The 57,296-nt window shown below is 59.9% G+C and carries 53 protein-coding genes and 1 tRNA gene (1 of these 54 only partly in view); 40 read left to right on the forward strand and 14 right to left on the reverse strand.

The annotated features are described in order from the left end of the window. The 3 genes in view from DWW51_RS00275 to DWW51_RS00285 are tightly spaced (at most 55 nt apart) and all read left to right on the forward strand, a layout consistent with a single transcriptional unit that may run on beyond the window. On the forward strand, positions 1-69 hold the end of the coding sequence (locus tag DWW51_RS00275) for a hydrogenase maturation nickel metallochaperone HypA (RefSeq protein ID WP_117772878.1). It extends 288 nt beyond the left edge of the window; only the last 69 of its 357 coding nucleotides appear in the window; the start codon falls outside the window, past its left edge; its stop codon occupies positions 67-69. Positions 70-124: 55 nt separating this feature from the next. Then, entirely contained in the window at positions 125-808 is a 684-nt protein-coding gene (gene hypB / locus DWW51_RS00280) for a hydrogenase nickel incorporation protein HypB (protein WP_117772880.1), read from the forward strand. A 54-nt stretch (positions 809-862) separates the two neighbouring features. Beyond that, positions 863-3,439, forward strand: coding sequence for a DNA topoisomerase I (locus DWW51_RS00285; RefSeq protein WP_117772882.1), 2,577 nt, complete (start codon positions 863-865; stop codon positions 3,437-3,439). 142 nt (positions 3,440-3,581) lie between these two features. Here the strand turns inward: DWW51_RS00285 and DWW51_RS00290 are convergent, their stop codons facing one another. Beyond that, positions 3,582-4,565 (reverse strand): zinc-ribbon domain-containing protein, encoded by a 984-nt coding sequence (locus DWW51_RS00290; protein ID WP_117565016.1) that lies wholly within the window; start codon positions 4,563-4,565, stop codon positions 3,582-3,584. Positions 4,566-4,805: 240 nt separating this feature from the next. Between DWW51_RS00290 and tmk the strand changes: the two genes are divergently transcribed. The 13 genes from tmk to DWW51_RS00355 all read left to right on the forward strand — a co-directional run bounded on the left by tmk (position 4,806) and on the right by DWW51_RS00355 (position 18,652). Further along, positions 4,806-5,489 carry a dTMP kinase gene (gene tmk, locus DWW51_RS00295; protein WP_117772884.1) on the forward strand — a complete coding sequence of 228 codons (684 nt, stop codon included), beginning with the start codon at positions 4,806-4,808 and terminating at the stop codon, positions 5,487-5,489. Between the two features lies 1 nt (position 5,490). Then, positions 5,491-6,618 (forward strand): ATP-binding protein, encoded by a 1,128-nt coding sequence (locus DWW51_RS00300; RefSeq protein WP_117772886.1) that lies wholly within the window; start codon positions 5,491-5,493, stop codon positions 6,616-6,618. Next, positions 6,609-8,309, forward strand: a complete 1,701-nt coding sequence (locus DWW51_RS00305; protein ID WP_117772888.1) for a regulatory iron-sulfur-containing complex subunit RicT — start codon at positions 6,609-6,611, stop codon at positions 8,307-8,309. Before DWW51_RS00300 ends, DWW51_RS00305 begins: the two co-directional genes overlap by 10 nt. A 102-nt stretch (positions 8,310-8,411) precedes the next feature. Beyond that, positions 8,412-9,218, forward strand: coding sequence for a ComF family protein (locus DWW51_RS00310; RefSeq protein WP_231501531.1), 807 nt, complete (start codon positions 8,412-8,414; stop codon positions 9,216-9,218). 10 nt (positions 9,219-9,228) lie between these two features. Further along, positions 9,229-10,338 (forward strand): hypothetical protein, encoded by a 1,110-nt coding sequence (locus DWW51_RS00315; RefSeq protein WP_124786548.1) that lies wholly within the window; start codon positions 9,229-9,231, stop codon positions 10,336-10,338. 750 nt (positions 10,339-11,088) lie between these two features. Beyond that, the gene (locus DWW51_RS00320) at positions 11,089-12,096 is read left to right on the forward strand and encodes an ABC transporter substrate-binding protein (RefSeq protein WP_197032105.1); all 1,008 of its coding nucleotides are present in this window, start codon (positions 11,089-11,091) and stop codon (positions 12,094-12,096) included. Positions 12,097-12,413: 317 nt separating this feature from the next. Beyond that, positions 12,414-12,998: a ribosome hibernation-promoting factor, HPF/YfiA family gene (hpf, locus tag DWW51_RS00325; protein ID WP_035137685.1), complete on the forward strand. Its 585-nt coding sequence runs from the start codon at positions 12,414-12,416 to the stop codon at positions 12,996-12,998. A 79-nt stretch (positions 12,999-13,077) separates the two neighbouring features. After that, complete coding sequence (locus DWW51_RS00330; RefSeq protein ID WP_089572413.1) at positions 13,078-14,031, forward strand: DegV family protein; 954 nt, start codon at positions 13,078-13,080, stop codon at positions 14,029-14,031. 98 nt (positions 14,032-14,129) lie between these two features. Continuing rightward, complete coding sequence (locus DWW51_RS00335) at positions 14,130-15,209, forward strand: NAD(P)-dependent oxidoreductase (protein ID WP_117772896.1); 1,080 nt, start codon at positions 14,130-14,132, stop codon at positions 15,207-15,209. Positions 15,210-15,214: 5 nt separating this feature from the next. Further along, on the forward strand, positions 15,215-15,643 hold the full coding sequence (locus tag DWW51_RS00340) for a hypothetical protein (protein ID WP_117772898.1): 429 nt from the start codon (positions 15,215-15,217) through the stop codon (positions 15,641-15,643). Between the two features lie 15 nt (positions 15,644-15,658). Beyond that, positions 15,659-16,357, forward strand: a complete 699-nt coding sequence (locus DWW51_RS00345; RefSeq protein ID WP_117772900.1) for a HEAT repeat domain-containing protein — start codon at positions 15,659-15,661, stop codon at positions 16,355-16,357. 6 nt (positions 16,358-16,363) lie between these two features. Beyond that, positions 16,364-17,449, forward strand: a complete 1,086-nt coding sequence (locus tag DWW51_RS00350) for an isocitrate/isopropylmalate dehydrogenase family protein (protein ID WP_022094615.1) — start codon at positions 16,364-16,366, stop codon at positions 17,447-17,449. 126 nt (positions 17,450-17,575) lie between these two features. Next, a complete protein-coding gene (locus DWW51_RS00355) occupies positions 17,576-18,652 on the forward strand; it encodes a hypothetical protein (RefSeq protein WP_117654919.1) in 1,077 nt (358 codons plus the stop codon). Between the two features lie 112 nt (positions 18,653-18,764). Here the strand turns inward: DWW51_RS00355 and DWW51_RS00360 are convergent, their stop codons facing one another. Further along, entirely contained in the window at positions 18,765-19,001 is a 237-nt protein-coding gene (locus DWW51_RS00360; protein WP_117564746.1) for a helix-turn-helix transcriptional regulator, read from the reverse strand. Positions 19,002-19,010: 9 nt separating this feature from the next. After that, entirely contained in the window at positions 19,011-19,649 is a 639-nt protein-coding gene (locus tag DWW51_RS00365; RefSeq protein WP_117564747.1) for a DUF2975 domain-containing protein, read from the reverse strand. 701 nt (positions 19,650-20,350) lie between these two features. On the opposite strand from DWW51_RS00365, the gene DWW51_RS00370 reads away from it, so the two are divergent. From DWW51_RS00370 to nagA, 8 genes are all read left to right on the forward strand, one after another. Further along, positions 20,351-20,794, forward strand: coding sequence for a PTS fructose transporter subunit IIA (locus DWW51_RS00370; protein ID WP_117772902.1), 444 nt, complete (start codon positions 20,351-20,353; stop codon positions 20,792-20,794). Then, the gene (yajC, locus tag DWW51_RS00375) at positions 20,794-21,075 is read left to right on the forward strand and encodes a preprotein translocase subunit YajC (protein WP_022094612.1); all 282 of its coding nucleotides are present in this window, start codon (positions 20,794-20,796) and stop codon (positions 21,073-21,075) included. Before DWW51_RS00370 ends, yajC begins: the two co-directional genes overlap by 1 nt. A 36-nt stretch (positions 21,076-21,111) precedes the next feature. Continuing rightward, on the forward strand, positions 21,112-21,594 hold the full coding sequence (agaV, locus tag DWW51_RS00380) for a PTS N-acetylgalactosamine transporter subunit IIB (RefSeq protein WP_089572404.1): 483 nt from the start codon (positions 21,112-21,114) through the stop codon (positions 21,592-21,594). Positions 21,595-21,684: 90 nt separating this feature from the next. Next, a complete protein-coding gene (locus tag DWW51_RS00385) occupies positions 21,685-22,485 on the forward strand; it encodes a PTS sugar transporter subunit IIC (RefSeq protein WP_089572403.1) in 801 nt (266 codons plus the stop codon). Beyond that, positions 22,475-23,557, forward strand: coding sequence for a PTS system mannose/fructose/sorbose family transporter subunit IID (locus tag DWW51_RS00390; RefSeq protein WP_022094609.1), 1,083 nt, complete (start codon positions 22,475-22,477; stop codon positions 23,555-23,557). The genes DWW51_RS00385 and DWW51_RS00390 overlap by 11 nt, the downstream gene beginning before the upstream one ends. Positions 23,558-23,742: 185 nt before the next feature. Further along, complete coding sequence (locus tag DWW51_RS00395) at positions 23,743-24,474, forward strand: GntR family transcriptional regulator (RefSeq protein ID WP_117772904.1); 732 nt, start codon at positions 23,743-23,745, stop codon at positions 24,472-24,474. A gap of 114 nt (positions 24,475-24,588) precedes the next feature. Continuing rightward, positions 24,589-25,755 carry an SIS domain-containing protein gene (locus DWW51_RS00400; protein WP_117772906.1) on the forward strand — a complete coding sequence of 389 codons (1,167 nt, stop codon included), beginning with the start codon at positions 24,589-24,591 and terminating at the stop codon, positions 25,753-25,755. A 117-nt stretch (positions 25,756-25,872) separates the two neighbouring features. Further along, positions 25,873-27,042, forward strand: coding sequence for an N-acetylglucosamine-6-phosphate deacetylase (nagA, locus tag DWW51_RS00405; RefSeq protein ID WP_117772908.1), 1,170 nt, complete (start codon positions 25,873-25,875; stop codon positions 27,040-27,042). 75 nt (positions 27,043-27,117) lie between these two features. Here the strand turns inward: nagA and DWW51_RS00410 are convergent, their stop codons facing one another. Continuing rightward, positions 27,118-27,702, reverse strand: a complete 585-nt coding sequence (locus tag DWW51_RS00410) for a flavodoxin domain-containing protein (protein ID WP_117772910.1) — start codon at positions 27,700-27,702, stop codon at positions 27,118-27,120. Between the two features lie 156 nt (positions 27,703-27,858). On the opposite strand from DWW51_RS00410, the gene DWW51_RS00415 reads away from it, so the two are divergent. The 3 genes from DWW51_RS00415 to DWW51_RS00430 all read left to right on the forward strand — a co-directional run bounded on the left by DWW51_RS00415 (position 27,859) and on the right by DWW51_RS00430 (position 30,406). Continuing rightward, a complete protein-coding gene (locus DWW51_RS00415) occupies positions 27,859-28,740 on the forward strand; it encodes an aldose 1-epimerase family protein (RefSeq protein WP_117772912.1) in 882 nt (293 codons plus the stop codon). Between the two features lie 59 nt (positions 28,741-28,799). After that, positions 28,800-29,735 carry a hexose kinase gene (locus DWW51_RS00420; RefSeq protein WP_117772914.1) on the forward strand — a complete coding sequence of 312 codons (936 nt, stop codon included), beginning with the start codon at positions 28,800-28,802 and terminating at the stop codon, positions 29,733-29,735. 197 nt (positions 29,736-29,932) lie between these two features. Continuing rightward, on the forward strand, positions 29,933-30,406 hold the full coding sequence (locus tag DWW51_RS00430; RefSeq protein WP_117772916.1) for a YhcH/YjgK/YiaL family protein: 474 nt from the start codon (positions 29,933-29,935) through the stop codon (positions 30,404-30,406). 208 nt (positions 30,407-30,614) lie between these two features. Here DWW51_RS00430 and DWW51_RS00435 read toward each other — a convergent pair. Continuing rightward, positions 30,615-30,690 (reverse strand) — tRNA-Thr (locus DWW51_RS00435). 157 nt (positions 30,691-30,847) lie between these two features. On the opposite strand from DWW51_RS00435, the gene DWW51_RS00440 reads away from it, so the two are divergent. Next, positions 30,848-31,330 carry a PTS sugar transporter subunit IIB gene (locus tag DWW51_RS00440; protein WP_117772918.1) on the forward strand — a complete coding sequence of 161 codons (483 nt, stop codon included), beginning with the start codon at positions 30,848-30,850 and terminating at the stop codon, positions 31,328-31,330. Positions 31,331-31,656: 326 nt separating this feature from the next. On the opposite strand, the gene DWW51_RS00445 is transcribed toward DWW51_RS00440, so the two are convergent. Further along, positions 31,657-32,709 carry an aldose epimerase family protein gene (locus DWW51_RS00445; protein ID WP_117772920.1) on the reverse strand — a complete coding sequence of 351 codons (1,053 nt, stop codon included), beginning with the start codon at positions 32,707-32,709 and terminating at the stop codon, positions 31,657-31,659. A gap of 206 nt (positions 32,710-32,915) precedes the next feature. Between DWW51_RS00445 and DWW51_RS00450 the strand changes: the two genes are divergently transcribed. Next, a complete protein-coding gene (locus DWW51_RS00450) occupies positions 32,916-33,680 on the forward strand; it encodes a DeoR/GlpR family DNA-binding transcription regulator (protein WP_055251192.1) in 765 nt (254 codons plus the stop codon). Between the two features lie 196 nt (positions 33,681-33,876). Here the strand turns inward: DWW51_RS00450 and lacG (DWW51_RS00455) are convergent, their stop codons facing one another. Both lacG (DWW51_RS00455) and DWW51_RS00460 read right to left on the reverse strand, forming a co-directional pair. Beyond that, positions 33,877-35,298, reverse strand: a complete 1,422-nt coding sequence (gene lacG / locus DWW51_RS00455) for a 6-phospho-beta-galactosidase (protein WP_197032106.1) — start codon at positions 35,296-35,298, stop codon at positions 33,877-33,879. 75 nt (positions 35,299-35,373) lie between these two features. Then, positions 35,374-37,152 (reverse strand): PTS lactose transporter subunit IIBC, encoded by a 1,779-nt coding sequence (locus tag DWW51_RS00460; protein ID WP_117772922.1) that lies wholly within the window; start codon positions 37,150-37,152, stop codon positions 35,374-35,376. A 284-nt stretch (positions 37,153-37,436) separates the two neighbouring features. On the opposite strand from DWW51_RS00460, the gene DWW51_RS00465 reads away from it, so the two are divergent. Beyond that, a complete protein-coding gene (locus DWW51_RS00465) occupies positions 37,437-38,438 on the forward strand; it encodes a LacI family DNA-binding transcriptional regulator (protein WP_147344011.1) in 1,002 nt (333 codons plus the stop codon). 274 nt (positions 38,439-38,712) lie between these two features. On the opposite strand, the gene lacG (DWW51_RS00470) is transcribed toward DWW51_RS00465, so the two are convergent. Next, entirely contained in the window at positions 38,713-40,152 is a 1,440-nt protein-coding gene (gene lacG, locus DWW51_RS00470; RefSeq protein WP_117772926.1) for a 6-phospho-beta-galactosidase, read from the reverse strand. A 66-nt stretch (positions 40,153-40,218) separates the two neighbouring features. Next, positions 40,219-41,994 (reverse strand): PTS lactose transporter subunit IIBC, encoded by a 1,776-nt coding sequence (locus DWW51_RS00475; protein WP_117772929.1) that lies wholly within the window; start codon positions 41,992-41,994, stop codon positions 40,219-40,221. Positions 41,995-42,351: 357 nt separating this feature from the next. Here DWW51_RS00475 and DWW51_RS00480 point away from each other — a divergent pair, with 357 nt between their 5' ends. From DWW51_RS00480 to DWW51_RS00510, 7 genes are all read left to right on the forward strand, one after another. Beyond that, a complete protein-coding gene (locus tag DWW51_RS00480) occupies positions 42,352-43,356 on the forward strand; it encodes a LacI family DNA-binding transcriptional regulator (protein ID WP_117772931.1) in 1,005 nt (334 codons plus the stop codon). A gap of 214 nt (positions 43,357-43,570) precedes the next feature. After that, on the forward strand, positions 43,571-43,909 hold the full coding sequence (locus tag DWW51_RS00485; RefSeq protein WP_089572387.1) for a PTS lactose/cellobiose transporter subunit IIA: 339 nt from the start codon (positions 43,571-43,573) through the stop codon (positions 43,907-43,909). 256 nt (positions 43,910-44,165) lie between these two features. Then, positions 44,166-45,197, forward strand: coding sequence for a hypothetical protein (locus DWW51_RS00490; RefSeq protein ID WP_117772932.1), 1,032 nt, complete (start codon positions 44,166-44,168; stop codon positions 45,195-45,197). A 307-nt stretch (positions 45,198-45,504) separates the two neighbouring features. Beyond that, entirely contained in the window at positions 45,505-45,933 is a 429-nt protein-coding gene (lacA, locus tag DWW51_RS00495) for a galactose-6-phosphate isomerase subunit LacA (RefSeq protein ID WP_006234830.1), read from the forward strand. 63 nt (positions 45,934-45,996) lie between these two features. Then, on the forward strand, positions 45,997-46,521 hold the full coding sequence (gene lacB, locus DWW51_RS00500; RefSeq protein WP_006234831.1) for a galactose-6-phosphate isomerase subunit LacB: 525 nt from the start codon (positions 45,997-45,999) through the stop codon (positions 46,519-46,521). A gap of 378 nt (positions 46,522-46,899) precedes the next feature. Further along, positions 46,900-47,781: an aldose 1-epimerase family protein gene (locus tag DWW51_RS00505; RefSeq protein WP_117654934.1), complete on the forward strand. Its 882-nt coding sequence runs from the start codon at positions 46,900-46,902 to the stop codon at positions 47,779-47,781. A gap of 56 nt (positions 47,782-47,837) precedes the next feature. Further along, positions 47,838-48,773: a hexose kinase gene (locus DWW51_RS00510; protein ID WP_117772934.1), complete on the forward strand. Its 936-nt coding sequence runs from the start codon at positions 47,838-47,840 to the stop codon at positions 48,771-48,773. A gap of 112 nt (positions 48,774-48,885) precedes the next feature. Here the strand turns inward: DWW51_RS00510 and DWW51_RS00515 are convergent, their stop codons facing one another. Next, complete coding sequence (locus DWW51_RS00515) at positions 48,886-50,514, reverse strand: UDP-glucose--hexose-1-phosphate uridylyltransferase (protein ID WP_231501532.1); 1,629 nt, start codon at positions 50,512-50,514, stop codon at positions 48,886-48,888. Next, positions 50,505-51,710, reverse strand: coding sequence for a galactokinase family protein (locus DWW51_RS00520; RefSeq protein ID WP_117772938.1), 1,206 nt, complete (start codon positions 51,708-51,710; stop codon positions 50,505-50,507). Before DWW51_RS00520 ends, DWW51_RS00515 begins: the two co-directional genes overlap by 10 nt. Positions 51,711-52,093: 383 nt before the next feature. On the opposite strand from DWW51_RS00520, the gene DWW51_RS00525 reads away from it, so the two are divergent. Both DWW51_RS00525 and DWW51_RS00530 read left to right on the forward strand, forming a co-directional pair. After that, on the forward strand, positions 52,094-53,080 hold the full coding sequence (locus DWW51_RS00525) for a LacI family DNA-binding transcriptional regulator (protein ID WP_117773082.1): 987 nt from the start codon (positions 52,094-52,096) through the stop codon (positions 53,078-53,080). Positions 53,081-53,209: 129 nt separating this feature from the next. Then, on the forward strand, positions 53,210-54,370 hold the full coding sequence (locus DWW51_RS00530) for an FprA family A-type flavoprotein (RefSeq protein ID WP_117772939.1): 1,161 nt from the start codon (positions 53,210-53,212) through the stop codon (positions 54,368-54,370). A 66-nt stretch (positions 54,371-54,436) separates the two neighbouring features. Here DWW51_RS00530 and DWW51_RS00535 read toward each other — a convergent pair whose 3' ends face one another. Continuing rightward, entirely contained in the window at positions 54,437-55,240 is an 804-nt protein-coding gene (locus tag DWW51_RS00535) for a DeoR/GlpR family DNA-binding transcription regulator (RefSeq protein ID WP_117772941.1), read from the reverse strand. 334 nt (positions 55,241-55,574) lie between these two features. Here DWW51_RS00535 and DWW51_RS00540 point away from each other — a divergent pair, with 334 nt between their 5' ends. After that, positions 55,575-56,432, forward strand: coding sequence for a class II fructose-bisphosphate aldolase (locus DWW51_RS00540; protein ID WP_022095149.1), 858 nt, complete (start codon positions 55,575-55,577; stop codon positions 56,430-56,432). Between the two features lie 322 nt (positions 56,433-56,754). On the opposite strand, the gene DWW51_RS10465 is transcribed toward DWW51_RS00540, so the two are convergent. Next, positions 56,755-57,231, reverse strand: a complete 477-nt coding sequence (locus tag DWW51_RS10465; protein ID WP_117772943.1) for an HAD family hydrolase — start codon at positions 57,229-57,231, stop codon at positions 56,755-56,757. Positions 57,232-57,296: the final 65 nt, after the last annotated feature.

Genomic DNA, 57,296 nt, shown 5'->3' on the forward strand with positions numbered 1-57,296 from the left:
AACGTGCGCCTGCTGCACGGCCGCGAGCTCGATATCGCAAGTATCGAAATCGAAACCCCCGACGATTAGCCCGCTAGCCATCTGGTGATGGGGTATAAAGGAGCCAAAGTAAGGAGCGCTAAGTATGGCCGAGAAAACGATTGATATCGCGTCGCCGATCCTGTCGCGCAACGAGCGCCTGGCAGATCAGCTGCGTCAGCGATTTAATGAGGCAGGCACCTACGTGATCAATGTGCTGTCGAGCCCCGGCTCGGGTAAGACCACCACGATTCTGGGCACCAACGAGCGCCTGCGCGACAAGGCCGGCCTACGCTGTGCCGTCATCGAGGGCGATATCGCCTCGGATGTCGACGCCATCACCATGAAGGAAGCCGGCATGCCCGCCATCCAGATCAACACGGGCGGCCTGTGCCACCTCGAGGGCAACATGATCATGGAGGCCGTCGACGCCTTCGACCAGGCCGTCGGTCTGGAGAACATCGACGTCATCTTTATCGAAAATGTGGGTAACCTGGTCTGCCCGGTCGACTTTGACCTGGGCGAGAACCTGTCCATCATGATCCTCTCGGTGCCCGAGGGCGACGACAAGCCCATCAAGTACCCGGGCATCTTCCAGCACGCCGGCGCGCAGCTGCTCAATAAGGTCGACGTGGCCCCGGCTTTCGATTTTGACATGAATAGGTATACTAAGACACTCGATGACCTCAATCCGCAGGCGCCGCGGTTTGCCGTGAGCGCGCGCAAGGGCGAGGGCATGGATGCCTGGTGCGATTGGCTCATCGGGCAGATTGAGCAAGCAAGGGCGTAAGTCGGCCGCCAAGAGGGCGGGCGCAGCCGCAGACACACGAGATAGGAGCCTCTTTTGAAGCTCATCATCGCTGAGAAAAACGACGCCGCGCGTCAGATCGCCGAGCGTCTGTCCACGGGCAAGCCCAAAAAGGACAAGGTGTACAACACCGCCATCTACCGTTTTGAGTGGAAGGGCGAGGAGTGCGTGACGATCGGCCTTGCCGGTCACATCCTGGCACCCGATTTTTGCGACAGTGTGCTGTTCGATAAAAAGTTGGGCTGGTATTCGGTCACGGAGGACGGCGAAATGCTGCCGGCCGATATGCCCGATGGCCTGGCCCGCCCGCCGTACGACACCAAGCGCAAGCCGTTCCTTGCCGATGGCATTTCCATCAAGGGCTGGAAGCTCGAGAGCCTGCCCTATCTCACCTGGGCGCCCGTCATTAAGCTTCCGGCCGAGAAAGAGCTCATCCGTTCGCTTAAGAACCTCGCCAAAAAGTCCGACAGCGTCATCATCGCCACGGACTTCGATCGCGAGGGCGAGCTGATCGGTTCGGACGCCCTCAACAAGGTGCGCGAGGTGGCGCCCGACTTGCCGGTCGCCCGCGCCCAGTATTCTTCGTTTACCAAGGCCGAGATCACGCAGGCCTTCGATAACCTTGTCTCGCTCGACCAGAACCTGGCCGACGCCGGCGAGAGCCGTCAGCACATCGACCTCATTTGGGGTGCGGTGCTCACGCGCTACCTGACGCTCGCCAAGTTTGGCGGCTTTGGCAACGTGCGTTCCGCCGGCCGCGTGCAGACGCCGACGCTTGCCCTGGTGGTCGAGCGCGAGCGCGAGCGCATGGCGTTTGTGCCCGAGGACTATTGGCAGATTCGCGGCATGGGCGCCGCGCAAGGCGCTGCCGAGGACGATCGCTTTAAGATCGCGCACAAGACGGCGCGCTTTACCGACAAGGATGCTGCTGAGACGGCGTACGGTCACGTTGACGGCGCTACGACGGCAACCGTCGCCGCGGTGACCAAGCGCTCGCGTAAGCAGCAGCCGCCCACGCCGTTTGCGACGACCTCGCTGCAGGCTGCCGCCGCGGCCGAGGGCATCTCGCCTGCGCGTACGATGCGCATCGCCGAGTCCCTCTACATGGCCGGTCTCATCAGCTACCCGCGTGTCGATAACACCGTGTATCCCGCGACGCTCGATCTGGGCGCCGTGGTGAGCGACCTGGCAAAGATCAACCCGGCGCTGGCGCCCGTGTGCAAAAAGGTGCTCGCCGGCCCCATGAAGCCCACGCGCGGCAAGGTCGAGACCACCGACCACCCGCCTATCTACCCCACGGGCGAGGGCGATCCGTCCACGCTCGACGGCGGCCAGCGCAAACTCTATGACCTCGTCGCCCGTCGCTTCCTGGCAACGCTCATGGGGCCCGCGACCATCGAGAACACCAAGCTCGAGCTCGACGTCAACGGCGAGCCGTTCGTGGCTTCGGGCGACGTGCTCGTGACCCCGGGCTTCCGCGAGGCATATCCGTACGGCCTCAAGCGCGACGAGCAGATGCCGCCGCTTGAGCAGGGCGACACGGTCGACGTGTTCGACATTAAGCTCGAGGCCAAGCAGACCGAGCCGCCCGCGCGCTACAGCCAGGGCAAGCTCGTGCAGGAGATGGAAAAGCGCGGCCTGGGCACCAAGTCCACGCGCGCGAGCATCATCGAGCGCCTGTATGCCGTGCGCTATCTCAAAAATGATCCCGTTGAGCCGAGCCAGCTGGGCATCGCCATCATCGACGCGCTGTCGCAGTTTGCCCCGCGCATCACGAGCCCCGATATGACCAGCGGGCTCGACGGCGACATGACCCGCGTGGAGCGCGGCGAGGATACCGAAGAGCATGTCGTGACACACTCGCGCGCGCTGCTGGCCGGCGTGCTCGACGAGCTGCTCAAGCATACGCAGGAGCTGGGCGACGCCATCAGCGACGCCGTCACGGCCGATGCGCGCGTGGGCGCCTGCCCCAAGTGCGGCAAGGACCTGGTTATGAAGACGAGCGCCAAGACCCGCGGCAGCTTTATCGGCTGCATGGGTTGGCCCGACTGCGACGTGACCTATCCGGTGCCGAGTGGCGTCAAGGTGAGCCCGCTCGAGGGCGAGGCCGCCGTGTGCCCCGAGTGCGGCGCGCCGCGCATCAAGTGCCAGCCATTCCGCCAGAAGGCCTTCGAGATCTGCGTGAACCCCACGTGCCCCACCAACTACGAGCCCGATCTTAAGGTGGGCGAGTGCAAGGTGTGTGCCGAGGCCGGACGTCACGGTGACCTGATCGCGCACAAGAGCGAGAAGAGCGGCAAGCGCTTTATCCGCTGCACCAACTACGATGACTGCGGCGTGAGCTATCCGCTGCCGGCGCGCGGCAAGCTCGAGGCGACGGGCGAGACCTGCCCCGAGTGCGGCGCCCCCATCGTGGTGGTCAACACGGCGCGCGGTCCGTGGCGTATCTGCGTCAACATGGACTGCCCGACCAAGGAGAAGAAGCCCGCCCGCGGTCGCAAGACCACAACCAAGGCGAGCACGGCAAAGAAGACGACGGCTAAGAAAGCCACTGCCGCCAAGAAGACGACCGCGAAGAAGTCGACTGCCAAGAAAGCAGCCGCCGACAAGTAACGGCGCAGTCGAAACATTGCCCAAAAAAACGAGCGAGGACCCCGCGATCCTCGCTCGTTTTTTTGACCGGCAGTTAGGGACGTTCCTTTTCTGCCGGCAGTTTAGGAACGTCCCTAACTGCCGGCTCGGGAACGACAAAGCGCTAGTTCACCTCGACAGGCTTAGCGCCGGGATAGCGCTCCTCAAAGTCTAGGCGGTACTTATTGTCATTGGTGCCCGCCACGTTGTCGCGCGACAGCGGCGCCACGATCTCATTCTTGTGGTCCGCAGGCTTGGCGTATTTCAGGCTGATCTCCCAGGCATCACAGATTGCGTCAATGCGGTGATCCAGGTCGTCGTACAGGGCGATGATATCCTTCCAGGAGCTGTAGTTCTTGGAGCTCGTCGGGACGTCCAGGTCCTCGACGATGTCGTAATACTGCTCGATGGTGTCCTCCGTGCGCTCGGCGACGTCGGCGAGATTTTGACGGGTGGTTCGATCCTCTTCCAGATAGTTGCCGTTGAAGTTCTGCGCGCAGCCACGGACCTGGCTGTCGAGATCTTCGAGCAAGTCGTAGTATTCGCTCAGGCGACGGTAGAGGTTCTGCTCGGAGAGCGTTGCTTCGCCGCCATCCTCGTCGTCATCGTCATCATCGTCGTACAGGCTGTTGGGATTGCCGAGAGGCTTTAGGTCATCGTCGTCGACGTCATGGTGCAGCTTAGCTACCTCGGCAGTCGTCTGCGTGGCGGCGTTGTCGAACGGTCTGATCGCAAAGAAGATGACCAGGGCGATGATGATCGCCACCAGCACAACGATAACGGCGATAAGCGGCCCGGTGCCGCTCTTTTTGGGAGCGGGGGTCTGTGGCGAAGCGGGCGCGTATGCGGGAGCCGGCTGCTGTTGGGGCGAGCCGCTCGCGACGGGTATGCGCTGCGTGGTCTCGACGGCTTCGGTCCTTGCGGCGGGGTCGGGGCTATAGGCGAGGGGGTCGTCCGCCTTGGCTTGCGGCGTATCAAGGGAGCCGGTCTGCTCAAAAGCGGGCTGGCTATCGCTCGCGGCTGTTTGCTCAACGGGTGCACCGCACGAGGTGCAGAACTTGGCATTATCTTCAAGAAGCTTGCCGCACGAGGCGCAATACCGAGACATTGCCACTCCTTTCGCCACATTTCAATGCAATACGACGATTATACCCAGCATCCAAAATTCCCCATCATACGTTGCGGTGAAATAGGGACTGTTTGGCGGTCTCAGAGCTTCAATCAGTCCCTATTTCACCGCAACTTTGGAAAGGCGCCTTTAGCCATTGGGGACGTGCCGAGCACTGGGGTATCATGGCTTGGTTGCTATAACTCGCATTTACGCGCCTTGTAGGAAGGGGCTGCGCCCATGGCTTTTGAGCCTGCTCAACATAGCTTTATCACGCTCGAGGGCGTCGACGGTGCCGGCAAGTCCACGCAGGCGCGCCTGCTTGCCCGTGCGCTCGACCTTGCCGGCTACCAGGTTGTGACCCTGCGTGAGCCGGGCGGCACTGCCATCAGCGAAAAGATTCGCGCCCTGCTGCTCGACCCTGCCAACACGACGATGGGCGATACCTGCGAGCTGTTGCTCTACGAGGCTGCGCGTGCCCAGCTGGTGCACGAGGTCATCGCGCCCGCCCTCGCTGCCGGCAAGGTGGTCCTGTGCGATCGCTTCTACGATTCCACGACCTGCTACCAGGCGTTTGCCGATGGCCTCGATCGCCAGATAGTGCGCGACGCCAACAACCTGGCCGTCGCGGGTACGCACCCGGCGCTCACACTCGTCTATCACATCGCGCCCGAGCAGGCGGCGCTGCGCATGGCAGCCCGTGGCGCGGCAGATCGCATGGAGGCAAAAGGCGTGGCATTCCAGGAGCGTGTCTACCAGGGCTTTTGCGCAATCGCTGCCGAGGAGCCAAACCGCGTAAAGCTCATCGACGCCACTGCGACCGTCGAGGAAGTCTTCGAGAAGACGGTCGAGCAGGTTCGCGCGTATGGTCTCGACATTCCGCAGGAAGCCGTTGCCGCCGCGCTTGCCAAGGAGGCCGAGTAGCATGGCCCCCGCTCAGGCAAGCCTGCTGGCCAAGCTCGACACCCAAGAGCGCGTGCGCGACTTTTTGACCAATGCCGTCGCTAGCGGTCGCGCGTCGCACGCCTACCTGTTTTTGGGCGCGCCCGGCGCGGGCAAGCTCGACGCCGCGTGGGCGCTCGCCCAAGCCTTCCTGTGCGAGCAGGACGGCTGCGGCGCATGCGACAGCTGCGTGCGCGTCTCTCGACATACGCATCCCGACGTGCACTATTACACGCCCGAGAGCGCCACGGGTTACCTCATCGCCCAGACCCGCGAGCTGCTCGACGACGTGCCGCTGGCGCCCATCCGCGCCAAGGCAAAGGTCTACATCATCGACCGTGCCGAGCAGCTGCGCGCCAACACCGCCAACGCGCTGCTCAAAACGCTCGAGGAGCCGCCCGAGGGCGTCATGTTCATCCTGTTGGGTACCTCGGCAGACGTGATGCTGCCCACCATCGTGAGCCGCTGCCAGTGTGTGCCGTTTCGGCTGGTGTCTCCCACCGTGGCCGCGCAGGTCGTGAGCCGCGCCACCGGGCAGGATCCCGCGCGCTGCCGCATGGCCGTCGCCGTGGCGGGAAGCCCCACGCGTGGTATCGAGTTCCTCAAGAGCGCCGAGCGCCAGGACGCCCGTCGCCAGATGATCCGTGCCATCGACTCACTCATTGCCGCCGACGAGGCCGATGTACTCAGCCGTGCCAAGTCGCTCATCGTCGCCGTCAAGGCGCCGTTGGCCGAGGTCAAGTCCACGCAGGAAAAGGTGCTCGAGCAAAATGCCGACTACCTGTCGCGTGGAGCATTGAAGCAGCTTGAGGACCGCAACAAGCGCGAACTCAACGCGCGCGAGCGTTCGGGTATCATGGAAGCGCTGGCGAGCGCGCGGACGCTCATGCGCGACGTGCTGCTGACGCTTCAGGATGAGGCGGCCGACGTCGTGAACGAGGATGTGCGCGACACGATCGGTCGGCTTGCCGCCGCGACCAATGTTGCGGGTGCCACCCAGGCGCTCGAAGCGGTCGCAACCGCCGAGCGCAACATCGCCAGAAACGTTACTCCCCAGCTGGCCATCGAGGTCATGCTGTTCGATATCAGGAAGGCACTGAAATGCCGTTAGTCGTACCCGTTAAGTTTACCTACGCCTCGCGCGACCTGTGGTTCGACCCGCAGGATTTGGATATCCTCGAGGCCGATTATGCCATCTGCTCCACCGAGCGCGGAACCGAGATCGGCCTGGTCACGGCCGATCCCTTCGAGGTACCGCAGGACGAGATCGGCCAGCCGCTCAAGCCCGTGCTGCGCGTGGCGAGCGACATCGACCTGCAGCTTGCCGATGATCTGGCCATCCAGGGCGACGAGGCCATGGTCGATTTCCGTCGCCTGGTCAAGGAGCTCGACCTCGAGATGAAGCCGGTCGGCGTGGAGTACCTGTTTGGCGGCGAGAAGGCCGTGTTCTACTTTGCGGCCGAGGAACGCGTCGATTTTCGCCAGCTCGTCAAGGATCTGTCCTCGACGCTGCACATTCGCGTCGACATGCGCCAGATCGGCGTGCGCGACGAGACTCGCCTGGTGGGCGGCTATGCCCAGTGCGGCCAGGAGCTCTGTTGCACGCGCTTTGGCGGACAGTTTGAGCCCGTCTCGATCCGCATGGCAAAAGAGCAGGACCTGCCGCTCAATTCCTCCAAGATCAGCGGCGTTTGCGGCCGCCTGATGTGCTGCCTGCGCTACGAGTTCGAGGCCTACAAGGACTTTAAGAGCCGCGCGCCCAAAAAGAAGACGCTTATCGATACGCCGCTCGGCAAGGCGCGTATTCAGGAATATGACACGCCGCGCGAGCAGCTGGTGCTGCGCCTGGAGAACGGCAAGGTCTTTAAGGTCAACCTGGCTGATATGACCTGCTCGGAGGGCTGCAAAAAGAAGGCCGCCGAGCAGGGCTGCAGCTGCCGCCCCGACTGCGTGACGCGCGACGTGCTCGAGCGCATCGAGTCGCCCGAGATGCGCCTGGCGCTCATGGAGCTCGACCGCGAGAACGGCGTCGACGTGGGCGATGGCCTGTCGAGCGCCGACCGTCTTGCTGGCACGTCGATGCCCAAGCGCCGTCGTCGCGATGCCGATTCCGATGCCCGCGCCGGTCAGGGGCAGGGCGAGGGTCGTGGCCGCGGAAAGGGCCGTGGCAATGCCGCAACGCCTGAGGCCGAGGAGGCCGCCGGTGGCCGTCGTCGTCGCAAGCGCGCGGGCTCGGGCGATGTCGGCGAGGCCGCTCCCGCAGGCAAGAATTCCCCCCGCGAGCGCGAAGCTCAGCAGCCTCAACAGCAAAATCGCGGCGGTGGCATGAATCCCACGCGCCGTCGCCGCCGCCATTTGTCGAGCGAGGAGCGCGAGGACGCCTTCCGCGCCGCAGCCGCTCGCGAAGCCGGTGCCGCCCCCAAGGGTGGTTCGGGTTCCGATACGCCTGCCGACAAGGGTAGCAAGCAGCGCAACGATGACGAGCGCGCCCCGCGTCCGCGTCGTCGCCATTCCTCGGGCACGCAGCAAAAGCCCTCGGTGCCCTCCGTTGCCGATCAGGTCTCGGATGGCGAGGTCAAGGTCACGCGTCGTCGCCCCGGAGATGGCGGAGGGGCGGCTGCCAAGGCCGCGCGCGGCGCTGCTCGCGACGAACGCGAGTCGCGCGAAGATCGTGGTGGCGAGGGTTCGGCCGACCAGGGCCAGAAGCGCCGTCGCCGTCGTCGTTCCCGCAAGCCGCGTCAAGATGGTGGCGAGGGTTCGACCCCGTCTTCGTCTGCACCACAACCGCCTACCGGCGAATAGCGCCCGCAAACGGATTTAACCTGCCTGACCCCAAACGCGTCGGGGTACCATAGCACTGAATCAACAACCCTCCCTGCGACCGAACGTAGGGAGGGTTGTGTCGTGAAGAGATATTTGAATGTGTTGGGATGCCTGCAAGGTGCCGGCATCCTGCCGTTTGCGGACGAATTGCTACCGTTTGCCGAGCTGGCGGCGTACGAGGCGCTTGAGGCGTTGTCGCCTACGCGATGCGCCGGCTGCGAGCGCTCCGGCGCGCTTATTTGCCAAGACTGCTTGGCGGCGCTTGCGCTCATCGACCCGCGGCATAGCTGCACTCGATGCGGCGCCCCGTTTGGAGACTTGCTGTGCACCGAGTGCTCGGTCGAGGGTTCGTCCTCGGCGATGGCCGAAGCACTCGACCGGTGCCTGGCATGTGCCGTTTACGCGCATCCGCTGCCGCGGATCATTAAAGCGTACAAAGACGCGGGCGAGCGACGCCTGGCGCCGTATCTGGCAGAGCTGCTATACGACACCGCCTTACATGCCCAGGTCGCGGCGCCCGAACGCTTAGGCGGTGTGTTGTCCGGCGCCGATGCGGTGGTGTTTGTGCCCGCGACTGCGGCGGCGTTTCGGCGACGCGGCTTCGATCATATGGAGGCCATCGCGCGCCCATTTTGCGAGCTGTCGGGTGTTCCGTTGCTCGACGCCCTCGTTAAATACGGCCATGGCGACCAGCGTGAACTCGGCCGTGAAGAACGCCGTGAACGCGTCCGAGGCATGTACGAGACCGTTGAGGACGTGCGGGGCCGCCGCCTGCTGCTTATCGACGACGTTATCACCACGGGTGCGACGATGGCAGCGGCTTCGGCGGAACTCAAGCGCGCCGGTGCCGCGGCCGTTGATGGCCTCGCTATCGCACGTGTTTGGTAGGGGTGGTTTTGTGGCAGTGAAGATTGAGCGGCGCAACGAGCCGACAGGCGAACAGCTAGCGGCTTCCGTAATCCTAACAGGCGCTTCAGCGCTGCGCATGATGCGCGCCGAGCGCCGGCAGATGGGCTATATCAGCTGGAAGGACCTCAATCCCGATGAAGAGCGCCGTGTGCTGCGCACGTCGTCGCCCTCGACCGAGGACATCTATCTTCCCGACTTGGTGCGAATTGGAGCCGCAAGCGGCGAGGTGCAAGAGGATTTGTGCTTGCTGGTGGGATCTGCGGCGCAGCGCCGCCGCATGCCTAGCGTAGGCTGGTCCGTGTGTTCCGGGTTGCCCGCCGGCTCGATTCTAGAGGTGGAACCGGGGGTGTACAGCTTGTCTCCCGAGGCCCTCTGCCTTGCCGTTGCGCGCGAACTTGGCTGTATCCAGGCATTTGCCCTGGCCCAGGAGCTGTGCTCTAAGATTTCACTGAGCGACCGCGGGAAGTATCTGCCTCCCTACACCTCGCCTGTTACGAATAAACTTGCAAAGGACAAGGACCAGCCAGCAGACGTGGGCTACTTTGAAGTCGAGCCGGCGCTGACGCCCGATCGCCTGGCAGATTACCTTGCGGCATGCAAGGGGAATGTGGCCAAACAGCTGCTGCGTCTGTGTCCCTACCTGTCAGAAAACCTGCTCTCGCCCATGGAGTGCATCATGCTCGCTCTGTTTTCGCTTCCGTTTTCCTATGGCGGATTTGACTGCGGTCCCTTTAAGACCGACTACAAGATCGAGTTCGATGACCGCGCGCAGGCAATCTCGGGGATGCCGCATGCAGTTTGCGATGCGTATCAGGAAGCAGCCCGGTTTGACCTTGAATACAACGGTGAGCTGGGCCATTCCTCCCGGAGGGGACGTATCCATGATGAAAAACGCAACACGGGCTTGATTACTATGGGAATCGAGGTCGCGACGGTCAACAACGAAATGCTCTGCGACATGGAAGCGATGGAAGCGCTCGCATGGCGCATCCACCAGCGTATGCGAAAGCGGTACCGGAATCGTGTCGATGCCCGCAGGAAGAAGCAAGAGGCGTTGCTTAACACGCTGCGGGCGTGTTTTGGGCTTAAGCCGGTCTAATTCACGTCGAAAATAGGGGGTTAATCATATGCCCTGGCCAAAATATGGCAAATATGAGTACTGTCACTAAATCAGTAACAGCAAAATCAAGGAATTTAGGACTCGGAGGCGGCATAAAGTAAGAAGATAATAAACAAATGTGGAATAACTAAGCATCAGGTTAGCGACATTGAGCGCAAAATCTGTCCGAGAGGCCAAAATTGCCTGTTACTAAATTGGTGACAGTACTCATATCTGCCATTTTTTGGCCACGGCACCCTAGGAAGGGTGCCCCGGAGCTCCCCATAGGGGAGCTCCGGGCTTCACAGAGGCACGAATAGCCCACTCCGACCTGCGAAATCTGTACTCGCGATGCGAATGACGCCCCTAACCTTAAACTTTAGCTTGAACTTAGCTATAATGCGCTACGTTCCTACCAGGCTGTGGTTGCGGACGGACGAAATGCCCGTCCTAGTCCAAGACAGACGCGGTCAAAGGGATCCACGTAAGCGACCGCGTGCGCGCGGCGCGATCATGGCGCGTCCTAGATGTAAGCCGCACCGTCCGTTCTACTTTCTTTGGGGCAATACCGCCTCGCGGGCGAGCGGGCCAGTCGTGAAGGTGGCTGCGGCCTCCCGAGCAAACACCCCGGTGCGCAAGTGTGGGGTCAAATACCAGGTCAGCTGGTGGGAACAATCTGATATTTCGTGCAACGCACGGATCGTATACGACACAGAAGGCAGGGTAGTGGACATGGTGAGGGGCAGCTTGATGCACGCGGCTCGGTTAGGTGCTGGGACCGCAGCGGTCATCGCCGTTTTGGGCCTGAGCGGATGCGCGTTCAACCCGCTGTCTACGTTCACGACTCCCACGATCGACCAGATCGAGTACGAGACCGTCACGTCCGCGGTGTCGGATGATGCCCTGGTCACCCCCGGTACCCTGACGGTTGCCCTCGATACCTCCGATGCGCCGCAGGCCATGCAGGGCGCTGACGGCGAGCTCACGGGGTATGCAGTCGACGCTGCCCGCGCCCTCGCAAGCCGCATGGGCCTTAAGGTCGCCTTTGTCGATGCGTCCTCGGCAGGTTCCGCGCTCGGTGACAAAAAGGCTGATATCTTTATCGGCGAGATCAACTCCACGGATGGGGACGTTAGCTCGCTCGGCACCTGCCTGTACGATGCCGCTTCCGTGTTCGGTAAAACCAGCGATGGTGGGTCGCTAAGCGTTTCCACCGATACCCTTAACACGTCTACTCTGGGTGTCCAGATGTCCTCGGCCTCGCAGGAGGCGCTTGCTAAGCAGAGCATCACCGCCAACCAAAAGACCTACTCCAACATCAACGAGTGCTTTGAGGCACTCGAGTCCGGCGAGGTCGACTATGTAATCTGCGACTCCACGGCCGGCGGCTACCTTGCACGCCTGATGAGCGAGGTCTCCTATGCCGGTTCGCTCGAGGCGCCCTCGACGCTTGGTGTTGCGGGCCTCTCGTCCAATGACGAACTGTGCCGTGCCGTGAGCGATGCCCTCGACGGTATTACGGCCGACGGCACGCTCGAGGCGGTCCACTCTGTCTGGTATGGCAGGATGCCCTACGACCTCACCACTAAGACGGTTTCGGGCGCTAACGTGCAGCCGGGCGACTCTGAGTCCAGTGAGACCGCATCCTCCGGCAGCGAGTCCTCCGATTCCAACAATGTGACCGCATCCTCCGAAGACAAATCGTCCAGCCAGGAAGACACTATCACCGACGACGACATTAACAAGCTCAATAGCTAGTTATTGCTAGGGGTGGCGTCTCCTACGCGCTAGGAGGGACGCCTCTTCACGGTTTCAACACGCATCGCCGGGCTCTCCCAACAGGGGAGCCCGGCTTTTTCGTTTCCAAAAAACCAGCAGGTCAAAGACATTTTTTAGGTGCAAAAGCAAAGTCGCCGTCGCTCTTCCATAGCGCACTTTGCCACAGAAAAGTGCGAGACTTCGGTATGCGGTATCAAGCAATCGTTATTCGGGTCTTTAGGAATCCGCGTGATTAAATGCACGGCAATGGGTACATAGCCAGTACAGTAAGTCCCCGAGGCAGATTGGAGCCACGTATGGATATCAAGGTTTCTGGACGCAAGACGACGGTAACCGATGCTCTGCGTGCGCATGTGGATGAGAAGATCGGCGAGGCGCTCAAGGTTTTCGATATCGAGCCCATGACAGTCGACGTCGTGCTTCGTTATGAGAAGAACCCCTCGAACCCCAACCCGGCAATCGTCGAGGTCACGGTTCGTGCCCGCGGCTCTGTGATTCGCGTTGCCGAGCACGGCGCAGATATGTATGCCGCCATCGACCTCTCCGCCGATAAGGTTACCCGCCAGCTGCGCAAGTTCAAGACTAAGGTCGTGGACAACCGCCAGGGTGGTGCCAGCGCCGCGGATGTCGCACCGGTCGAGCGCGTCGAGGATCTGGCCGACCTGCTGCTGCCCGAGGAGGAAGACGACCTGCTCGTCCGCGAGAAGGTTATCGACGTCACTCCGATGACTGAGGAGCAGGCGCTGGTGCAGACCGATCTGCTCGGTCACGACTTCTACGTGTTCGAGAACGCGACGACCGGCCTTATCAATGTGGTGTATCACCGTAAGAATGGTGGATATGGCATCATCAAGCCCCGCATCGAAACACTTGACGAGTAAAATACGTTAACTTGCATGAGTTAACGGCTGGCGGCCATCCCATGCGGGTGGCCGCCTTTTTACGTAAGGAGTCGCTTTGATGGACAAGGCCGCATCCGCCGGTCATTCGGACCGTTGCCGCATCGTCGTCGATACCTGCTGCGACTTTAGCCCCGAGGTCGCCGCGAACCTCGATGTCGATATCCTGGGTTTCCCCTTCATTATCGATGGCGAGGAGCGTACGGACGACATCTGGTCGAGCATCACACCCAAGGAGTTCTACGACCGCATGCGCGCCGGTGCCCGCGTGTCCACCTCGGCTGTGTCGCTCGGTCGCTATATCGAGTTCTTTACCGAGTGCGCCAAAGAGGGTACGCCCACGGTCTACCTGTGCTTTACCTCGGCGCTGTCGTCGAGCTACAACTCCGCGTGCCAGGCGGCGGACGCCGTGCGCGCCGAGTATCCCAACTTTGAGCTGTACGTGGTCGACAACGCTCTGCCCTGCGCGACCGGCGAGCTCCTGGCGCTCGAGGCCGTGCGCCAGCGCTCGGCGGGACTGACTGCTAAGCAGCTGGTCGACTGGGCAAACGAGGCCAAGACCTATGTCCACGGTTACTTTACGCTCGAGAGCTTTGACGCGCTGGCTGCCGGCGGCCGCATTCCGCCCGCGGCGGCACAGCTCACGGCAAAGCTCGACGTCAAACCCGAGCTGTCCTACGACCTGGCCGGCTCGCTGTCGCTGATCGGCGTCAACCGCGGTCGCAAGAAGGCGCTCAAGTCCATTCTCAAGTCGTTCCGCGAGAACTATGTGCCCGATCGCACCATGCCCATCGCCATTATGACGGCCGATGCCGAAAAGGACGGCGACTGGCTCGAGGCCGCCATCCGCAAGGAGGAAGGCTGCGCCGACGTGACCATCATCCGCAGCTCTGTGGGCCCCACCATTGGCTCGCACGTGGGCCCCGGCATGGTGGCTTGCGCGTTTTGGGGCAAGAACCGCGCCGACAAGGCGTCGCTTTCCGACCGCATCGCCCGCCGCGTGCGCGGTCAGTAGGCAAGTAACGCGGCCGTAATCGATCCCAACTCACAGCCCAAACGCTGGCACCGAGTATTCAACCTGGTAATAACACCCAACCCAAAAGGAAAGGCTTCATGGCAAACAAGCTCTCTGTCGCATTCATCGGCACCGGAATCATGGGTGCCCCCATCGCCGGCCACATCCTGGATGCCGGCTATCCCGTCACGGTCAACAACCGTACCAAGTCCAAGGCCGTCGCGCTTATCGAGCGCGGTGCCGTTTGGGCCGATACGCCGGCAGATGCCGTGGCGAACGCCGACGTCGTCTTTACCATGGTGGGTTATCCCTCCGAGGTCGAGGAGCTCTACCTGGCGGGCGACGGCCTGCTCGCGTGCACTAAGCCCGGCGCGGTCCTGATCGACCTCACCACAAGCTCGCCCGAGCTGGCGCGCGACATTGCCGAGGCCGCCCAGGTTTCCGGCCGCATGGCGTTTGACTGCCCCGTCACCGGCGGCGAGTCGGGCGCTATCGCCGGTACGCTCACGGCTATCGTGGGCGCTACCGAGAACGACATCGCGCCGGTCCGCGACATCCTTGCCACCTTTGCGGCCAACATCTGCTGCTTCGACGGCGCCGGCAAGGGCCAGGCTGCCAAGCTCGCCAACCAGGTGTCGCTGGGCGCCTGCATGGTCGGCATGGCAGACGCCATGGCATTTGCCGAGCTGAGCGGCCTTGACCTGGAGAAGACCCGCCAGATGATCCTGGGCGGTACCGGCAAGTCCGGCGCCATGGAGAGCCTGGCTCCCAAGGCGCTTGACGGCGACTACAAGCCCGGCTTTATGGTCGAGCACTTCATTAAGGACCTGCGCTTGGCGCTCGCTTACGCCGATGACCGCGAGCTCGCGCTGCCCGGTGCCGACGTCGCTTTTACGCTCTACGACATGCTCGACGCCATCGGTGGCGCCAAGCTGGGCACCCAGGCCATCACGGTTCTCTACAAGGAGGAGGCCGACGCCATCGCCGCCGGTCTGGACTGGTCGCAGTATCGTCCCGAGGAGCACGGTGCCCACGAGGAAGGCTGCGGTTGCGGCGAGCATGGCGACGACCACGAGTGCTGCGGTGGCCACCACCACGGCGAGGACCACGAGTGCTGCGGCGGTCACGGTCACGATGACGGCCACGAGTGCTGCTGCGGCCACCATCACGAGGAGTAGCGCCTATGAGCTGGACGTTCGTGGTGCTTGCGCTGGTGCTCTTTCTCTTTGCGATCTACATCGGCTTTTTGTGCGGCCAGTGGGCCTGCGAAAAGCGCGTCATCACCAAGCGCGACTACTGGATCGCCAACTTTGCAGGAGCGGCGGCAGTCGTCCTGCTGACTTGGGTGTTCTCGCTGTTCCCGCTGGTGCAGTTTGCGCCGATTGGCTGGCTCGGCGGCTTTATCGCCGGCCTTAAGATGAGCTTTGGCGAGTCCGTCGGCCCGTGGCGCAAGCACGACGAGGTTTTTAACGTCAACAAAGCCCATCGCGCCGCCGCCGATGCGGGCGATGCCGAGGAGCGCCGCCGTGCGCGTCGCAAGGGCGCAGCCAACCGGCAGCTCATCTCGGTCACCGATGACAGCAAGGGTGCTGGCAAGCACGCTAAGAAATAGTAAGAAGAGGTAACTATGGCAGAAAATAAAGACGAACAGCTCACCGACGAGGAGCTGGCACAGCTCCAGCTGGCAGAGGAGAACGAGAACGCCGTCGACCGTCTGGTCCAGGAGCTCGGCTGCCCCACGCGCCGCATCCGCCAGTTTGCCGCCCGCGTGCTGCACCTGCTTGCCGAGCGCGATCCGCAGCGCGTCGAGCCCTGCGTACCCGCGCTGATCGAGGCGCTCGACCGCCCCGAGGCGCAGACCCGCTGGGAGGCCCTCGATGCCCTGACGGCGCTCGCCACCACCTGCCCCGAGCAGCTGGGCGATGCCTTTGAGGGCGCCGAGACCGCACTGTTCGACGAGATCTCCTCCACGCTGCGCTATGCCGCCTTCCGCCTGCTGTGCGTGTGGGGTGCCACGAGTGTCGAGCGTTCGCGCGAGGCTTGGCCCATCCTGGATGAGGCCATCCAGTGCTACCACGGCGACCTTGAGTATCGCGACATGCTCGGTTGCCTGTACGAGTTTTGCCAGGGCGAGATCGACGCCGAGGTCGCAGAGAAGCTTGCGCTGCGCCTTAAGTTCGACGCCGAGAACGGCAAGGGCAGCTATCTCAAGGCCCGTTCGAGCGAGATTTGCGAAATGCTTGTTAAACGTTTTGGCCTGGATCTCTCCAAAAAGAAGAAGCGTGCTAGCGTTAAAAAATCTGACGACGCCGAAGACGAGGAGTAACAGATTATGGCGCACGATGTAGTCCTGATTCCCGGTGACGGTATCGGTCCCGAGATTACGCAGGCCATGCGCCGCGTGGTCGAGGCCACCGGTGTCCAGATTAACTGGAATGTCCAGGAGGCCGGCGCCGGCGTCATGGACGAGTTTGGCACGCCGCTGCCCCAACATGTGCTCGATGCGGTTGCCGAGACTAAGGTCGCCATCAAGGGGCCCATCACCACGCCGGTCGGCACGGGTTTCCGCAGCGTCAATGTTGCTCTGCGTAAGCACTTCGATCTGTACGCCTGCGTGCGCCCCTGCCTGTCGCAGCCGGGCGACGGCTCGCGCTTCCGTGACGTCGACCTGGTCATCGTGCGCGAGAACACCGAGGACCTCTACGCCGGTATCGAGTTCGATGAGGGCGCTGCCGAGGTCGAGGAGCTTTCGCAGCTCGTCGAGCGCTCGGGCCAGAAGACCTTCGCCGCGGATTCCGCCATCTCGATCAAACCCATCTCCATCGCCAAGAGCCGCCGCATTGTGGAGTACGCCTTTGAGTACGCCCGCCGTTGCGGTCGCAAAAAGGTGACGGCCGTGCACAAGGCCAACATCATGAAGGCAACCGACGGCCTGTTCCTGCGCGTTGCGCGCGAGGTGGCCGCCAACTATCCCGACATTGAGTTCAACGACAAGATCGTCGACGCCACCTGCATGGGCCTGGTCCAGAACCCCAACGACTTCGATGTCCTGGTGCTGCCCAACCTGTACGGCGACATCGTGAGCGACCTGTGCGCCGGCCTGGTGGGCGGCTTAGGGATGGCCCCCGGCTCCAACATCGGTGCCGACTGTGCCATCTTTGAGGCGACGCACGGCTCCGCTCCCGATATTGCTGGTCAGGATATCGCCAACCCCACGGCCGAGATTCTCTCTGCCGCGATGATGCTCGATCACCTAGGCGAGAACGACGCGGCCAATCGCATTCGTGCCGCCGTCTCTGCCACGCTCGACGAGGGCGAGCAGGTTACCGGTGACGTGCGTCGTGCCCAGACCGGCTCCGTTGAGGGCGCTGTGGGTACGCAGGCATTTGCCGATGCCGTTATCGCGCACCTGGCCTAAGGCATGCACACTGCAAACGCCTAAATAGTACTTAAGTGTTTGCGTATAACCTAAGAATCAATACGCCCGGCGCTCTGTCGGGCGTATTCTATTGGGGACTATGTTTCCTAACAAGGAGTAACCGATATGGGTCTGATTCAAAAGAAGGACGAGATCGACGGCATCCAGATCATCGAGCGCGGCGAAGGACCCGACGGTGACGAGGACGAGAAGATCGACCTGGTCGCCGGTACGTCTGCCGAGCACATTGCCGCCGGCACGACGGCCGAGGAGGAGGACGCCCGACTGGAGGCTCGGATTGCCGCGGATGCCGCTGACGAGAACCTCATGCCCGAGGAGCAGGATGAGGACAGCGACTCCGACGTGGACGACCACGCTTGCAAGCACAAGAAGACGATGATTGCCGCCTTTGTAGTTGCAGTCGTGATCGCTGCCGTGGTCGGCTTCTTTATTGGCAACGGTGGTTTTGGCGGCAAGGGCGTCGGCTCGGCGACCCTGACCGAGGACCAGCTCGATTCGACCGTGGCGAGCTACAGCTACAACGGCAAGAAGAGCGACATCACCGCGCGCGAGGCCATCGAGAGCCAGTACAGCCTCGATACCGTCAAGGATAGCGATGGCAACTACACCGCTCCTTCTGCCGACGTCATCCTGTCCTATGTGCGCAACAAGATCCTGCTCGACGCTGCCGAGGACGAGGGCATTACCGTCTCTTCTAAGGAGATGAAGAAGTACGCCGAGGATTCCATCGGCACTTCGGACTACAAGACCATGGCCACGCAGTACGGCGTGTCCAAGGACCAGGCCAAGCAGATCGTCCGTCAGTCCGCGACGCTGCAAAAGCTCTACAAGAAGAAGGTGGGCGATAGCTCTGCAAGCATGCCGACCGCCCCGACCGAGCCTGCTGACGGCAACGAGGAGACCGCGAGCAAGGACTACGCCGACTACATCATCAAACTTGCCGGCGACGAGTGGGATAGCTCGAAGGGCACCTGGAAGGACGCCGACAGCACCTATGCTAAGGCCTTCGCCGACGATGCCTTTACCGCCGATAGCGCCACCTATAAGCAGGCCATGACTGCCTATTACACTGCTTACCAGCAGTATTCTTCGCAGGCTTCGAGCGCCAGCTCCAAGTGGACCGAGTATGCCAACGGCCTGTACGCCAAGGCCAACATCAGCATCTACGGCCTGTTTGCGTAAGATTTGCCCGAGCTACCGAGCGCGAAGCTGATATATCTGATTAAGCCCGCTAGAACGGATGTCGTTCTAGCGGGCTTATTGCGTTTAGGCGCTGGTGGCTAAATTATGTCTATTAATCTTTAAGTCCAAAGAGGTTATCGGCTTCATCGTCAGGCATATATTCCAGTACATCGCCCGGTTGGCAGTCGAGTGCCCGGCATATCGCGTCAAGAGTTGAAAAGCGCACGGCAGAAACCTTGCCCGTCTTGATGCGCGACATATTGACCTGGGAGATACCCACGCGTTCCGCAAGCTCTTTGGATGAAATCTTGCGTTCGGCAAGCATGCGGTCGAGCCGCAGAATAATCATGGATTCCCCCTAGAGCAACTCGTCATCTTGTTTTTGCAGGATACACCCGTACTGGAAGATGCTGGCAATCAGGCTAATAATTAGGCCTGCAAAGAGCATAGAGAGGTCGAGATGCTGCCCGCCAAGCGCATCCGTAAAGCTACCGCCAAATCCTGAGAGTATCAGCCCTGTGACTATGGCACCAAAAAGTTTCACGGCAGCGCCGCCGATAAGGAACAAATGTCCTATTTGACGTAGTATGCGGATGCATTCGAGGTCAAAGGGCCTGCCCGCCTTTTCAATGGCGGAGAAAAACCTGTATGCGCTTAGCGCGATGGCAAGCGCGAGGCATGCCATCATGGCGCTCCCTATGGCAGTATGACCGTCGTGCGCGACAAGCATAAGAGGAGTCTGTTCATTGGTGCCGACGAGAGCGAGAATTGGCCCTTCGCTAGCCTCAAGCTCTACGGATTGGAGACAGAACCCTTGGGAGAGGCTAGGCAATATGACTAGATCTTCGATTGCAATGACTGCGAGGAGTGCCAGAGCGAGCGCCACGATGGTGCAGATTGTGCCCCATTTGCAGTAGCGAGTGAGCTTCCTCAGTTTGGCTATTGCCTGTTCACGGTCGATGGCTTCATTCGATTTGGATACGTTCCAGCGGATCATAGCTCCTCCAACCAATGTCTTGGATGATACTTGTATCTTATATCATACTTAATGATAAACGATAAACAATTACAGATTAGAGTAAGTAATGTTTGTGAGACGAATAGCGAGAGCTATGGCATATTCAGGGAATGGGAGTTTGGAACGCGGGGGATGGACGAGTATTGAAATACCCTGCAACCGCGCAAGTGCTTCATCGAGTCTCCCCAATTCATCTAGGAAAAAGGCTGCAAACGATTGAAATTCTCCGGTGAACGGTCGAAAACTACCGTTCACCGATAATTTCTAAACTGGTTCTAACTGGTATTAAGTCAAAAAGACCAATTCACAAATCTTCACAATGACCTGCACTTTTTCTACACGCTATATTTAGCCACCCTGTGTTGTTTAGACACGAAAATAGTTGTGATCGATTGCCAAAGCATTTCGAAACGGTTTCAAAACTGTAGGTAGAAGTGTTAATGAGCGGTAAACGGTCGATTTATCACCGTGAACGGTGCAAAAACGTTTTACTGTATGAATCAGCGAAAGCGACCTCTTCTGGGGTGATATAGTGTCAACAACACGTCACGTGGTTACTACCAGTTTAGAAACCACTGGTCTTCAAAGAACGCTTTCTAAGAAGCTTTAAGGGCGAGCGCCCGCTGGCTTCCGAAAATTATCGGACTCAGATCGTACACACCTTCGGAAGGGAAATTTGAATGGTTGGCTTTATTCTTACCGGTCATGGACAGTTCGCACCCGGCCTTGCAAGTGCTATCGCTATGGTTGCCGGCGATCAGCCCGCTTTTACCGTCGTTCCTTTTGAGGGCGACCAGGCTGCTTCCTACGGTGAGGATCTCCGCGCCGCTATTACCGCCATGCGCGAGGAGTGCGATGGCGTGCTCGTCTTTACCGACCTGCTCGGTGGTACTCCGTTCAATCAGTCGATGATGATTGCCCAGGATGTCGACAACGTCGAGGTTCTGACTGGCACCAACCTTCCCATGGTTATTGAGCTTCTGTTCCTCCGCGGTAACGCCACGCTCGCCGAGCTTGGCGAGCAGGCCGTGACCGTTGGTCAGACGGGCGTCACCGCCCAGACGGTCGCATCCGTTGCCGGCTCCGACGAAGAGGATATCTTCGGCGACGAGGACGGCATCTAATGGCCGATTTCGGAGCCAACGTCCTGAGCTCCTCGGTCGCCCTTTTAGGCCTGCTTGTCATCATGGGCTTGATTTACACCATCTGGTCGCAAATCAACATGAAGAAGAAGCAGAAGTACTTCAAGGAGCTGCACACCGAGCTCAAGCCGGGTCAGGAGGTTCTTTTCGCCGGCGGTATCTACGGAACCGTCAAGGGCATCGAAGGCGAAAAGGTCCAGATCAAAGTCCGATCCGGTGCCGTCGTAGATGTTTCGCGTTACGCGATTCAGGAGATCAAGTAACTGTCGTCAGCAAATAACGAAAGGAAGCTGATCAACATGGCAGAACCCAACATTCTTCTTACCCGCATCGATAACCGACTGGTCCATGGTCAGGTCGCTACCCAGTGGAACTCCACCCTGGGCTCCAACCTCATCCTCGTCGCCAACGACGATGTGTCGACCAACACCATGCGCCAGAACCTCATGAAGATGGCCGCTCCCGCCGGCGTCGCTACGCGTTTCTTCTCCCTGCAGAAGACCATCGACGTCATTGGCAAGGCGAGCCCGCGCCAGAAGATCTTCATCGTGGCCGAAACACCGGAAGACGTGCTTACGCTCGTCAAGGGCGGTGTGCCTATAAAGAAGGTAAACATCGGCAACATGCACATGTCGGAAGGAAAGCGCCAAGTCGCCACCTCCGTCGCAGTTAACGACGAGGATGTCGCTGCGTTTAAAGAGCTGCAGGAATTGGGGGTGGAGTTGGAGATCAGGCGCGTTCCGAGCACGCCTGTTGAGGACACGAGCAAGCTCTTCTCGTAATCCTCGTGATCCACGTTGTCAGGATTGAAACCCTGACATTCTGTACGTGATATCCAAAGTGCGTACATACATTTTGAAAGGAGGAGCAAGATGGAATACTCGATCATCCAGGTCGCTCTGGTCTTCATCGTCACGTTCGTCGCGGCAATCGACCAGTTCAACTTCCTCGAGTCTCTCTATCAGCCCATCGTCACCGGCGCCGTCATCGGTCTTATCCTTGGCGACCTCAACACCGGTCTTCTCGTGGGTGGTACCTATCAGCTCATGACGATCGGCAACATGCCGATCGGAGGCGCTCAGCCGCCTAACGCCGTCATCGGCGGCATCATGGCAGCCATTCTCGCTATCGCTACGGGCCTCGAGCCCAACGCGGCAGTCGGCCTTGCCATTCCGTTCGCTCTGCTTGGTCAGCTCGGCGTTACCCTGGTCTTCACGCTTATGTCGCCCCTCATGTCCTCCGCGGACAACATGGCTCATAACGCTGACACCAAGGGCATCGAGCGTCTGAACTACTTCGCCATGGCTCTGCTCGGCCTGATCTTCGCTGTCGTCGTCACCCTGTTCTTCATCGCTGGCGCTACCATCGGTCAGACCATCGCTTCCGCCATCCCGACTTGGCTGCAGACCGGTCTGTCCGCTGCAGGCGGCATGATGCGCTTCGTCGGCTTCGCCGTCCTGCTCAAGGTTATGATGAACCGCGATATGTGGGGCTTCTTCCTCATGGGCTTTGGCCTCGCGCTCATCACCGTTGCCAACGATTCTCTGGCAACCCCTGCCCTGCTCATCCTCGCTCTCATCGGCTTCGGCATCGCTTTCTGGGACTTCCAGCAGCAGACCGAGCTGAAGGGTGCAGCTGTTTCTGACGGAGGTGACTTCGAAGATGGCATCTAATGAGTATGTGATCCCGGAGCACTACGAGGATCTCACTCCTGCTCCGCAGCTCGACCAGAAGACCCTCAACAAGATGGCTTGGCGCTCCTGCTTCCTGCAGGCATCGTTCAACTACGAGCGCATGCAGGCCGCTGGCTGGCTTTACTCCATCATCCCCGGTCTGGAGAAGATCCACACCAACAAGAACGACCTCGCGGCTTCCATGAGCCACAACCTGGAGTTCTTCAACACCCACCCGTTCCTCGTCACCTTTGTTATGGGTATCGTGCTTTCGCTCGAGCAGAACAAGGTTGACATCCCCACGATCCGCGCCGTCCGCGTCGCCGCAATGGGCCCGCTCGGTGGTATCGGTGACGCCCTGTTCTGGCTGACGCTCGTGCCTATCACGGCCGGCATCACCTCCAACATGGCCATCAACGGCAACGCCGCTGCGCCGATCATCTTCCTGGTGATCTTCAACGTCGTCCAGTTCGCTCTGCGCTTCTGGCTCATGAACTGGTCCTACAAGCTTGGCACCAGCGCTATTGACGCTCTGACTGCCAACATGCAGGCCTTCACGCGTGCCGCTTCCATTATGGGCGTCTTCGTCGTCGGTTGCCTGGTCGTCACCATGGGTGGCACCCAGATCAACCTCCAGATCCCCAACGGCACCACCCGTGGCCTCTCCGCTACTACCGTGATCGTCTCCGAGAAGGAGGCCGAGAACTTCACCGGTATGGAGGGCATCGATACCGAGACCGCTGAGGCCGGTACCATCGCCATGACCGATGAGGACGGCAACGCCCTCACCGCTTCCGATGCCGACGGCAACGCTGTCGAGTGCGGCGTCACCGATCTGGGCAACGGCATGGAGTCCGTTACCTACGGCACCGTCACCGAGGATCCGGTCAACTTCTCTGTTGCCGACACCCTCAACACCATCGTCCCGAAGCTCGTCCCGCTTATGCTTACGCTGCTGCTTTACTACATGTTCGCTAAGCACAGCTGGACCCCGACCAAGGGCATTCTGCTGCTCTTCGTCCTGGGCATCCTGGGCGCTGGCCCGCTTGGTCTCTGGCCGAGCATCTGGTAAGGCTCTAGCTTGAGGGGTGTGTCCCTGCGCGGCTCACACCCTGACCCCTTAAGCCATGTGTATGTTAAAAGCCGCGTGCTCGAAAGAGCGCGCGGCTTTTGTTTTCTTGATGAGTCGGGTGTTGCAGAACGATAATGCTTAACACCCTAGGTAGTTAGCCGAATTCGAGCAAAAGGGAGGATAGGATGGCGATCGGAGCGCGTAGGCAGCCGCTGTACGATCAGCTGGTCGATATTCTGACCGAAAAGATTGACCATGAATATCGCGCCGGTGACATGATTCCTTCCGAGCGCGAACTTTCGGAGCGCTATGGTCTCTCGCGCACTACGGTACGCTTGGCTCTGCAGGAACTGGAGCGTTTAGGACTGGTGGTTCGGCAGCACGGTCGCGGTACCTTTGTGACCGACCGTTCGGCAAAAGCAACCAATCTTATGCAGTCCTACAGCTTTACCGAGCAGATGCGCGCGATGGGTCGAGAACCCGAGACCACGATTCTCGAGTTTTGCGAGATGGAGGCCGATAAGAATCTGGCCGAGCATATGGGATTGCGTATCGGTGATCGCATTTTTAAGCTTAAGCGCCTTCGTTCTGCCGACAACATGCCCATGATGGTCGAACGCAGCTATCTACCGGTTCGTCAATTTCTGTCCCTAAAGCGACCGCTGCTGGAGCGCAAGCCGCTTTACGATGTGATTGAGCAGGACTTTCAGCAAAAGATACGCGTGGCTGAAGAGGAGTTCTATGCGAGCATAGCCCGTCCCACCGACGCCCACCTTTTGGGAATTGTCGAGGGCTCGCCTGTGCTCGATTTGGTCAGGACTACGTATAACGAGTCAAACGAGGTTGTGGAGTATACACTCTCGGTTGCTCGTGCCGATCAGTTTAAATACAAGGTTTACCACCAGCGTAGCAACTAGTGTCCGCATCGTTTCCATATGGTGATTCTTTGCATTTAACTGGTTACTACCAGATAACCAACCGAAGTGTATAATTGCACGTCAGAGGATTACTTCTAGAGAGAGGTATTAGAAATGTTCGAGAAGAGTGTCGAGGAGCTCACCGAGCTCGGCGCCCAGATCACCACGGCCGAGATTGCTCAGCAGCCCGAGCTTTGGCGTGATACGCTCAACATCTATCGCGAGAACAAGGAGGCCATCGAGGCCTTCCTGGCCGAGGCTCGTGCTATGGGCGAGGGCCGTCTGTCCGTTGTCTTCACCGGTGCCGGTACGTCCGACTACGTTGGCGATACCTGCGCCCCGTACCTGCGTCACGCTGGCAACACTGATCTCTACGACTTTAAGCCCATCGCCACGACAGACATCGTGAGCGCTCCGCGCGATTTCCTGCGCGCCGAGGATCCCACGCTCGTGGTTTCCTTTGCCCGCTCTGGCAACAGCCCCGAGAGCCTTGCCGCCGTTGCCGTTGCCAAGGAGCTCGTTCACAACGTCAAGTTCCTCAACATCACCTGCGCTCCCGAGGGCAAGCTCGCCGTTGAGTCTGCCGATGATCCCAACGCGCTGACGCTGCTCATTCCGCGCGCCAACGACAAGGGCTTCGCCATGACCGGCTCCTACACCTGCATGACCCTGCTCTCTACCCTCATCTTTGACGAGGCTTCCGACGAGCAGAAGGCCGAGTGGGTCGAGACCATCGCCAAGATGGGCGAGGAGGTCATCGCTCGCGAGTCCGAGGTTGCCGACTACCTCGCTGGCGACTTCAACCGCGTGACCTACTTGGGCTCCGGCTCCTTTGGCGGCCTTGCTCAGGAGAGCCAGCTCAAGATCCTCGAGCTCGCTCACGGTCTGGTTGCTACTTCCTACGACACCTCCATGGGCTATCGTCACGGACCTAAGTCTTTCGTCGACGATAAGACGCTCGTCTTCGTATTCGTCAACAACGACGCCTACACCCGTCAGTACGACATCGACATCCTCAACGAGATCGGTGGCGACGATATTGCTCAGCACACCGTTGCCGTTCAGCAGGATGGCGCTACTGTCTACGAGGGTGAGTCCTTCACCTTTAAGGGCTATGAGGCACTCCCCGAGGGTTACCTTGCTCTGCCGTTCGTGATGTTTGCCCAGGCAATCAGCCTGCTCAACTCCGTGCGCGTGGGCAACACGCCCGATACGCCGAGCCCCACCGGCACGGTCAACCGCGTGGTCAAGGGCGTGACGATTCACCCCTTCACCGCTTAATCGCGTCCCCCTGTAAGGGCGCCCGTCCGCTCATAACGGCGGGCGGGCGCTTTTTGTTTTACGTGAGCTGGGTATAAGCATCACCACAGTCAACTGCTTTAGAAGCAAGGAGTGCATATGAGCACGTACGCAATTAAGGCTGACAAGTTCTTCTTGCCGGCAGGCCCGCAACTGGGCGGCTATCTTATGGTCGAGGATGGCGTCTTTGGCGCCTGGCAGGCCGACGAGCCCTCTTGCGAGATTAAGGATTACACGGGATCGTGGATCGCACCGGGTATGGTCGACACCCACATCCATGGCTTCTATAACCACTCGACTACCGATAACGATCCCGAGGGCATCGATATCAGCTCGACCGAGCTCGCCCGTCGCGGCACCACCAGCTGGCTGCCCACGACGTTCACCGATGGCGTCGAGCAGATCAAGGACGCCTGCGCCGCCATCGCCCAGGCGGACGAGGGTCGCGGCCCCGACTTCTGCGGTGCTCGCATTCAGGGCATCTACCTGGAGGGCCCCTTCTTTACCATGAAGCACGTGGGCGCGCAGAACCCCGCTTATCTGATCGACCCCTCCGAGGAGGTCTTCGATCAGTGGCAGGAGGCTGCGGGTGGCCGCATCGTTAAGAGCGCCATGGCGGCCGAGCGCGACGGTGCCGCTGCTTATGCGGCTGCTCTGAACGCCAAGGGTGTGGTGACCAGCATCGGTCACTCCGACGCCACCTACGATGAGTGCATCGCCGCCATCAACGCCGGCGCCAGCTGCTTTACGCATACCTATAACGGCCAGCGCGGGCTGCATCACCGTGAGCCCGGTGTCGTGGGTGCTGCCATGTCCACGCCCGAGACCTACGCCGAGATCATCTGTGACGGCAAGCACGTGAACCCTGCCGCCATCAAGGCGCTGCTGCAGGCAAAGGGCTGGCAGCATACGGTGCTCATCACCGACTGCCTGGGCTGCGGCGGCATGCCCGAGGGCAGCTACACCAGTGGCGGCATGGACGTCATCATGAAGGACAACTTGTGCTGGCTCGCCGACGGCAAGAGCATTGCCGGCTCGGTGCTCACGCTTGCCCAGGGCGTCAAGAACATCGTCGACTGGGGCATCGCCAGCGCCGATATCGCCATTCGCATGGCAACCGAGGTGCCGGCGCGCTCCGCGCACATCGAGGATAAGTGCGGCAGCATCATGCCGGGTCGCGACGCCGACTTTGTCGTGTTCGACCGTGAGCTCACCCTCGTCGAGACGTATGTTGGCGGCCAGAGCGTCGGCAACGCCTTTACCGAGTAACGATAGAAAAAGACGGCGGGCCCGAATCTGCTCGGACCCGCCGTATGGGTTAAACGCTCAAAAGCACCTTAACAGTTACAGCTTGTTAGCGATCTTCTTTGCCGTGCGCTTAACGCCGGCCACAAGACCTCCCGCAGGATGCTCCTTTTCGTAGGCTAGACGCTTCTCGCGCTTGGCGTACTCTTCGACGATGATGTCGCCATACTCGTCTTCGATCTTGTCGAAGAAGTCGACGGCGCCCTTAATTTCCTCAGCGGTCGGGTGTCCCTTTTGGACACCGCCGGTGAGTTTGAACGGCCCCCACGTATCAAAGCCGGGGCAGCCGTAGACACCCATAAAGATGGCCTGCCTCATGCGGCAGATGCCATCGATATCCTTGCCGTACCACTTGTTTTTGCCACCGTAGGTCATAAGGCCAAACACCTTGTCCTGCGGCTGCAGCACGTTAGTGAGCACGCGCGCCATATCTTTGTCGATCTCGGAGTAATAAATGCCCGTGGCGACGCCGATCAGATGGTATTCGTGCAGGTCGGGGTACTCGTTTTTACCGAGCGCCTTGACGTCGAGGGTATCGATTTCGGGGTGCGCCTCAACGATGGCGTCCACGAGCTTTTTCGTATTGCCGTGGTGGCGTGAGGCATAGAGGATGATGGTTCGCATAAGAACGCCTTTCAGCTGTAATTGCATCAATGTCTATATGGTACCCCGTTGCATGGCTGGGATACCGGACACATCGATGAGCGTGCGGGTTTGTCCTTTGGTCAGGGCCGAGACGGGTACTTGCGAGCAAAAAGCAGTTGTTCGAAAGGATGGGCAATGGAATACGCTCTCTCCAACGATTCGATTTCTATTAAGGTGTCTACGGCCGGCGGCTCGTTTACCTCGATTGAGGCCGACGGTCGCGAGTATCTGTGGCAGGGTGATCCCACCGTGTGGTCCGGCCAGGCGCCGATTTGCTTCCCGATTTGCGGAGGCTTGCGCGACAACAGCGCCATGACGTTTGCCGGGCATCATGTAAAGCTCGCTCGCCACGGCTTTGCGCGCAAGCAGGAGTGGAAGCTGCTGAGCCAAGGTGAGAACGAGTTGGCTATGTGCCTGGCTTCGGAGGATAACGCCGCGCTGCTGAGCGATTATCCGTATCCGTTTAGGCTCGTCGCCCGTTATACGCTCGAGGACAGCGCCGTGCGAGTCTCCTATGAGGTGACCAACGAGGGAACCGAGGACATGCCGTTCTTTATCGGTGGGCATCCCGGCTTTAGGTGCCCGCTCGATGAGGGCGAGGCCTATACGGACTACGAGTTGCGCTTTGAGAAGGATGAGGCTGCGGAGCTCTGCACCGCCGTTCCTTCGACTGGCTTGATTGATGTGGACAGGCGCTCCAAGAACCCCATGGTGGGAAAGACGCTGCCCCTGTCGCACGAGCTCTTCGATTTTGCGGAGACCATCTTTGACGTACTCGAGAGTCGTCAGGTCACGCTTTCCAAGAAGGGGGAGGACAAGGGCGTCCGCCTGAGCTTTGAGGGCTTTCCGTACCTCATTGTGTGGAGTAAGCCCGAGGGCGATTTTGTGGCAGTTGAACCCTGGGGCGGCCTCTCGACCTGCTCCGATGAGGACGACGTACTTGAGCATAAGCGCGGCTGCCTTGTCGCCAAGCCCAAGGAGACCATCGTTCGCTCGTTCACGATTGAGATTCTGTAATTCCGTTTTGTCGACTCGTATCGCGAGGCACAAGGAGCCTGCGAGATAAGGAGCTAAAAATGATCCTCACCGTTACGATGAACCCGTCTGTCGATACGCGCTATCAGCTCGATGAGCTCATTATCGACGACGTTAACCGTGTGACGCCCGAAAAGACCGCCGGCGGCAAGGGCCTCAACGTGGCCCGTGTGTTGGGCCAGCTGGGCGACGACGTTGTGGCAACCGGTCTGCTCGGCGGCCACATGGGCGCCTACATGGCCGAGCTCATGGACGCCAACGGTATTAACAACGACTTTGTGCCCATCAAGGGCGAGACCCGCATCTGCCTCAATATCCTTCATGCCGGCAACCAGACCGAGCTGCTCGAGAGCGGCCCGACAATTGCCCCCGAGGAGCTCGATGCCTTTACCGCCAAGTTTACCGAGCTTGCGAGCAAGGCCGCTGTCGTTACCATTTCGGGTTCGCTGCCCCGCGGTGTCGAGGCGGACTACTATGCCAAGATCACGGGCATTGCCGAGAACGCCGGCGCCAAGGTGTTGCTCGATACCTCGGGTGCTTCGCTCGAGGCTGCGCTCAAGTCTGAGGTCAAGCCCGAGCTGGTCAAGCCTAACCTGACCGAAATTAACGGCCTTCTGGGCACGAGCTTTACCACCGACGATGTGGACGAGCTCCGTTCCGCGCTCGCCTCTGACGCCCGCTTCTCCGATATCCCCTGGGTCGTCGTATCTATGGGCGCTGCCGGCTCCGTTGGTTTCCATAACGGCCGTGCGTTCCGCGCCAAGACCCCCGATATCCCCGCCGTTAACGCTACGGGCTCTGGCGATTCGACCATTGCCGGCTTCGCACATGCGATTGCTGCCGGAGCCGACGACGAGACGGTGCTGCGTACCGCCAACACCTGCGGCAAACTCAATGCCATGGATCCCATGACTGGCCACTTGGTTATGGATCGTTGGGACGAGGTTTACAACGGCGTTGTCGTGACCGAGCTGTAGGAGCTTGTGCTGCGGCCCCGGCATCGGTTGCCAGCTCATGTCGACGACAAGTGCAGTAGCATTATGCCGGGGCGCGACGCCGACACTGTCGTGTTCAATCCCGACCTTACCCTGGTCGAGACACATGTGGGTGGCAACAGCGTCGGTAATGCGTTTGCCGAGTAGCCGCCAAAGAAACGATCCGAGAGGGGATTTAGATGATTTACGGTGCATTGGGCGATATCGAGGAGTACCGTGGAATGCTCAAGGGCCTCGACGTGCTGATCGACTGGCTCGAGGAGAACGATCCGGCGAAGCTCGAGGTCGGCAGCCATCCGATTCTGGGCGACAAGGTCTTTGCGAACGTCATGGCTCCCACGACGCGTCCCGAAGCCGAGGCTCACTATGAGACGCATCAGCGCTATCACGACCTGCAGATCGACGTCGAGGGTCGCGAGGCCTTTAAGGTTGCCACGGGCAGCCTGACGCTGGTTCAGGAGTTTGACGAGAAGGACGACTACGATCTGGTCGATTCCGACGCCTCGATCGCCGGCGATCTTGCTGACGACAAGTTTGCGCTGTTTGTTGCCGGCGAGCCTCACATGCCCACGCTCGAGTTCCAGGGCGATGGCGCGCAGCCGGTCAAGAAGATTTGCTTTAAGCTGCTTGCAGATGCTTACTGGGAGGAGTAGCGCGCTGCTCGGCTGAGCTGTTCGTGTTGCGAGCGTTATCCCTTGGGGGAGCTCGCTTGGGCCCCGCTGAACGCGGTTCCTTTGGGGATTGCGGTTGGCGGGGCTTTTGTTGAGTAGGAGAGTTTCCGGCGGCGTTGTGCTTGGATTGGCGGAAGCGCGCCCGAAATCAGCAACAAAAAAGCCGCCCGAAGGCGGCTATCTTGTGCAATGGAGCCAGCGACCGGGCTCGAACCGGTGACCCCCGCTTTACGAGAGCGGTGCTCTACCAACTGAGCTACGCTGGCGGCCATGTGATGGCGCAACTGAGGCGTCAACGGCTGTCTATGATACGGGACATCGCAAATCCGCGCAAGTGTTCTGACGGCTTTTCTCACTTTAAATGCACTAATATTGGAGACGCGATGTCTTGCTCTTACGGGTCTCAAACAGAATGGGGCAGCGATGACTCAACCCAAGATTCTTCTCGCACGCATCGACGACCGTTTCATTTACGGACAAGACGTTGAGCTGTGGAACGAAGCCGTGGGTTCCAACCTTGTCCTAATCGTCAACGATGAGATCGCGGCAGATTCGCGCCAATGGGCACCCATGAGGGTGGCGGCGCCAGAAGGCGTTTGGACGCGGTTTTTCTCGGTGCAAAGGACCATCGACGTCATTCATACCGCAACGCCTCGCCAATTGATTCTGATCATGGTGGCCTCACCCTCCGATGCGCTCGCGCTGGTTAAGGGCGGTGTGCCGATCACCAAGATCAGCATTGGTCATATGCAGGCAGGGGAGGGCAAGCGTCCCGCAACGCCCGCAGTTGCCGTAGACGACACAGACGTCGCTGTTCTCAGAGAGCTGCAAAAGCTCGGCATAGAACTAGAAATCCGCTATCTCCCCAGTTCCGCCCCCGACCCCATCGGCAATCTGTTCAACTGATCCCTTGGGGACGGAGGAAAACGGATCATTTTGCCTTCGTAGGGGATCTGTGTGGCGCTGTCCGCCAAAACTATGCCGGTTTACTACGATGAATTGCTTATCGCCGAGCATGCCAAATTTGCAGAGAATAAAACCGCAGGTAGACGAGTTGCTAATTTTTTATAAACCAGCGCGTGGTCGGACATAGTGGGTTCATCGTAGTAATTCGGCATAGTTTTGTTATGTCACCAATTCGGTGGCATCGAAAAGAAGGATTTAGGCATGAAGCAGCGCCCGTCGGCGGTGGTGCCGGCGGGCGTTGCTGTGCGAGATGTCGCGTTGTGGGCCTAGTGCCTCATAAAGTGGTATTCGATCATATTGCTGTAGGGGTGACCCGGACCCACAATGCCCTGCGGGAACAGCGGCTGGTGCGGCGTGTCGGGGTACATCTCGGCCTCGAGGGCAAAGCCGGCGCCCCAGCCATAGTTGGCATCGTCCTTGGCGTGCTCGTCGCCCAGCCAGTTGCCGGTGTAGAGTTGCACGCCCGGGGCGGTGGTGTAGTAGTCCAGCTCACGACCGGTCCACATCTCCTCGACATGTAGGGCGCGACGCAGGTTGCGGCCGTACTGATAGCCATCGATGCACAGGCAGTGATCGTAGCCACGGGCCTGCTTAATCTGCGGGTCGTCGGCCTCCATGCCGGGTGCGACGGGGCGCAGCTCGCGAAAGTCAAACGGTGTTCCCTCGACCGGAGCGATTTCGCCGGTGGGGATGTTCTGCTCGTTAATGGGCAAGTAGTGGGCAGCGTTGGCGATAAAGAAGTGCTCACAGTCCATGCCGGCGTTATGGCCGGCAAGGTTAAAGTACGTGTGGTTGGTCATGGACACGTAGGTGGCGCGGTCGCTCTCGCAACCATACTCGATGCGGAAGACTCCGGTGCGCGTAACGGTAAACACAGCCGTAAAGATTCGGTTGCCGGGCAGGCCCAGCTCGCCATCCTTAAGCGAGGTGGTCATGCGCACGGCGTTGTGAGTCTCGTCGAGCTCAACGTCCCATACGCGCTTGTGCAGACCATGCTCAAGATCGCTGTGCAGGTTGTTGACGCCTTCGTTGGCCGGCATATGCCAGTCCGTGCCGTCGATGGTGATCGTGGCGCCCGCGGTGCGGTTTGCCACGGGGCCGATGGTCGCGCCAAAGCAGGCGGGGTTGTCAAAGTAATCCTCGAGCTTATCGAAGCCCAGCACCACATCGCGCACGTTGCCGGGAATGTCGGGCACATCGATACCCAGCACGGTGGCGCCATAGTCCATAATGCGAACGCAGATCTCGGGCCCGTTGAGGGTGTAACGATGAACGGGGGTACCGCACGGCGCGGTGCCGAAAAGCTCGGAAGTGATCATTTGGTTCCTAACATCGAGGTATTTCCGACAAACTGTAGCGCGAACAGGTGAGATTATCACTACACCCCACTAAAGCAGGGGGTATTTTTCTCAAAAAAGTGATGATTGGAGCTGTGCTGGCGTTGATTTTTGACGCGCACGAGTCTGATACAATTTGTTCGTTACTGTTTGAATGATATGTGCGCAAAGAACGGCGAGGATTCATCGTGATTAAGGCGGAGCGACAGGATAAGGTTCGTCAGCTGCTCGAGGAACAGGGCACGGTCTCGGTCAAGGAGATCTCGGACGCACTGGGCGTCTCGGATATGACGATCCGCCGCGATCTTGAGGAGCTTGCGAGCCTAGGTGAGATTGAGCGCGTGCACGGTGGAGCCCGTAGCGCGCAGGGCCGTCCACATGCTATGTTGCGCCACGAGTATTCGCACAGCGAAAAGCGTACCAAGCATGCCGAGGAAAAGCTGCAGATCGCGCGCCGCGCCGTTGAGCTCATCGAGGAGGGCTCGACCATCTTTTTGGGTACGGGCACCACGGTTGAGCAGATGGCCTCGATGCTGCCGGCGTTTCGCCTGCGCATCGTGACCAATTCGCTTTCGGTGTTTAACTTGCTTGAGGCGCGCGAAGACTGCGACCTGTGCCTCGTGGGCGGCATGTACCGTCGCCGCACCGCCGCTTTTGTGGGACCAACGGCCGAGGATACCCTGCGTGCGTTGGGCATCGACGCGGCGTTTATCGGCGCCAACGGCATTCTGGATGGCGATGTGTCTACGTCCAATATGGACGAGGGCCGTATCCAGCAGCTCGCCTTTAGCAAGGCAGACTCGCGCTACTTGATCGCCGATTCAAGCAAGATCGGCAAGCGCGACTTCTACACCTTCTGCCGCCTGGACAGCTTGGACGCCGTGGTGTGCGAGCCGGGCATCGCCGCCGAGAATCGCGCCGCCATCGAGGAACACACGCAGGTCATCTGCTAGCTTAGGTATTACAGATCTAGATATTTCGAACCGGGTGCCCCCGTTCATCTCAATCTGTAACAATTGGGGCCGAAAATCCCTGCTAGATGTTACAAATCGAGACAAACGGCCTGCTCGGGTCGAGCCAAAACAAAAAAGCCGCATGCGAACCCGTGGAGGGATTCGCATGCGGCCGACAGGGGGTATGCGGCTTGAATTAGGCCATGAGCAGGCCGGTCTCCGCGACGTTCTTGTACCAGTACGCGCTCGCCTTGGGATAGCGCTTCTGGGTCTCGAAGTCGATGTAGAACAGGCCGTAGCGCTTGTTGTAGCCGTTGGTCCAGGAGAACTGGTCCTGCAGCGACCACACAAAGTAACCGTCGACGTTTACGCCGCCGTCGATTGCCTTGAGGATCCATGCGAGATGCTGGCGCATGTAGTCGATGCGAGGGGCGTCGTCGATAAAGCCGTCCTCGAAGTCGTCCTTATAGCCCATGCCGTTCTCGGTGATGTAGATCTTCTTGTAGTTGGGGTAATCGTTCTTAATGCGGAGCAGCAGGTCGTAGAGGCCCTCGGGATAGATGATCCAGTCCCAATCGGTGGTGGGTACGCCTTCGCGCACGCATGACTCGCCCACGCCCTTGAGGAACCAGCGCGAGGAGCCCTTGTCGCCGGTGCCATTGTGGTTGATGTCGTTTTCGCCCTCGGCGGCACGCAGGAACTGGCACTTGTAGGTGTTGACGCCCAGGCAATCGTTGTAGGGGAGCGCGGCGGTCAGCGCGGCGATGTCCTCGTCGCGGACGTCGAGCTCGCCGCCGGCGATATGGGCCAGCTTGGTCGCGGCCTCCATGGTGTCGGCTGCATAGTGGCCGCGGAAGGTGGCGTCGAGTACCCAGCGGTTGTTGATGACGTCGGCCATACGAGCCGCCTCGCAGTCGGCAGCGCTGTTGGGATCGAGGGGATACTTGGGCTCCAGGTTCTGGACAATGCCGATCTCGCCCTCAAAGCCGCCCTCATGGAAGGCGACGACAGCCTTGGCGTGGGCCACCATCATGTTGTGCATGAGCTGGAAGGCCTTGTCCAGGCGGTACTTCTCGCCGTGCGGCCAGTTGCCGACGATAAAGCTGCCCTCGGCGGTTGCGGGAATCTCGTTAAAGGTAAACCAGTGCTTGACCTCGGTGAACTCGGCAAAGCAGAACTTGGCGTACTCGACGAAGGCGTCGATGGTCGTGCGCGTCAGGAAACCCTCGCCGCCGTTCTGGTAAAAGGCCTCGGGCGTATCGAAGTGATCGAGCGTGACATAGGGGATAACGCCAGCTTTGTTGCAGGTGGCGAAAAGCTCGTGATAGAAAGCGACACCCTCGGGGTTAATCTCGCCGGTGCCACTGGGGAAGATGCGGCTCCAAGCGATGGAGACGCGAATGCCGTTAATGCCGAAGCGCTGGCACAAGTCGATATCGACCGGATATTTGTTGTAGAAGTCGCTTGCGGGGTCGGGGGAGAAGCGACCCTGAGCAGCCAGGAAATCGTCCCAGGGCACTTTGCCCTTGCCGTGCGTGCGGGTCTCACCCTCAACCTGGTAAGCGGCGGTGGCGCCGCCAAACACAAAGCCGTCGGGGAACTGCATGGGGTTGGTCATGAGTCATCCTTTCTGTGGGATACGAATAGGGAGAGGTGCCCGAACTGGGGATCCGGGCACCAACAGAGGGAGGAACTAGTCGAGGTTCTCGCGGAGCCACTTGATGGCGCCAGCGGGGTCGCGAGTAAGGTCGATATATTCCTTACCGCGCGGGGCGAGCAGCTTAATGCCCAGACGATCGGTGTCGGCCTTCATGTCGTTGTAGTAGCTACGAACCTGCGGAGCGAGCACGATGACGTCGTACTGATCCATGATGGCAGTGTGCTGGCCATAGGCGCCTGCGGAGGAAGCGATGTTCTCTCCGGTCTGTGCGGCACCTTCCTTGATGGCGTTGGCAAGCATGGCAGAGGTGTCGGCGCCGGCGCACAGGACGAGGACCTTCAGGCCATCGACATCCTTCTTGGCGGATGCATCGGCAGCGGGCTCGGGCTGATCGGCGACAGGCTTGCTGTCGGCGGCGGCAACGGTCGTCTCGACGGAAGCGGTGGCCTGCTCGACAGCGGGCGTAGAGGCGTTGGCGGCGACGGAAGCGGCACCATCGGACTCGAGTCCCAGCTCGGCGGCGCGCTCGGCCTCCTGGTCGCAGAGCAGCTTATCGTATGCCTTCAAGAACGGCAGGTAGATGATGGCGTCCAGCAAGATGATGATCGCGACAAATACCAGGGCGATAAGCTGGAAGTTCGTGGTGATGAAGATGCCGATGGGGGCAGGGGTAGCCCAAGGCACCACGAAGGAGAAGCCGTTCATACCCACATTGTCGATAAAGAACTTGGCAACACTCACGTTGACGCAGCCGGCGGCAACAAAGGGGATGAGCATGTAGGGGTTAAGGATCATCGGCGCGCCAAAGAGCAGCGGTTCGTTGACGGCGAAGGCAACAGGGACAATCGAGGCCTTACCGACGGCTTTGAGCTGCTTGGACTTCATGAAGAGAATCAGCAGAAGCGGCACGATGAACGTGGCGCCGGTGCTGCCGAACTCACCCACGAGCGACATGTTAAAGGTGAGGGAGTGGGCGGGGTGGCCGCCTGCCAGCAGAACCTGCAGGTTCTCGGCCTGGTTGGCAAGACGGATGGGGTCGATGCCCGGCTGGACGATCGAGGGGCCGTGGACGCCGATGAACCAGAAGAACGCGGTGGCTGCCTGGATAAGGATAAGGCCAGGATAGGTTTCTGCAGCGGTAAAGAGCGGGGAGAGCAGTTTGATAAGCAGCTCGGAGAACGGAACGCCCATGAGGTTGCGCACGACGACATCGATGATGCCGCAGATGATGACGGCGCCGCCAAAGGGGATAATGTCGCGGAAGTTCTGAGCGATGGCGCCCGGGACCTCCTTGGGCAGCTTAATGGTCAGATCGCGCGAGACGCAGAATTTGTAGACCCACACGGTGATGAACGCGGCGATATAGGCCGAGAACAGACCGCGCGTGCCCATGCTGGTGCAATCGAAGACCGAAAGTTCGGAGCCGTTGAACTTGGTGGTGAACTGCGTAACGGCGAGCAGCAGCATGCTGCACTGGGCGGCCACCATGGTGGAACCGTCGTTGAGCACTTTGCCGGCGGGCATGCGACGGTTCATGGAAGCCGTGAAGTTCTTGGCAGTGGTGCCAGCAACCATGATGCCCATAACGCCCATGGTGAAGTTGTACAGCTTGTTGCACCAGTCGATAAGCGGCTGGGGCAGCGTGATGCCGACTACGCCGGGAAGGGTGGCGATCAGCAGGAAGATCGAAGAGGTGAGGACGATGGGCATGCACCCAAGGAATCCGTCCTTAATGGCCTGGAGGTAGACGTTCCTCGAGATCTTCTCAAAGAACGGTTGATGCTTTTCGAGCATCTTTACGATGGCGTCCATAGAGCTCCTTTGCTACTTAATGCGCGACGCATGTGGATGGAACTGGTCGTCGATGGATGGTCAGGACTGCCCGGAAACCTTCCTGCTTAAGGAAGGCATTGCCAAATGACAACGTTGTCATTTCGTTAATGACAACGTAAGACATTTTTGGAAGAGCAACAAGGATTTACGGGTGAACGGTCGATATTGTCCGATAAACGGCTGATTTGTCAGTCGGGCAGGTAGTGTATGCTAGAACACAAAAAACAAGCGATGCAAAACCGACTGGAGAAGCAGTGGCAACGATGGACAAGAAAAACGTCTCGATGAACGATGTGGCGATTGCCGCAGGTGTTTCTCTCAAGACGGTGTCGCGTGTGATCAACGAGCCCGATAGCGTGCGAGAGTCGACACGCGATAAAGTCCATTCCGCAATGGAGGCGCTCGGGTTTCGAACCAACTTTGCCGCGCGTTCGCTCAAGTTGGGCCGTTACGGGTGCATCGGCGTGGTGATGTTTCACTTGTCGGGCGGCGCCGTGGACATGATTGACGGTATCGCCGATGCCGCCGAAGAACGCGGCTTTGCGCTCACGATGATCAAAAAGCGGGCAGGGGAGAAGATGACCCTTGCCGACGCAGCGCGCAGGATGTCGCAGCTGCCTGTTGATGGCATGATCTTCAATCTGCGCCAGATGGTCGATGACTTTGATACCTTTGAGGCGCCGAAAGACCTCAAGACGGTGATTATCACACCGATGGAACATCCTACCTGCTCTACCGTCAGTGACGACCAAGAGGGCGGCGCGCGTATGGCGTGCGAGTACTTTTTGGACCACGGTCACAAGAACGTGTACTTCGTTTCGGGTAAGAAAGAGTCGCTGTCGAGCCAGTGCCGTATGAAAGGTTGGCGTGCGGCACTCGAGGCACGTGGCATTGAGCCGTCCGAGCCTCTGCAAGGCGATTGGAATGCGGATAGTGGCTATGCCGCGGGCCTTGTGCTTGCCGATAAACCCGATTGCACGGCGATCCTCGCTGCTAACGACTGCATGGCAAACGGTGTGATGATGGCTCTACGTGACAAAGGGCTCAGTGTGCCCGACGACGTGTCCGTGATCGGCTTCGACGATGAGCTCTACAAGACGATTCCCAACTCGATTCTGACGTCGGTGAAGTTTCGCCACCGCGAGCTGGGCATCCGTGCGCTTAACGAGGTCGTTGCGGGTTTGGAAGCCCCGAGCTCCAGAAGTCGTACGCTTGTCTCGGGCGTGTTGGTCGAGCGTGCGAGCGTGCGGGATTTGCGGGCGTAGGCGTGCTCGGCTCGTTCATCTCAACCTGTAACAGGTAGGGCCGAAAATCTCAGCTAGATGTTACAGATTGAGATATCTCTGCTCGGGCGTTCTGTTTGTCTCGATCTGTAACAGCTTGGAGCGAAAAACTCAGCTAGATGTTACAGATTGAGACAAACGTGCGGTACGGTCTGCCCAAAAAAGGCCGGGGGCGGCGCGTCGTGTGACGTGCCGCCCCCGGCTGAGAAATGGGGACAGGTTATGTGAGCGGGGCAATTCCGCTGGTCGCAAGCCGCTAGTCCAGACGACGGGTCTGCGCTACGTGCTTATACCAGTAGGCGCTTGCCTTGGGCGTGCGCTTCTGGGTTTCAAAGTCAACGTAGAAGAAGCCATAACGCTTGTTGTAGCCATTGGTCCAGGAGAACTGATCCTGCAGGCTCCACAGGAAGTAACCGCCCACGTTGACACCCACCTCCATGGCCTTGAGCAGCCAGCGCAGGTGCTGCTCGATGTAGTCGATGCGCGGCTGGTCGTCCACAAAACCGTCCTTGCAGGGGTCCTTGTAGCCCATGCCGTTCTCGGTGATGAAAATCTGCTTGTAGTTGGGGTAGCGCTGCTTAATGTAGACGAGCAGGTCGAACAGGCCCTCGGGATAGATGATCCAGTCCCAGTCGGTGGTGGGGATGCCGGGCTTGTTTACGTGCTCGCCAATACCCTTAACGCGCCAGCGGCCGGTGCCCTTCTCGCCCGTACCGTTGTGGTGCAGGTCGTTCTCGCCATCGTAAGCCTTAAGGAAGCGACACTGGTAGTTGTTAACGCCCAAGTAGTCGTTGTAGAGCGCGGCCTCGCGCATGATTTTCAGATCCTCGTCCGGGATCTCGATGGTGCCGCCCGAGACGGCAGCCAGGCGGTTGGCGCACTCGAGGGTGTCGGGAGCATAGTCGCCGCGGAAGGTGGCGTCGAGCAAGAACTGGTTCTGCAGCACGTGCTCGTTATTGGCGGCTTTGATGTCGGCGGGGTCGTTCTCGTTGAGCGGATACTTAAACTCCAACGACTGGATGACGCCGATCTTGCCCTTAAAGCCGCCGTTGTGGAAGGCCAGTACGGCCTTGGCGTGGGCGAGCATCATGTTGTGCTCGCACTGGAAGGCCTCGGCAAGATGCGCCTTGACGCCACCGGGGAAGGTGCCCTCGATGTAGGTGTTGGAGGCGTTCGCCCAGATCTCGTTAAAGGTGAACCAGTAGGTCACCTGGTCGGCGTACTCCTTAAAGCAGAAGGTGGCAAAGTCCACAAATGCGTCGATGGTCTCGCGGTTGAGGAAGTCGCCCTTCTCAAAGAGGGGCAGCGGCGTGTCAAAGTGATGCAGCGTGACGAACGGCTCAACATGGTGCTTATGGCATTCGGCGAAGAGGTCGTGGTAGAACTGGACGCCCTCGGGGTTGATCTCGCCGGTGCCGTTGGGGAAGATGCGGCTCCAGGCGATGGAGAGGCGGATGCCGTTGATGCCAAACTCCTCGCACAGTTCCAGGTCGACGGGGTACTGGTTGTAGAAGTCCGAAGCGGGATCGGGGGAAAAGCGCCCCTGGGCCTCCAGGAAGTCGTCCCAGGCAACCTTGCCCTTACCGTGAGTGCGGGTCTCGCCCTCTACCTGGTAGGCAGCAGTGGCGCCGCCAAAGACAAAGTCCTCGGGAAACTGCGCAGGCGGGTTAGTGACGCTAGCAGGGTTAACGGACATGATGATCCAATCGTCTAAATTGAAGGGCCAGCCGGTCTTGGATGGTCGGCTGGCCCTGAGCGTTACTTACTTCGAGAGTTGCTCGCTTACGAAGGCGAGAGACTTGTCGCCGTTCTGGGAGAGCTCGATGTACTGCTTGCCACGGCAGGCGACGCACTTGTTGCCCACGCGCTCGCAGTCCTTCTGAAGGTCGGCCAGGTAGCTTGCGGCCTGCGGGGCCAGGACGACCAGGTCAAAGTCGGGGAGCATGTCAACGTGGTTGCCATAGGCCTCGGCAGCGGTCTCGAGGTTAATACCGCGCTCCCTGGCAGCCTTGGCCAGCGCGTTGGCGAGCAGGCCCGAGGTACCGCCGCCCTGGCAGAGTACGAGCACGCGCCTGCCGTTGAGGTCGCTGGCGGTCGCAGCCTCGGTGGCGGGCGCTGCGGAAGCGGCGGGGGCGTCGGCCTTCACGGCCTCGGCAGCAGCGCCGGCGGCAACGCTCTTGGCGTCAGCCTTGCCCTGGAAGGCGTCGTTGAGCTTGGCGGCCTTCTCAGCGTTCTTGGCGGCGAGCTCCTCCTGGGAGATCTCGGCCTCCTCGGTGCACTTCTGGGCGTCATAGGCACGGAAGAACGGGTAGTACAGGGCAAAGTCGACAACCAGGATAAGGGCGAGCATCACAAAGGCGAGCGGCTGGAAGCCCAGGCCCATGATGGTGCCGATGGGGCCGGGGACGGTCCAGGGCAGGGTGTACATAAAGCCGTTCATGCCCAAGAAGTCGATAAAGATCTTGAGGATCCAGATGTTGGCGATCGGGGCAAAGACAAACGGGACAAAGAAGACGGGGTTGAGCACGATGGGCGCGGCGAACAGCAGCGGCTCGTTGACAGCGAAGCAGACGGGAACGATGGCGGCCTTACCGACGGCGCGCATCTCCTGGGACTTGGCCAGGAAGCAGAACATAAAGACCAGGACAAGCGTGGCGCCGGTGCCGCCCATGCAGACGACGAAGTACTGGGCACCCTGGGTCAGGACAGCGGAAGCGTGCTGGCCGGCCTGGAACGCAGCCAGGTTGTCGGTCATGTTGGCAACGAGGGCGGCGGCGATGGCGGGCTCGACGATCGAGGGACCGTGGACGCCGACGAACCAGAACAGGCTCATGGCGCCGTAGATCACAGCGAGACCGATATAGCCGTCGGCAGCGGTGAACAGGGGCTGGAACACCTGGATGACGCCCTGGGCAAAGCAGAAGCCAAAGGCAGCGCGGAAGGCGATGTCAAAGACCCAAAAGACGGTGATGCAGACGGAGAAGGGGATGATGTCCTTAAAGGTCTGCGAGATGTTGGGCGGAACCTGCTCGGGCATCTTGACGGTGATGTTGCGCTTGATAAAGAACTTGTAGATGATGCCGGTCACAAACGCAGCGATGAAGGCAGTCAGCAGGCCCTTGGAACCAAGATAGGTGGTGTTGAAGCCGCTGGCGGCGTCCGTGGCGATGGTGTCGCTCGAAAGGAGCAAGAAGCCGATGATGGCCGCGCACATGCACGAGATAAAGTTGATCTGATTGTTCTTGGGCAGATCGCGGTTCTGAGCGTCGGCGAAGTGCTTGGCCGTGGTGGCGGCGCAGGCGATGGCCAGGATGCCCATGGAGTAGTTGTAGCACTTCCACAGGGCGTTGTTGATGTCATCGGGCCAGTAGAAACCCCAGATGTTGGGGACCGAGGCTACCAGGCAGAAGATGGACGAGAAGATGATGATGGGGATGACGGAGATAAAGCCGTCGCGGATCGCCTTGAGGTACTTGTTGCGGGCGATCGCGTTGAAAAAGGGCTGGCCCTTTTCGATGATGGCGATGAGTTGCTCCATGCAATGCTCCTAAGAGTCGGTGGGTTAGCAACGATGGTAACTTTTGGCGTTCGGTTGCCAAAATGTTGACGTTGCCATTTTGCGGCACAAATAAAGACGCGAATCGGTGGTTCCTGTGCCTGCGAACCGTCGATTCCTTACGCGTAAACGTTTGAGCCGCCCGGTGGCTCTGTGTTTGCACAATGGCAACGTTAACATTTGATCGACAAAAGCCGTCCGGGGAAGCGGGATTGTCGGTGAACGGTAGGTTTTGGGTGGTGAGCGTATGGCGGAGGAGGCGTTAGATATACTTAAAGACGTTTCATTTGACTGCGTAGGGTGCCACCAATGGCATCGTTGACATAGAAAGATCGACCTATGGCCGCTGTTAAAAAATCGGTTTCCGTTAAGGACGTGGCGCGTCTCGCGGGCGTCTCGGAGCAGACAGTCTCGCGTACGGTGCACGATTCGCCCAGCGTGCGCCCCGAGACCAAGGAGCGCGTGCGTGCCGCCATGCGCGAGCTGGGGTATCGCCCCAATTTTGCCGGTCGATCGCTGCGCCGCGGCAAGTTTAAGACCGTCGGCGTCGCCATGTTCAACATTACCGGCACCGGCAACCTCGACCGCATGGAGGGCTTTGCCGCCGCGGCCGACAAACATGGCTATGCCATCACCCTCACTAAAGTAGACGGGCATCCGTATACCCTCGAGAGCGCATCGTCGCGCATGAGCGCGCTGCCGGTGGATGGCATGGTTGTGATCATGAATCGCATGCCGGCGGACTTTGGCACCTTCGAGCCGCTGCCCGGTATGCAGACGGTGCTCGTTACCATGCTGGAGCACCCGCTGTGCTCGACGGTTGATAACGATCAGTTCGATTGCTCGCGCCAAGTTGTCGAGTACTTGCTGGGGCAGGGGCACAAGACCGTGCACTTTATCTCGTGCCCCGAGCGCTCGCTTTCGGGCATGCGTCGCGAGGAGGGCTGGCGCGAGACATTGCGCGCGCATGGTATTGAGCCGCCGCGACTCGTCCGTGGCGATTGGACGGCACAGAGCGGATATGCCGCCGGCCAGGTGCTTGCGGACGATCCGAACTGCACAGCCATTTATGCTTCCAACGATGCCATGGCCTACGGCTGCATTCGCGGGCTCGAGTCGCGCGGGAAGCGCGTGCCCCAGGACGTGAGCGTAGTGGGTGTTGACGATAGTCTGGGCGACATCGTGCCCGACCGTCGCCTGACCACGGTGCGCTTTGACAACAAGCGCGTCGGCATGTGGGCTGTCGACAAGATTGCCGGCGCCGAGGGGGGTGCGTCTGGCGTGGAGCACATGCTGATCCCCGGCATGCTCGTAGAGGGTGATACGGTGCGCGATGTACGCTAGGGTGTGGACCTGTTTGGGTTGCCACTAATTGTGTTCGATATTGTTCGCATTGGTTTAAAAACCGTTCACGGGCGAAAATCGACCGTTCATAGCTCGAAATTGCGTTTTGCATTGTTCTGTTTTGTTTGAATGTTAATGTTTCTGTCATACACAACGCAGCGCGTATGCCCGGACGCGATGCTCTCCGTTGGTTCATATGTGAAAGGAACGCAATATGGCAACCAAAGAAGAAATCTCGATGGTTGGATTCGAGATTGTCGCATACGCGGGCGACGCCCAGACCGATCTGCTTGCAGCGCTCGATGCTGCTCGCGAGGGTGATTTTGAGAAGGCCGAGCAGCTGCACAAGGATGCCAGCGATGCACTTATCGGCGCCCACGACACGCAGACCAAGCTGCTTTCGCAGGAGGCCGGCGGCGGTGAGATGGAGATGACCTTCATCATGGCTCACGCTCAGGATACTCTCATGACCACCATGATCCTGGAGAAGCAGACCCGCTTTACCATCGATGCCTATAAGCGCATCGCCGCACTCGAGGCTAAGCTCGCCTAACGAGCTCTCACAACCAAGTCCCCTTCCAAAAGCTCTGCCGCTACCCGCGGCAGGGCTTTTTCTGCGCTCCTCCAAGTTGCGGTGAAATAGGGACTGAATAGGGACCGGCGAGCGCAAAACAATCCCTATTCCACCGCAACTCATCCCGAAATAGTCATTGGGGACAGTCTTGGTGCCCGTTCGTCTTGCCGTTCGGTTTTTCGATGGGTGGGTATACTTTCCACCGCATTACAGGCCGGAATGAGGAGGTATCCAAATGCCGGACAACGGATTGATTCAAAAGAGAGACGCGCACGAGGTAGCTCATGGGCGTTCTGTCCAGATAACCGAGCACACGACAGTAACCGAGCTGCAGCCCAGCCTGTCCGATGTCGTGTGCGCAAACAAAAAACTGCAGATCGGTATCATCGTTGCGCTCGTGGTACTGGCCTTGCTGTCGGGCTTTGTGGCTCGTCCGCATTTTGCCGATACCAAGACTTGGGACTCCACCATCGAGGTTATCGATCAAAAGAAGGGCAACGTTTTGGCGCTCACGACCTCGTGCGTTGCCCTGTCTGCGGGCATCACGGCGCTGCCGGGTGATACGGGAACGCCGGTTGCCGAGCAGCTCGCACAGCTTTCAGGCAACCTCGGTATCGTGCTTGCCGTGCTATACCTAGAGAAATACTTGCTCACGATTTTGTGGTCGGTTGGCTTGGGCATCTTAATCCCGTTTGCGTTGGTACTCTTTGCGGTCTCGCTTGGCATTCACGGACGCTGGAGCACGAGTGCCGTCCTGCGCCGCGTGGCGACCCGCGTGTTGGTGGTTGCCGTAATCGGCATGGCGCTTGTGCCCGCGAGCGTATGGGTGTCGCAGAAGGTCGATGAAACGTATCGCGTAAGTATTGAGCAAGCTGAGCAAAAGGCAGCGGACGCTGCGGAAAAGACCGATACCACGGACAAGTCAGGCGAGACCAGCTCAAAATCGAACAAGAAAAAGGCCGAGTCCACGGAGTCCAAAAACGTGCTCGAGCAGTTGACTGACGGGGCCTCGAGCCTGTTTACGTCGGTAACCAGCGGTGCCAAGCAGATGACCGACGAGATCGTGCAGCAGGTGACCGATCTCATCGAAGGCGTCATCGTGATGATCGTGACCTCGTGTGTGATTCCTCTACTGGTGCTCGTGGCGTTTCTATGGCTAGGACACGTGCTGCTGGGGATCGATGTCTCCGGTCCCGCGAACTATCTGACGGATCGTTTCTTGAGCGCTCCGTCCAAACATGCCAAGAAGAGTGGGCAGTCTGAGTAGGCGGCAAAGCGATCTTTGGAAGATCAACCGTAAGAAGGGCGGCCGAGACACGTTCTCGGCCGCCCTTTTGTCTGTTGAACACATGGTCGCTACGTCTGCGCCGGGCTCAAACGGTCGGCAATCAACCGTGAACGGTATTTGTTCAAAAAAGAACAAAGTTAAACAAATAATGGTTGCACCAGATGTTCGAATGTGTTCAAATAAACATGAACAGTGAAGAACCGCACATTCAGATGCCCGGACCTGAACGCGATTCAACACTTCCAAACAGAAACTACGCACCTGCGTATCTCTCAAGGAGGATGTCATGAGGGTTGTAATCGCTTCCGATGCCGACGGTATGTCGATGAAGGAGTCCATCAAGGAGATGCTCATCGCCGACGGTCACGAGGTCGTCGACTATTCCGAGACCCCTGCCGCGGACTTTGTCGATTCCGCGACCGCCGTTGCCAAGGACCTGCTGGAGCACAAGGATTCCCAGGGCTTCGCATTCGATAAGTACGGCGTCGGCTCCTATATGGCCGCCGTCAAGATCAAGGGCATGGTCGTCGCCAACATTTCCGACGAGCGTTCCGCTTACATGACCCGCGAGCACAACGGCTCGCGCATGGTCACCATGGGCCCGGGCGTTGTGGGCACCGAGGTCGCCAAGAAGATCGCCCGCGAGTTCCTGCGCGCCCAGTACGCCGGCGGCCGTCACCAGATTCGTGTCGACATGCTCAACAAGATGGCCTAACGAGAGCCACCGAGAACTCGAACTTCTACCTCAACTTGTGAATTCAGACGAAAGGACGTTCTGATGAAGAAGACCATCGCAATCGGTTGCGACCATATCGTTACGGACGAGAAGATCTATCTGGCCGACCGCCTGGAGCAGGCTGGCTACAAGGTGCTCGACTGCGGCACCTACAGCCACACCCGTACGCACTATCCCATCTACGGTAAGGCCGTGGGCGAGGCTGTTGCCAGCGGCAAGGCCGACTTTGGCGTGGCCCTGTGCGGCACCGGCATCGGCATCACCAATGCCGTCAACAAGGTTCCCGGCGCTCGCTGCGCCCTGGTTCGCGACATGACCTCTGCCCTGTATGCCCGTCGCGAGCTCAACGCCAACATCGTGGGCTTTGGCGGCAAGATCACCGGCGAGTTCCTGATGGCCGACATCATGCTTGCCTTCCTGGAGGAGCCCTACGAGAAGACCCCCGAGCATGATGCCCTGATCGCCAAGATCGATGCTTGCAATAAGGCCGACGCCGAGGCTCAGGCTGACCCGCACTTCTTTGACGAGTTCCTCGAGAAGTGGGACCGCGGCGAATACCACGACTAGTGGGGTTACGCGGTTTTGCCAAACCGCGTAACGGGTCGACGCTGCGCGGCGCTCAGGCACCCCATCTCGCCGCTCAAACCGTCGCTCGCGTACATGAAGTACGCGTCGCTCCTCTTTCGCGGCGACCTGGGGCACCTGAGCGCCGCTCGCTGACGTAGGGGGTACCAGCAGGGTTGCCGCTGTTGTTGGGAAGCGTTCTGGTTCGGCTAGCTGCTCCGATAACACGTTTGCTTGCTTGGCTTGAGTGCTTTGCTCTTGGCGGTCCCCGGCATTCTGCAGCTTTTCAATTGACGGCTCGCGTTTCTGTGAGGGGGCGCGGGCCGGTTTTCTATCAGCCCTATTGACTTGGCGGGCTGTCGTAAGAAAGGGAAGGCTCCTATGGAGTTTGTTCTTGATAACGGTTCTATTCGTGTGGCACTGAGCACGGCTGGCGGATCGTTCACTTCGATTAAAGCCAACGGCCGCGAGTACCTGTGGCAGGGTGACCCGGCGGTCTGGTCGGGCCAGGCACCCATTTGCTTCCCGATTTGCGGCGGCCTTCGTGACGGTCACGCAATGACCATGGGCGGCCGCGAGGTAAAGCTCGCCCGCCACGGATTTGCTCGCAAGCAGGAGTGGAAGCTCGAGGAGCAGAGCGACAACATGGTTGCGCTGAGCTTAAGCTCTGCCGACCATGCCGAACTGCTCGAGCAGTACCCGTATCCGTTTAAGATCGTTGCTCGTTACACGATCGATTCGGAAAAGGTGGCCGTGTCGTACGAGGTGACCAATGAGGGCACCGAGGATATGCCATTCTTTGTGGGTGGTCACCCCGGCTTTAAGTGCCCACTCGACGAGGGCGAGTCCTATGACGATTACGAGCTCCGTTTTGATCAGCGTGAGGCCGCCGAGCTCTGTACTGCCGTTCCCTCGACGGGCTTGATTGATGTTGAGCATCGCAGCAAGAACCCTATGATCGACCAGAACCTGCCGCTGACCCACGAACTCTTCGACTTCGCGGAGACCATCTTTGACGTGCTCGAGAGCCGCGTGGTTACGCTGACCAAGAAAACCGAGGACAAGGGCGTGCGCCTGACGTTCCCCGATATGCCATACCTGATTGTGTGGAGCAAGCCCGAGGCCGACTTTGTGGCTGTGGAACCGTGGGGTGGCCTGTCCACCTGTTCCGACGAGGACGATGTCCTGGAGCATAAGCGTGGCTGCCTGGTGGCCAAGCCGGGGGAGACTATCGCCCGCGGCTTTGGGATCGAGATCCTTTAACGAGCTATCGTATGTTTGGGGCAGCGCACATCGCGCCCCGGAAACAGGAGTTCAACATGATTCTGACCGTTACCATGAATCCGTCGATTGATACGCGCTACCAGCTCGACAAGCTGGTCATTGACGACGTTAACCGCGTGACGCCCGAAAAGACCGCTGGCGGCAAGGGCCTTAACGTGAGTCGCGTGCTGTTGCAGCTGGGCGACGACGTGCTCGCAACCGGTCTGCTCGGTGGCCACATGGGTGCCTATATGGCCGAGCTTATGGATGCCGACGGCGTCAAGAACGACTTTGTGCCCATTGCCGGTGAGACGCGCATTTGCCTGAATATTCTGCACGAGGGCAATCAGACCGAGCTGCTGGAGAGCGGCCCGCAGATCGCCCCGGCCGAGCTCGAGGCCTTTACGGCTAAGTTCGCCGAGCTTGCAGCGAAGGCGGACGTTGTGACGCTTTCGGGCTCGCTGCCGCGTGGCGTCGATGCCGGCTACTATGCCGAGCTCGTCAAGATCGCCGAGGAGGCGGGCGCTAAGGTGCTGCTCGACACCTCGGGTGCATCGCTGGAGGCCGCGCTGGAGTCCGACGCTAAGTCTGAGCTCGTAAAGCCCAACCTGACCGAGATTAACGGCCTGCTGGGTACGTCCTTTACGACCGATGATGTCGATGCCCTGCGCGAGGCGCTTGCCGCCGATGGCCGCTTTGCCGATATTCCCTGGGTTGTCGTTTCGATGGGCGCTGCCGGTTCGGTGGGCTTCCATGAGGGTCGCGCATTCCGCGCCAAGACGCCCGCGATTGCGGCTGTGAACGCGACGGGTTCCGGCGACTCGACCATCGCCGGCTTTGCGCATGCCATTGCCGCTGGTGCCGACGACGTCACGGTGCTCAAGACCGCCAATACCTGCGGCAAGCTCAACGCCATGGACCCCAAGACCGGCCACCTGGTCATGGACCGCTGGGATGAAATCTTCAACAACGTTGTCGTAACTGAACTCTAGGAGTCGCGGCACCGAACACTCGAAAACGGCGCCCGTCGGCGATGTTGCCGGCGGGCGCCGTTGTCGTGTGGGCGGTTATGTCGTGGCCGCTGATGAGGCTCGAACTCGTATGCTACAGTGAGTCGATAAAGCGCTGTTGGGCGGCGCGGCCGGCTTCGTCCCACTTAAAGACGCCGGCGTTGTCGAGCACGTGGCCAAACACCACGCCGACCTCCTCGTGCAGGATATCGATGGCGTTGTCCGCCGTAAGCTCGTCGGCACGGCGGGCATAGACGTCCTCGGCCCACGCGGCATGGCTGCGGCAAAGGTCGTCGCCCTCGAGCGCACTGGCAAGGTCGTAGCTGGTATCGGCTTTGGCTGCCAGCAGGTGCTCGCGGACAGCGCCGAGCTCGGGAACCAGGCGCGGCGGAAGAATAGCCAGGCCCATAACCTCGATCAGGCCGATGTTCTCCTTCTTAATGTGGTGATACTCGGCATGCGGGTGGAAAACGCCCAGCGGATGCTCGTCGGTCGTGATATTGCAGCGAAGCGCCAGGTAGGCCTCGTAAATCTCGCCGCCGGCGTTGCCGCGGGAGTCGACGCGGCGGATGACGGGCGTCACGGTGTTGTGCGCTACGCCGTCGGCCGTGTGCGCGATAACGCCCACAGACTCGTCGGTCCACTCGCGCCAGGCGAGGATAATCTTCTCGGCAGCGTCGAGCAGCTGAGCGCGGTCATGCGAGCGCAGGCGCAGCACCGAGAGCGGCCACTGCAGCACAGTGCCGGTGACCTGGTCAAAACCGGGCACGCTAAACTGCGAGACCTCGGCGGCATGCATCATGGGGAACTCGTGCGCGCCGCCCTGGAAGTGGTCGTGCGACAGAATCGAGCCGCCCACGATAGGCAGGTCGGCGTTGGAGCCGATGAAGTAATGCGGGAACAGGTCCACAAAGTCGAGCAGGCAGGTCAAGCCCTTGCGGTCGACGTGCATCGGACGATGCTCGGAGCTCATGGCAATGCAGTGCTCGTTAAAGTAGGCGTACGGGCTGTACTGGAAGCCCCAGCGCTCGCCGTTGAGCTGGATGGGGATAATGCGCAGGTTTTGGCGAGCGGGGTGAGCGCCGCCGTCGGCTGCGGCGGAGCGTCCGGGATAGCCTTCGTTTTCGATGCAGAGCTGGCAGGCGGGATACTTCTCGCCCGTGTTCTTGGCGGCACCTGCCGCGGCGATATCGCGCGGGTCCTTCTCGGGCTTGGACAGGTTGATGGTGATCTCAAGATCGCCCCAGTTGGTGGGGGTGCTCCATTTGATGTTGCGCGCGATGGCGGCGCGGCGCACGTAGCCGGCGTCGCAGCACAGGCCGTAGAACCAGTCGGTCGCGGCACGGGGCTCGTTGACGCCCATACGTCCGTTGAACTCTTCGTTTACAACCGAAGGCCTCGGCATGAGCGCGCCCATGATGCGCATGGCGATGCGGTCGCGGCCCGACGCCGTATCCTCGACAGCACCATTGGCAACGGCGGCCTCGGAAAGCGCGGCAAGCGTGCCTTCAAGATCAAAGTCGGGCAGGGTATTGGGGTGCAAGAGCGAGAGTTTCTCAACCTGGAGCGCCCAGGCCATATCGAGCGCGGGGCCCGTAGCGCCGATGCACTCCAGAATGGTGTTGTATGCCCAGATGCGATCGTCCTGGCCGATCATCGATCGATGAATGGCGTACTCGATCAGGTTCTGCGCCGCTTCGCGCACGTCAGTCATTACAGCCATGCCGCGTAAGCCCCCTTGTCAGAGATGGCGTAGTGACGGGCAGAGCCCTCGCCCAGCCAGCCGTTCATCTTGGCAATGAAGGTGTCGACCAGATCGAGCGGCACGAAGGCCTGGATGGTGCCACCAAAGCCGCCACCGTGAATGCGAACGGCGCCGCGGCCGTCGAGCACGTGCTCGGCCAGCGCCAGGGCATACATGGAAGGCTGCTCGGAACCCAGCTTGGCAACAACATTCTGCAGGTACATGGCAGAGCTGGCGCCGGACTCGCGCGTCAGGACCAGGAACTGGTCAATGTCGCCAGCGTTCAGGGCTGCCCAGCGCTTGTCGACCAGGCCGTTCTCGTACCAGTAGTGAACGGCGCGCAGGCAAGCGCGGTCGCCCAGCTTGGCGCGCAGCTCGGGGAGCTTGGCGTCAAAGTCGGCAACGTCGACCTCGCACAGGCGTGCCTTGCCAAACTCGGCGGCGACGTCCTGCATCTCGCGCGGAACGGCGGCGTAGTCGTCGGTAGCTGCCACGTGGTCGGCGCCGGCCTTAACGAGCACGAGCGCATAGCCGTGATCCTCAAAGTTGAGCTCGAGCTTCTGGGTTTTAGGCTGAGCCTGGTCCTCAAAGTCCATGTAGGCGAGGCCGCCCAGGCACACGGCGGCTTGGTCCATAAGACCGCAGGGCTTGCCGTAGTAGTTGTTCTCGGTTCGCTGGCTCATCTGAGCGAGCGTGACGGGCTCAATGGCGGGCGCGCCCCAGAGCGTCTCCATGGCACGGCCGTACGCGGCCTCGACGGCGGCAGAGCTGGAAAGGCCGCCGCCCGAGGGGACGGAGCAGGTAAAGGCAAAGTCGAAGCCCTGGGGCTCAACGCCCAGAGCAGCGATTTCGTGGGCCATACCGCGCACGAGGCTTGCGGACGTGCCCTTCTCGGACTCCTGGACATCCAGCGTGTCGAGCGTGATCTCAAACGTAGGATAGCCCTCGTCGGCTACGCGAACCTTGTTGGAATCGGTTGCCACGGCGATGCCGTCAACGGCGACATCGAGCGAGCCGGCGATAACGTGGCCGCCCTCGTGGTCGGTGTGGTTGCCGCTGATCTCGGAGCGGCCGGGCGCGTGCACATAGAGCACCTGGCGGTCGCCGATGGGGCCAAACTCCTCCTCAAACAGCTTGGTGAGCGTGGCGAGTGTCTTTTCGTCGGGGGTGGTCATGAGGGTCCTTTCCTTGGCGCATGCTGACGAGTTTTCCGTCGTAGTGAGTACGTTAACAATCTGAAGCGGCATAAACTCAGCATCTACGATGCCGCACGTTACGGGCTATGTTAACGTACTCATAACACAACACTTATCACTTTTTGAGAATCTGGTAATCGGTAGAAATTCAGCCGTGAACGGTACTGCCGTATGGACTTATAAAGCAGAAGAGATGCAGATAGAAAAAGTAGAGTACGTTAACATGCGTCCGACGATAGCGGGCCTCGGCGCGGGATGTATTTCTGCCCGGGCCGGCATTCACGCTATTCAGATCTCTCAAGGGTGAAGGTGATCCTGTGGCAAGGCGCCCGTCCAACGATACCAGTTCGCGTCCGGTCTCCATGGCCGACGTCGCCCGCGCTGCTGGCGTTTCGCAGCAGACGGTTTCGCGCGTCGCCAACGGCTTGCCCAACGTTAACGAGCAGACGCGCCAGCGCGTGCAAGCCGCTATGCAAGAGCTCGGCTTCCGTCCGAGTTATGCCGGTCGCTCGCTGCGCGACGGCCGTTACCATTCGGTCGGGCTGTGCGTCAACGATGTCACCAAGTTTGGGAACCTCTCAATGATCGACGGCATCGCCAGCGCGGCCCGCGAGCACGGCTGCGCCATCACGCTGGTCGAGATGTCCAAGAGCGAGGAGTTTTCGCTTGCCGAGGCCACGCGTCGTATGGCCGCGCTGCCCGTGGACGGTATCATCATCGGCATGAGTCGCATGGCGCCCGATTTCGAGACGTTCGATCCGTTGCCGGGCATTGGAACGGTCATCGTTACCATGTACGCGCATCCGCGCGTGACCACGGTCGATTCCGACCATTACGGCTGCTCGCTATTGCTTATGGATCACCTGTTTGAGCTGGGGCACGAGCAGATTCGCTATATTGGCGGCCCGTCGTTCTCGGTCGACGAGCAATTTCGTCGCGCCGGTTGGCAAGATACACTCGAGCGTAAACACATCGAGACGGTAGAGCCACTCGAGGGCGACTGGTCTGCCAACAGCGGCTACGAGGCCGCTCGGTACTTGGCTGAGCACGACCGCACCATGACGGCGATTTACGCGGCAAACGACCAGATGGCAAACGGCGCCATCGCCGCGCTGCGCGATAGCGGCTTGCGCGTGCCCGAGGACGTGAGCGTGGTGGGCGTCGATGACTCGCTCGACGACTTTGTCGCACATAACGAGCTCACGACCGTTCGATTCGATCTGCATCAGCGCGGGCGCGAGGTGTTTGAGCATGCGGTTCCCGAGGCGGGTACGGTGGGCAAAACCGTTGCCATTCGTATTCCCGGCCAGCTCATCATTCGACATAGCACGGCGATACCGCGCTCATAGTTTGTGCTGGTAAACGGCGATTTATCGCATTTCAATAACAATCGGTAAGGATGCCGGCAGATAGCTGTTGGGATGCAGCCGAGTGCTATGATAGACGGGTTCTTTTGTCTATCTAGGAGGCTTTGCCTGATGGAGATCACCAAGGATATCCGCTACGTTGGCGTCGACGATCACGACATTGACCTGTTCGAGGGCCAGTACGATGTGTCCGAGAACGGTATGGCATACAACAGCTACGTTATCTTGGGCGAAAAGATCGCTGTCGCCGATTCAGTCGACGGCGGTTTTGTCGACGAGTGGCTCGGTAACATCGAAGCCGTGCTCGACGGTCGCACGCCCGATTACCTGGTCGTCCATCACATGGAGCCCGATCACTCCGCCGGCATCGCCGCCTTTATGGAGCGCTATCCCCAGGCGCAGATTGTGGCCAGCATGGGCGCCTTCCGCATGATGATCAACTACTTTGGCACCGATTATCCCGAGCGCAAGATGGTCGTCAAAGAGGGCGACGTGCTCGACCTGGGCGGCCACAGCCTGACGTTTGTCGGCGCCCCCAACGTTCACTGGCCCGAGGTGCTGTTCTCTTACGAGGCCACCGACAAGGTGCTCTTTAGTGCCGACGGCTTTGGCAAGTTTGGTGCCAATGACATCGAGGATCCGGAAGGGTGGGCCTGCGAGGCGCGCCGCTACTACTTTGGCATCGTCGGCAAGTTCGGCAAGTTCGTGCAGGCCGTGCTCAAGAAGGCCGCCGACCTGGACATCCAGATCATCTGCCCGCTCCACGGCCCCGTGCTGACCGAGAACCTGGGCTACTACCTCGACACCTACAACATCTGGTCGAGCTATCAGCCCGAGGACGAGGGCATCACCATTGCCTACGCGAGCGTCTATGGCCACCTGAAGGCCGCCGTCGAGGAGCTCGCCGCAGCGCTCGAGGCTCGCGGCCAGAAGGTCTCCGTCTTTGACCTGGCTCGCGACGACATGGCCGAGGCCGTTGAGGACGCGTTCCGCTATGACCGTCTGGTGCTCGCTTCCATCACCTATCAGGGCGAGATCTTCCCGTTTATGAGCACCTTTATCCATACGCTCGCCGAGCATGCCTACCAGAACCGTACCGTGGCGCTCGTTGAGGCCGGCTCTTGGGCACCTGCCGCCGCTAAGGTTATGACCAAGGAGCTCGAGGGCATGAAGGACATCACCCTGACGGAGAACAAGGTGACTGTCCTGGGTTCGCTCAACGACGCCTCGCGCGCTCAGATCGAGGCCCTCGCTGACGAGCTCTCCAAGTAGCGATACGCTCACTTTTAACGCTCAAACCACCACAAAGGGGACAGGCACCTTTGTGGTGGTTTTTGTTTAAGCGCCGGCGATGACGAGATTTGGGCGGGCGTTGTCGACGATCTCGGCGATTGAGGTGGCGACGGCATGATCGGGGTCACGGTCCATCACGATGGTGCCGACGTCGGCAAGCTCAGCAAAACGGTACATGCCGCGTCCGTAAACCTTGCTGGCGTCCATGAGGGCGACGCTTTGATGGGCTGCGGCGATCATGGCCGTTTTGGTCTCGGCCATCTGGGGAAAGTCGGTCGTAAAGCCGCAACGGGGGACAAAAGCGCCGGGGCACATGACGGCCAGATCGGCATGGATTATTTGGAGCGCCTGCATGGTGAGCGGACCGTACAAATAACGATGACCTTTGCGCAGTGCTCCGCCCAGCATGACGACATCGACCGAGGGCATGCTCTCGTCGATATAATCGGCGATGGTGATGTCGGCCGTGATGACGGTGATGCCGTCGCGCTGGTCGAGCAGGCGGACAAATTCGAGCGCGGTGGTGCCCGAGTCGACGAGCAGGGTGTCACCGTCGCTGACGAGTTCGATGGCGCTTTGCGCGATGGCCTGCTTGGCGGCGACATTGACGTTGATACGGCGATCCTGGGTGGATACGGTCAGTCGCTTCTGGAGCGACACGGCGCCGCCGTGCGTGCGGCGCAACTTGCCGGACTCGGCTAGCGCGTCCAGGTCGGCGCGGGCGGTGACGGAGGATACGCCAAAGGTCTGGGCGATTTCTGCCACCTGCACAGAGGCGTTATGTTCGAGCATCTCCATGATGGCGGAACGACGCTCGTCGGCGAAAGCTCGGGTTGTTGCGTGGGCCATATCTGCTCCATTCTCGGCTAAATTTGTAGGAATTGTGTTGAGTCTATTTTCGTTCATTTTCTTTTTGAGTAAGAAAACACCTTTCGATTACTTACTTTTTCTATAAAAGAAAGATGATCAAGGCTCAAAACTCAATTTCGAACACGCACGCTCGGGTTCGACCCCTTCCGTTTGCTTTTCAAAAATGAAGGTTGGACCTCGCGCGATGACAATATCTCGCACATGTATACCCGCTGAATTTCATACAATGAGCGCAGCAAAATGCAAGGTAAAACGCCTTGCGGACACGTACGCCCGATGTCCAGATGCGGGCGAGGGAGAGGAGCAAACGCTCATGGCACTTGTTACCACCGAAAAGATGCTCAAGGACGCTCAGGCCGGCCACTACGCCGTCGGCGCGTTCAACGTCGAGAACCTCGAGTTTGTTATGGCCGTTCTGGCCGCTGCCGAGGAGACCAAGTCCCCCGTCATCATGCAGACCACCCCGGGCACCATCAAGACCGCTGGTCTGGACTACTTCTACGGCATGGTCAAGGCTGCCGCCGAGCGCGCTTCCGTGCCCGTTGCCCTGCACCTCGATCACGGCGATGGCTATGACCGCTGCATGCAGGCTTTCCGCACGGGCTACACCTCCGTCATGATCGACGGTTCGCACGAGTCCTTCGAGGACAACATCGCTCTGACCAAGTCCGTCGCCGACGCTGGCCGCGCCATGGGCGTGCCCGTCGAGGCCGAGCTCGGCAAGGTCGGCGGTAAGGAGGACGACGGTCCCGCGGTTGAGGGCGAGAGCCCCTACACCGATCCTGCCGAGGCCAAGGAGTTTGTTGAGCGCACCGGCTGCACCTCGCTGGCCATTGGCGTTGGCACCAGCCACGGCGTGTACACGAGCGATCCTCACATCGAGCAGTCCGTGGTCAAGGCCATTCGCGACGCCGTCGACGTGCCGCTGGTTCTGCACGGTACCTCCGGTGTGCCCGATGAGCAGGTTGCCGAGGCCGTGAAGAACGGCATCTGCAAGGTCAACTACGCCACCGAGCTGCGTCAGGCCTACACCAAGGGCTTCATGGCCTACATGGCCGAGAACCCCGCCTGCTTCGATCCTAAGAAGCCGGCCAAGGAGGGCATGCGTGAGATCACCGAGCTGGTTAAGATCCGCATGACTAACCTCAACTCTGTGGGCAAGGCAGAGTAACAGCAAGGGTACTCCGACTCACTACATATCCCGGGGAGGGACGAGGACTTAGTTCCCCAATCGTCCTCGGGCATGCAAAAAGCCTCGCTGCGCACTTCGTGCGGCGAGGCTTTTTGCCCCCTGCGGAAAGATTGGGGAACTAAGCCCTCGTCCCTCCCAGGTTGACCTACTCGAGGTCGTCGCCCTTGTGGCGTTAGGGCGGAAAATAATAAGAAGCCTTCGCGCTGCGGAATGATTTTGGAAACTAAGTACGGGGACCCGCCCAAGCCGTTCTGCTCAATCGCCCTTGTGGTGTTGGGACTGAAAGGGTGGGACGCGTGGGTTATTTGGTTGTTAGGGTTAGTAGGTCGTTGGGGGTTTTGAGGTTGTAGGTGGCGTTTGGGATATCTTGGTGTGATCCCCATGCTGCTCGGGCAAAACTGACCCCTGCTGAAGTTGCGCATTGTTCGTCGTAGACGGTGTCGCCAACGTAGACGACGTTGCCAGGATTCGCGCCCGCACGTCGGAGATATTCGAGCATGGGTGCGGGTGCGGGTTTATGTTCGGTTGTGTCTTCGACAAGGATGATGTGCTCAAAATACTTATCGAAACCAAGGGGTGCAATTTCTTTGGCTCTGTTAGACCAAGGTTGACATAAAAACGATGTCACCGCGAGGCGGTACCCTTCAATTAACGTCGAAGGAGCGCCCATGGATGCAGACGACCTGGTCATCACCCTCAAGAAGAGCCTGGCGAAGCTCAGCAGGACCGAGCGCCGCAAAGCCGTCGAGTTGGTCGGGGACGTCGTCCGCGCCGCCATGTTCGACGATGCGGCGGGAGATGGCTATGAGGTAGAGCGCTGCCCCCGTTGCGGCTCGGTCGCTA

The sequence above is a fragment of the Collinsella sp. AF15-51 genome, from assembly GCF_003462845.1.
Lineage (GTDB): Bacteria > Actinomycetota > Coriobacteriia > Coriobacteriales > Coriobacteriaceae > Collinsella.

Coding starts and splice junctions, on each gene's coding strand:
- DWW51_RS00465 (WP_147344011.1), top strand. CDS start 37,437: ATGGACAAGAAAAACGTCTCGATGAACGATGTGGCGATTGCCGCAGGT.
- DWW51_RS00480 (WP_117772931.1), top strand. CDS start 42,352: ATGGCCGCTGTTAAAAAATCGGTTTCCGTTAAGGACGTGGCGCGTCTC.
- DWW51_RS00525 (WP_117773082.1), top strand. CDS start 52,094: ATGGCCGACGTCGCCCGCGCTGCTGGCGTTTCGCAGCAGACGGTTTCG.
- DWW51_RS00420 (WP_117772914.1), top strand. CDS start 28,800: ATGATCCTCACCGTTACGATGAACCCGTCTGTCGATACGCGCTATCAG.
- DWW51_RS00350 (WP_022094615.1), top strand. CDS start 16,364: ATGGCGCACGATGTAGTCCTGATTCCCGGTGACGGTATCGGTCCCGAG.
- DWW51_RS00370 (WP_117772902.1), top strand. CDS start 20,351: ATGGTTGGCTTTATTCTTACCGGTCATGGACAGTTCGCACCCGGCCTT.
- DWW51_RS00400 (WP_117772906.1), top strand. CDS start 24,589: ATGTTCGAGAAGAGTGTCGAGGAGCTCACCGAGCTCGGCGCCCAGATC.
- DWW51_RS00440 (WP_117772918.1), top strand. CDS start 30,848: ATGACTCAACCCAAGATTCTTCTCGCACGCATCGACGACCGTTTCATT.
- tmk (WP_117772884.1), top strand. CDS start 4,806: ATGGCTTTTGAGCCTGCTCAACATAGCTTTATCACGCTCGAGGGCGTC.
- lacB (WP_006234831.1), top strand. CDS start 45,997: ATGAAGAAGACCATCGCAATCGGTTGCGACCATATCGTTACGGACGAG.
- agaV (WP_089572404.1), top strand. CDS start 21,112: ATGGCAGAACCCAACATTCTTCTTACCCGCATCGATAACCGACTGGTC.
- DWW51_RS00395 (WP_117772904.1), top strand. CDS start 23,743: ATGGCGATCGGAGCGCGTAGGCAGCCGCTGTACGATCAGCTGGTCGAT.
- nagA (WP_117772908.1), top strand. CDS start 25,873: ATGAGCACGTACGCAATTAAGGCTGACAAGTTCTTCTTGCCGGCAGGC.
- DWW51_RS00345 (WP_117772900.1), top strand. CDS start 15,659: ATGGCAGAAAATAAAGACGAACAGCTCACCGACGAGGAGCTGGCACAG.
- DWW51_RS00505 (WP_117654934.1), top strand. CDS start 46,900: ATGGAGTTTGTTCTTGATAACGGTTCTATTCGTGTGGCACTGAGCACG.
- DWW51_RS00355 (WP_117654919.1), top strand. CDS start 17,576: ATGGGTCTGATTCAAAAGAAGGACGAGATCGACGGCATCCAGATCATC.
- DWW51_RS00390 (WP_022094609.1), top strand. CDS start 22,475: ATGGCATCTAATGAGTATGTGATCCCGGAGCACTACGAGGATCTCACT.
- DWW51_RS00520 (WP_117772938.1), bottom strand. CDS start 51,710: ATGACCACCCCCGACGAAAAGACACTCGCCACGCTCACCAAGCTGTTT.
- yajC (WP_022094612.1), top strand. CDS start 20,794: ATGGCCGATTTCGGAGCCAACGTCCTGAGCTCCTCGGTCGCCCTTTTA.
- DWW51_RS00335 (WP_117772896.1), top strand. CDS start 14,130: ATGGCAAACAAGCTCTCTGTCGCATTCATCGGCACCGGAATCATGGGT.
- DWW51_RS00485 (WP_089572387.1), top strand. CDS start 43,571: ATGGCAACCAAAGAAGAAATCTCGATGGTTGGATTCGAGATTGTCGCA.
- DWW51_RS00410 (WP_117772910.1), bottom strand. CDS start 27,702: ATGCGAACCATCATCCTCTATGCCTCACGCCACCACGGCAATACGAAA.
- lacG (WP_117772926.1), bottom strand. CDS start 40,152: ATGTCCGTTAACCCTGCTAGCGTCACTAACCCGCCTGCGCAGTTTCCC.
- DWW51_RS00535 (WP_117772941.1), bottom strand. CDS start 55,240: ATGGCCCACGCAACAACCCGAGCTTTCGCCGACGAGCGTCGTTCCGCC.
- DWW51_RS00445 (WP_117772920.1), bottom strand. CDS start 32,709: ATGATCACTTCCGAGCTTTTCGGCACCGCGCCGTGCGGTACCCCCGTT.
- DWW51_RS00530 (WP_117772939.1), top strand. CDS start 53,210: ATGGAGATCACCAAGGATATCCGCTACGTTGGCGTCGACGATCACGAC.
- DWW51_RS00320 (WP_197032105.1), top strand. CDS start 11,089: ATGCACGCGGCTCGGTTAGGTGCTGGGACCGCAGCGGTCATCGCCGTT.
- lacG (WP_197032106.1), bottom strand. CDS start 35,298: ATGACCAACCCCATGCAGTTCCCCGACGGCTTTGTGTTTGGCGGCGCC.
- DWW51_RS00305 (WP_117772888.1), top strand. CDS start 6,609: ATGCCGTTAGTCGTACCCGTTAAGTTTACCTACGCCTCGCGCGACCTG.
- DWW51_RS00415 (WP_117772912.1), top strand. CDS start 27,859: ATGGAATACGCTCTCTCCAACGATTCGATTTCTATTAAGGTGTCTACG.
- hpf (WP_035137685.1), top strand. CDS start 12,414: ATGGATATCAAGGTTTCTGGACGCAAGACGACGGTAACCGATGCTCTG.
- lacA (WP_006234830.1), top strand. CDS start 45,505: ATGAGGGTTGTAATCGCTTCCGATGCCGACGGTATGTCGATGAAGGAG.
- DWW51_RS00385 (WP_089572403.1), top strand. CDS start 21,685: ATGGAATACTCGATCATCCAGGTCGCTCTGGTCTTCATCGTCACGTTC.
- DWW51_RS00360 (WP_117564746.1), bottom strand. CDS start 19,001: ATGATTATTCTGCGGCTCGACCGCATGCTTGCCGAACGCAAGATTTCA.
- DWW51_RS00460 (WP_117772922.1), bottom strand. CDS start 37,152: ATGGACGCCATCGTAAAGATGCTCGAAAAGCATCAACCGTTCTTTGAG.
- DWW51_RS00490 (WP_117772932.1), top strand. CDS start 44,166: ATGCCGGACAACGGATTGATTCAAAAGAGAGACGCGCACGAGGTAGCT.
- DWW51_RS00475 (WP_117772929.1), bottom strand. CDS start 41,994: ATGGAGCAACTCATCGCCATCATCGAAAAGGGCCAGCCCTTTTTCAAC.
- DWW51_RS00510 (WP_117772934.1), top strand. CDS start 47,838: ATGATTCTGACCGTTACCATGAATCCGTCGATTGATACGCGCTACCAG.
- DWW51_RS00300 (WP_117772886.1), top strand. CDS start 5,491: ATGGCCCCCGCTCAGGCAAGCCTGCTGGCCAAGCTCGACACCCAAGAG.
- DWW51_RS10465 (WP_117772943.1), bottom strand. CDS start 57,231: ATGGCGGCGCGGACGACGTCCCCGACCAACTCGACGGCTTTGCGGCGC.
- DWW51_RS00430 (WP_117772916.1), top strand. CDS start 29,933: ATGATTTACGGTGCATTGGGCGATATCGAGGAGTACCGTGGAATGCTC.
- DWW51_RS00340 (WP_117772898.1), top strand. CDS start 15,215: ATGAGCTGGACGTTCGTGGTGCTTGCGCTGGTGCTCTTTCTCTTTGCG.
- DWW51_RS00290 (WP_117565016.1), bottom strand. CDS start 4,565: ATGTCTCGGTATTGCGCCTCGTGCGGCAAGCTTCTTGAAGATAATGCC.
- DWW51_RS00540 (WP_022095149.1), top strand. CDS start 55,575: ATGGCACTTGTTACCACCGAAAAGATGCTCAAGGACGCTCAGGCCGGC.
- hypB (WP_117772880.1), top strand. CDS start 125: ATGGCCGAGAAAACGATTGATATCGCGTCGCCGATCCTGTCGCGCAAC.
- DWW51_RS00515 (WP_231501532.1), bottom strand. CDS start 50,514: ATGGCTGTAATGACTGACGTGCGCGAAGCGGCGCAGAACCTGATCGAG.
- DWW51_RS00330 (WP_089572413.1), top strand. CDS start 13,078: ATGGACAAGGCCGCATCCGCCGGTCATTCGGACCGTTGCCGCATCGTC.
- DWW51_RS00365 (WP_117564747.1), bottom strand. CDS start 19,649: ATGATCCGCTGGAACGTATCCAAATCGAATGAAGCCATCGACCGTGAA.